54 protein-coding genes and 1 tRNA gene (2 of these 55 running past the window's edge) are annotated in these 56,115 nt (G+C 71.5%); 27 read left to right on the forward strand and 28 right to left on the reverse strand.

Annotated elements, in window-relative coordinates:
- The 5 genes from CP975_RS14465 to CP975_RS14485 form a co-directional block, all read left to right on the forward strand.
- Window positions 1–1,518, forward strand: partial view of a dolichyl-phosphate-mannose--protein mannosyltransferase gene (locus CP975_RS14465; protein ID WP_055526509.1) — the 3' portion only. It extends 222 nt beyond the left edge of the window; only the last 1,518 of its 1,740 coding nucleotides appear in the window; its start codon lies off the left edge, out of view; its stop codon occupies window positions 1,516–1,518.
- A 126-nt stretch (window positions 1,519–1,644) separates the two neighbouring features.
- A complete protein-coding gene (locus CP975_RS14470; protein WP_055526508.1) occupies window positions 1,645–3,291 on the forward strand; it encodes a penicillin-binding transpeptidase domain-containing protein in 1,647 nt (548 codons plus the stop codon).
- 144 nt (window positions 3,292–3,435) lie between these two features.
- Window positions 3,436–5,172, forward strand: coding sequence for a penicillin-binding transpeptidase domain-containing protein (locus CP975_RS14475; RefSeq protein WP_246201508.1), 1,737 nt, complete (start codon window positions 3,436–3,438; stop codon window positions 5,170–5,172).
- Window positions 5,173–5,259: 87 nt separating this feature from the next.
- Complete coding sequence (locus tag CP975_RS14480) at window positions 5,260–5,793, forward strand: YbaK/EbsC family protein (protein WP_150476955.1); 534 nt, start codon at window positions 5,260–5,262, stop codon at window positions 5,791–5,793.
- Window positions 5,790–6,641, forward strand: a complete 852-nt coding sequence (locus CP975_RS14485) for a DMT family transporter (RefSeq protein WP_150476956.1) — start codon at window positions 5,790–5,792, stop codon at window positions 6,639–6,641. Before CP975_RS14480 ends, CP975_RS14485 begins: the two co-directional genes overlap by 4 nt.
- A 13-nt stretch (window positions 6,642–6,654) precedes the next feature.
- On the opposite strand, the gene CP975_RS14490 is transcribed toward CP975_RS14485, so the two are convergent.
- Window positions 6,655–7,329 (reverse strand): permease prefix domain 1-containing protein, encoded by a 675-nt coding sequence (locus tag CP975_RS14490; RefSeq protein WP_055533928.1) that lies wholly within the window; start codon window positions 7,327–7,329, stop codon window positions 6,655–6,657.
- Window positions 7,326–7,667, reverse strand: coding sequence for a PadR family transcriptional regulator (locus tag CP975_RS14495; RefSeq protein ID WP_055533926.1), 342 nt, complete (start codon window positions 7,665–7,667; stop codon window positions 7,326–7,328). Before CP975_RS14495 ends, CP975_RS14490 begins: the two co-directional genes overlap by 4 nt.
- A gap of 78 nt (window positions 7,668–7,745) precedes the next feature.
- Here CP975_RS14495 and CP975_RS14500 point away from each other — a divergent pair, with 78 nt between their 5' ends.
- Together CP975_RS14500 and CP975_RS14505 are read left to right on the forward strand one after the other, a co-directional pair.
- Window positions 7,746–8,219 (forward strand): hypothetical protein, encoded by a 474-nt coding sequence (locus CP975_RS14500; protein ID WP_055533924.1) that lies wholly within the window; start codon window positions 7,746–7,748, stop codon window positions 8,217–8,219.
- Window positions 8,220–8,224: 5 nt separating this feature from the next.
- Window positions 8,225–8,494 (forward strand): hypothetical protein, encoded by a 270-nt coding sequence (locus CP975_RS14505; RefSeq protein ID WP_055533922.1) that lies wholly within the window; start codon window positions 8,225–8,227, stop codon window positions 8,492–8,494.
- A gap of 1 nt (window position 8,495) precedes the next feature.
- On the opposite strand, the gene CP975_RS14510 is transcribed toward CP975_RS14505, so the two are convergent.
- From CP975_RS14510 to CP975_RS14525, 4 genes are read right to left on the reverse strand one after another with little or no spacing between them, the layout of a single operon-like run.
- Window positions 8,496–9,668: a serine hydrolase domain-containing protein gene (locus tag CP975_RS14510; protein ID WP_150476957.1), complete on the reverse strand. Its 1,173-nt coding sequence runs from the start codon at window positions 9,666–9,668 to the stop codon at window positions 8,496–8,498.
- Window positions 9,669–9,700: 32 nt separating this feature from the next.
- Entirely contained in the window at window positions 9,701–10,480 is a 780-nt protein-coding gene (locus CP975_RS14515) for an energy-coupling factor ABC transporter ATP-binding protein (protein WP_150476958.1), read from the reverse strand.
- Complete coding sequence (gene cbiQ / locus CP975_RS14520; RefSeq protein ID WP_150476959.1) at window positions 10,468–11,229, reverse strand: cobalt ECF transporter T component CbiQ; 762 nt, start codon at window positions 11,227–11,229, stop codon at window positions 10,468–10,470. Before cbiQ ends, CP975_RS14515 begins: the two co-directional genes overlap by 13 nt.
- Window position 11,230: 1 nt before the next feature.
- On the reverse strand, window positions 11,231–12,340 hold the full coding sequence (locus tag CP975_RS14525) for an energy-coupling factor ABC transporter permease (protein ID WP_150476960.1): 1,110 nt from the start codon (window positions 12,338–12,340) through the stop codon (window positions 11,231–11,233).
- Window positions 12,341–12,546: 206 nt separating this feature from the next.
- On the opposite strand from CP975_RS14525, the gene CP975_RS14530 reads away from it, so the two are divergent.
- Entirely contained in the window at window positions 12,547–12,891 is a 345-nt protein-coding gene (locus CP975_RS14530; protein WP_055527907.1) for an SsgA family sporulation/cell division regulator, read from the forward strand.
- 45 nt (window positions 12,892–12,936) lie between these two features.
- Here CP975_RS14530 and CP975_RS14535 read toward each other — a convergent pair whose 3' ends face one another.
- Complete coding sequence (locus tag CP975_RS14535; RefSeq protein WP_055527909.1) at window positions 12,937–15,162, reverse strand: MMPL family transporter; 2,226 nt, start codon at window positions 15,160–15,162, stop codon at window positions 12,937–12,939.
- A 111-nt stretch (window positions 15,163–15,273) separates the two neighbouring features.
- Complete coding sequence (locus tag CP975_RS14540) at window positions 15,274–15,864, reverse strand: TetR/AcrR family transcriptional regulator (protein WP_055527968.1); 591 nt, start codon at window positions 15,862–15,864, stop codon at window positions 15,274–15,276.
- A 221-nt stretch (window positions 15,865–16,085) separates the two neighbouring features.
- On the opposite strand from CP975_RS14540, the gene CP975_RS14545 reads away from it, so the two are divergent.
- Complete coding sequence (locus CP975_RS14545; protein ID WP_055527910.1) at window positions 16,086–19,463, forward strand: S41 family peptidase; 3,378 nt, start codon at window positions 16,086–16,088, stop codon at window positions 19,461–19,463.
- A gap of 106 nt (window positions 19,464–19,569) precedes the next feature.
- Complete coding sequence (locus tag CP975_RS35035) at window positions 19,570–19,743, forward strand: hypothetical protein (protein WP_167532696.1); 174 nt, start codon at window positions 19,570–19,572, stop codon at window positions 19,741–19,743.
- 151 nt (window positions 19,744–19,894) lie between these two features.
- Here CP975_RS35035 and CP975_RS14550 read toward each other — a convergent pair whose 3' ends face one another.
- From CP975_RS14550 to CP975_RS14560, 3 genes are read right to left on the reverse strand one after another with little or no spacing between them, the layout of a single operon-like run.
- Window positions 19,895–20,788: an SDR family oxidoreductase gene (locus CP975_RS14550; protein WP_055527911.1), complete on the reverse strand. Its 894-nt coding sequence runs from the start codon at window positions 20,786–20,788 to the stop codon at window positions 19,895–19,897.
- On the reverse strand, window positions 20,785–21,711 hold the full coding sequence (locus tag CP975_RS14555) for an alpha/beta fold hydrolase (RefSeq protein WP_055527912.1): 927 nt from the start codon (window positions 21,709–21,711) through the stop codon (window positions 20,785–20,787). Before CP975_RS14555 ends, CP975_RS14550 begins: the two co-directional genes overlap by 4 nt.
- Complete coding sequence (locus CP975_RS14560; RefSeq protein WP_055527913.1) at window positions 21,708–23,285, reverse strand: flavin-containing monooxygenase; 1,578 nt, start codon at window positions 23,283–23,285, stop codon at window positions 21,708–21,710. Before CP975_RS14560 ends, CP975_RS14555 begins: the two co-directional genes overlap by 4 nt.
- 223 nt (window positions 23,286–23,508) lie before the next feature.
- Here CP975_RS14560 and CP975_RS14565 point away from each other — a divergent pair, with 223 nt between their 5' ends.
- Window positions 23,509–24,135 carry a MerR family transcriptional regulator gene (locus tag CP975_RS14565; protein ID WP_055527915.1) on the forward strand — a complete coding sequence of 209 codons (627 nt, stop codon included), beginning with the start codon at window positions 23,509–23,511 and terminating at the stop codon, window positions 24,133–24,135.
- A gap of 12 nt (window positions 24,136–24,147) precedes the next feature.
- Here the strand turns inward: CP975_RS14565 and CP975_RS14570 are convergent, their stop codons facing one another.
- The 3 genes from CP975_RS14570 to CP975_RS35040 all read right to left on the reverse strand — a co-directional run bounded on the left by CP975_RS14570 (window position 24,148) and on the right by CP975_RS35040 (window position 26,422).
- Complete coding sequence (locus CP975_RS14570) at window positions 24,148–25,164, reverse strand: DUF6528 family protein (protein ID WP_246201510.1); 1,017 nt, start codon at window positions 25,162–25,164, stop codon at window positions 24,148–24,150.
- A 170-nt stretch (window positions 25,165–25,334) separates the two neighbouring features.
- Window positions 25,335–26,126 carry an exodeoxyribonuclease III gene (locus CP975_RS14575; RefSeq protein ID WP_055527916.1) on the reverse strand — a complete coding sequence of 264 codons (792 nt, stop codon included), beginning with the start codon at window positions 26,124–26,126 and terminating at the stop codon, window positions 25,335–25,337.
- Window positions 26,127–26,269: 143 nt separating this feature from the next.
- On the reverse strand, window positions 26,270–26,422 hold the full coding sequence (locus CP975_RS35040) for a hypothetical protein (protein ID WP_167532633.1): 153 nt from the start codon (window positions 26,420–26,422) through the stop codon (window positions 26,270–26,272).
- A gap of 157 nt (window positions 26,423–26,579) precedes the next feature.
- Here CP975_RS35040 and CP975_RS14580 point away from each other — a divergent pair, with 157 nt between their 5' ends.
- Entirely contained in the window at window positions 26,580–27,080 is a 501-nt protein-coding gene (locus tag CP975_RS14580) for a GNAT family N-acetyltransferase (protein ID WP_055527917.1), read from the forward strand.
- 118 nt (window positions 27,081–27,198) lie between these two features.
- On the opposite strand, the gene CP975_RS14585 is transcribed toward CP975_RS14580, so the two are convergent.
- The 7 genes from CP975_RS14585 to galU all read right to left on the reverse strand — a co-directional run bounded on the left by CP975_RS14585 (window position 27,199) and on the right by galU (window position 32,774).
- Window positions 27,199–27,272 (reverse strand) — tRNA-Ala (locus tag CP975_RS14585).
- Window positions 27,273–27,359: 87 nt separating this feature from the next.
- Entirely contained in the window at window positions 27,360–28,556 is a 1,197-nt protein-coding gene (gene sepX, locus CP975_RS14590) for a divisome protein SepX/GlpR (protein ID WP_055527973.1), read from the reverse strand.
- Window positions 28,557–28,752: 196 nt separating this feature from the next.
- Window positions 28,753–29,376, reverse strand: a complete 624-nt coding sequence (locus tag CP975_RS14595; protein ID WP_055527918.1) for a GNAT family N-acetyltransferase — start codon at window positions 29,374–29,376, stop codon at window positions 28,753–28,755.
- A complete protein-coding gene (locus tag CP975_RS14600) occupies window positions 29,373–29,903 on the reverse strand; it encodes a MogA/MoaB family molybdenum cofactor biosynthesis protein (protein ID WP_055527919.1) in 531 nt (176 codons plus the stop codon). The genes CP975_RS14595 and CP975_RS14600 overlap by 4 nt, the downstream gene beginning before the upstream one ends.
- Entirely contained in the window at window positions 29,900–30,424 is a 525-nt protein-coding gene (moaC, locus tag CP975_RS14605; RefSeq protein WP_055527921.1) for a cyclic pyranopterin monophosphate synthase MoaC, read from the reverse strand. The genes CP975_RS14600 and moaC overlap by 4 nt, the downstream gene beginning before the upstream one ends.
- Before the next feature lie 87 nt (window positions 30,425–30,511).
- Window positions 30,512–31,858, reverse strand: coding sequence for a molybdotransferase-like divisome protein Glp (glp, locus tag CP975_RS14610; protein ID WP_055527922.1), 1,347 nt, complete (start codon window positions 31,856–31,858; stop codon window positions 30,512–30,514).
- Window positions 31,859–31,862: 4 nt separating this feature from the next.
- On the reverse strand, window positions 31,863–32,774 hold the full coding sequence (gene galU / locus CP975_RS14615) for a UTP--glucose-1-phosphate uridylyltransferase GalU (protein ID WP_055527923.1): 912 nt from the start codon (window positions 32,772–32,774) through the stop codon (window positions 31,863–31,865).
- A gap of 93 nt (window positions 32,775–32,867) precedes the next feature.
- Here galU and CP975_RS14620 point away from each other — a divergent pair, with 93 nt between their 5' ends.
- Window positions 32,868–33,482, forward strand: coding sequence for a 5-formyltetrahydrofolate cyclo-ligase (locus CP975_RS14620; RefSeq protein ID WP_055527924.1), 615 nt, complete (start codon window positions 32,868–32,870; stop codon window positions 33,480–33,482).
- A 65-nt stretch (window positions 33,483–33,547) separates the two neighbouring features.
- Here CP975_RS14620 and CP975_RS14625 read toward each other — a convergent pair whose 3' ends face one another.
- The gene (locus CP975_RS14625) at window positions 33,548–36,346 is read right to left on the reverse strand and encodes a penicillin acylase family protein (protein WP_055527925.1); all 2,799 of its coding nucleotides are present in this window, start codon (window positions 36,344–36,346) and stop codon (window positions 33,548–33,550) included.
- A gap of 243 nt (window positions 36,347–36,589) precedes the next feature.
- On the opposite strand from CP975_RS14625, the gene CP975_RS14630 reads away from it, so the two are divergent.
- The 6 genes from CP975_RS14630 to mscL all read left to right on the forward strand — a co-directional run bounded on the left by CP975_RS14630 (window position 36,590) and on the right by mscL (window position 42,351).
- Window positions 36,590–38,089 (forward strand): potassium/proton antiporter, encoded by a 1,500-nt coding sequence (locus tag CP975_RS14630; protein ID WP_055527926.1) that lies wholly within the window; start codon window positions 36,590–36,592, stop codon window positions 38,087–38,089.
- Between the two features lie 241 nt (window positions 38,090–38,330).
- Window positions 38,331–39,602 carry an MFS transporter gene (locus CP975_RS14640; protein ID WP_055527928.1) on the forward strand — a complete coding sequence of 424 codons (1,272 nt, stop codon included), beginning with the start codon at window positions 38,331–38,333 and terminating at the stop codon, window positions 39,600–39,602.
- Between the two features lie 67 nt (window positions 39,603–39,669).
- Window positions 39,670–40,011 (forward strand): FmdB family zinc ribbon protein, encoded by a 342-nt coding sequence (locus tag CP975_RS14645; protein ID WP_030786365.1) that lies wholly within the window; start codon window positions 39,670–39,672, stop codon window positions 40,009–40,011.
- 84 nt (window positions 40,012–40,095) lie between these two features.
- A complete protein-coding gene (locus CP975_RS14650; protein WP_030786362.1) occupies window positions 40,096–40,953 on the forward strand; it encodes an S-methyl-5'-thioadenosine phosphorylase in 858 nt (285 codons plus the stop codon).
- Window positions 40,954–41,151: 198 nt separating this feature from the next.
- A complete protein-coding gene (locus CP975_RS14655; RefSeq protein ID WP_150476963.1) occupies window positions 41,152–41,664 on the forward strand; it encodes a hypothetical protein in 513 nt (170 codons plus the stop codon).
- 138 nt (window positions 41,665–41,802) lie between these two features.
- On the forward strand, window positions 41,803–42,351 hold the full coding sequence (gene mscL, locus CP975_RS14660; protein WP_150476964.1) for a large conductance mechanosensitive channel protein MscL: 549 nt from the start codon (window positions 41,803–41,805) through the stop codon (window positions 42,349–42,351).
- Between the two features lie 7 nt (window positions 42,352–42,358).
- On the opposite strand, the gene CP975_RS14665 is transcribed toward mscL, so the two are convergent.
- Entirely contained in the window at window positions 42,359–42,559 is a 201-nt protein-coding gene (locus tag CP975_RS14665; RefSeq protein ID WP_030786355.1) for a hypothetical protein, read from the reverse strand.
- A gap of 268 nt (window positions 42,560–42,827) precedes the next feature.
- The gene (locus CP975_RS14670) at window positions 42,828–44,261 is read right to left on the reverse strand and encodes an MFS transporter (protein ID WP_150476965.1); all 1,434 of its coding nucleotides are present in this window, start codon (window positions 44,259–44,261) and stop codon (window positions 42,828–42,830) included.
- Window positions 44,262–44,484: 223 nt separating this feature from the next.
- Between CP975_RS14670 and CP975_RS14675 the strand changes: the two genes are divergently transcribed.
- From CP975_RS14675 to CP975_RS14690, 4 genes are all read left to right on the forward strand, one after another.
- Window positions 44,485–45,690, forward strand: coding sequence for a low temperature requirement protein A (locus tag CP975_RS14675; RefSeq protein WP_055527930.1), 1,206 nt, complete (start codon window positions 44,485–44,487; stop codon window positions 45,688–45,690).
- A gap of 74 nt (window positions 45,691–45,764) precedes the next feature.
- The gene (locus CP975_RS14680; RefSeq protein WP_055527935.1) at window positions 45,765–46,829 is read left to right on the forward strand and encodes a P1 family peptidase; all 1,065 of its coding nucleotides are present in this window, start codon (window positions 45,765–45,767) and stop codon (window positions 46,827–46,829) included.
- Between the two features lie 94 nt (window positions 46,830–46,923).
- The gene (locus tag CP975_RS14685) at window positions 46,924–48,141 is read left to right on the forward strand and encodes a L,D-transpeptidase (RefSeq protein WP_246201511.1); all 1,218 of its coding nucleotides are present in this window, start codon (window positions 46,924–46,926) and stop codon (window positions 48,139–48,141) included.
- Window positions 48,142–48,325: 184 nt separating this feature from the next.
- Window positions 48,326–49,087 (forward strand): DUF6227 family protein, encoded by a 762-nt coding sequence (locus CP975_RS14690; RefSeq protein ID WP_055527937.1) that lies wholly within the window; start codon window positions 48,326–48,328, stop codon window positions 49,085–49,087.
- A gap of 11 nt (window positions 49,088–49,098) precedes the next feature.
- Here CP975_RS14690 and CP975_RS14695 read toward each other — a convergent pair whose 3' ends face one another.
- Together CP975_RS14695 and CP975_RS14700 are read right to left on the reverse strand one after the other, a co-directional pair.
- Window positions 49,099–49,353, reverse strand: coding sequence for a hypothetical protein (locus CP975_RS14695; RefSeq protein WP_055527939.1), 255 nt, complete (start codon window positions 49,351–49,353; stop codon window positions 49,099–49,101).
- A gap of 209 nt (window positions 49,354–49,562) precedes the next feature.
- Entirely contained in the window at window positions 49,563–51,086 is a 1,524-nt protein-coding gene (locus CP975_RS14700) for an MFS transporter (RefSeq protein WP_055527940.1), read from the reverse strand.
- Window positions 51,087–51,242: 156 nt separating this feature from the next.
- Here CP975_RS14700 and CP975_RS14705 point away from each other — a divergent pair, with 156 nt between their 5' ends.
- A complete protein-coding gene (locus CP975_RS14705; RefSeq protein WP_055527941.1) occupies window positions 51,243–52,235 on the forward strand; it encodes a helix-turn-helix transcriptional regulator in 993 nt (330 codons plus the stop codon).
- Between the two features lie 55 nt (window positions 52,236–52,290).
- Here the strand turns inward: CP975_RS14705 and CP975_RS14710 are convergent, their stop codons facing one another.
- Entirely contained in the window at window positions 52,291–53,292 is a 1,002-nt protein-coding gene (locus CP975_RS14710) for a sigma-70 family RNA polymerase sigma factor (protein ID WP_030786332.1), read from the reverse strand.
- A gap of 201 nt (window positions 53,293–53,493) precedes the next feature.
- On the opposite strand from CP975_RS14710, the gene CP975_RS14715 reads away from it, so the two are divergent.
- From CP975_RS14715 to CP975_RS14725, 3 genes are all read left to right on the forward strand, one after another.
- A complete protein-coding gene (locus CP975_RS14715; RefSeq protein ID WP_055527942.1) occupies window positions 53,494–54,036 on the forward strand; it encodes a GNAT family N-acetyltransferase in 543 nt (180 codons plus the stop codon).
- A gap of 48 nt (window positions 54,037–54,084) precedes the next feature.
- Entirely contained in the window at window positions 54,085–55,101 is a 1,017-nt protein-coding gene (locus CP975_RS14720; protein ID WP_055527944.1) for a questin oxidase family protein, read from the forward strand.
- Window positions 55,102–55,181: 80 nt separating this feature from the next.
- Window positions 55,182–55,697, forward strand: a complete 516-nt coding sequence (locus tag CP975_RS14725) for a MarR family winged helix-turn-helix transcriptional regulator (protein WP_055527946.1) — start codon at window positions 55,182–55,184, stop codon at window positions 55,695–55,697.
- A gap of 22 nt (window positions 55,698–55,719) precedes the next feature.
- Here the strand turns inward: CP975_RS14725 and CP975_RS14730 are convergent, their stop codons facing one another.
- A protein-coding gene (locus CP975_RS14730; protein ID WP_055527947.1) for an MFS transporter crosses the window boundary here: on the reverse strand, window positions 55,720–56,115 show its end. 1,098 nt of this gene lie beyond the right edge of the window; 396 of the gene's 1,494 nt are visible here — the last part of the coding sequence; its start codon lies off the right edge, out of view; it ends in the stop codon at window positions 55,720–55,722.

Genomic DNA, 56,115 nt, shown 5'->3' on the forward strand with positions numbered 1-56,115 from the left:
TGGGCCGGACCGCTGCTGATCACACTGGTCGCCGGGGTGATGCGGTTCTGGAACCTCGGCAGTCCGAGGGACGTGATATTCGACGAGACGTACTACGCGAAGGACGCCTGGGGGCTCATCCACCGCGGCTACGAGGTCAACTGGCCGGACAAGATCAACGACGACGTGCTGCGGCAGGGCAGCGACATCGCGCTCCCGCACGACGCGGCGTACGTGGTGCACCCCCCGGTCGGCAAGTACGTGATCGGCCTCGGCGAGTGGCTGTTCGGCTTCAATCCGTTCGGCTGGCGGTTCATGACGGCGGTGCTCGGCACGCTGTCGGTCCTGATGCTGTGCCGGATCGGGCGGCGGCTGTTCCGCTCCACGTTCCTCGGCTGTCTGGCGGGCGCGCTGCTCGCCATGGACGGCCTGCACTTCGTGATGAGCCGCACGGCGCTGCTCGACCAGGTCCTGATGTTCTTCGTGCTCGCGGCCTTCGGCTGCTTCCTCATCGACCGGGACAGGGCGAGGGAGAGACTCGCGGCCGCCCTCCCGGCCGACGAGGACGGTCTCGTACGCCCCGACCCGTACATCGCCGAGACGGTCCGCCTGGGGTGGCGGCCCTGGCGCTGGGCGGCCGGTCTCTGCCTGGGGCTCGCCTTCGGCACCAAGTGGAACGGCCTGTACGTCATGGTCTTCCTCTGTCTGATGACCGTGTTCTGGGACGTCGGCGCGCGCCGCGTCGCCGGGGCGGTGCGGCCCTACCGCGCGGTCCTGCGGCGGGACGTGCTCCCGGCGTTCGTGTCCACGGTCCCGGTGGCCCTCGCCACGTACGTCGTCTCGTGGCTCGGCTGGATCCTCTCCCCGGCGGACGGCTCCGGCGGCTACTACCGCGACTGGGCTGCGACGCAGGGCCGGGGCGGCAGCTGGACGTGGCTGCCGGACTGGGTGCGCAGCCTGTGGCACTACGAACACGCGGTCTACGAGTTCCACGTGGGCCTCTCCTCGCCGCACACCTACCAGTCCAACCCCTGGAGCTGGATCGTCGACGGCCGCCCCGTCTCGTACTTCTACGAGTCGCCGCGGCCCGGCAAGCACGGCTGCCCCGCCGACACCACCGAGAAGTGCGCCCGCGAGGTCCTCGCGCTCGGCACCCCGCTGCTGTGGTGGGTCGGCGCGTGCGCGCTGCTGTACATCCTGTGGCGGTGGGGGCTGCGGCGCGACTGGCGGGCGGGCGCGATCCTGTGCGGGGTGCTCGCGGGCTATCTGCCCTGGTTCTTCTACCAGGAGCGGACGATCTTCTACTTCTACGCGGTCGTCTTCGTGCCGTTCCTGTGTCTCGCGGTGGCGATGCTGATCGGCGCGATCCTGGGGCCGCCGGGATCCGGCGAGCGGCGCCGGGTGGCGGGTGCCGCGGCGTCGGGAGTCGTCGTTCTGCTCATCTTCTGGAATTTCATCTACTTCTGGCCGATCTACACCGGCACCGCGATCCCGATCGATTCCTGGCGATCCCGAATGTGGCTGGATACGTGGGTGTAATGGGCCGCGTATCGGACACCTTCGGATAACGGCCGTCCCGGATTTCCCTTCCCCCCCATAAGGTGCCGGACGGACAGCCTTTCCGGACATCTCCTTCGGACAGGCTCCTGGGGAGGGGAGCGCATCGTGCGCAGGGGAGTAAAGGCCGCTCTGGTCGGCGGGGTCTTCACCGCCATGGTGGGGGGCGCCGGTTTTGGCGCGTACACCTTGGTGAACGGCGTGAACGGCGTGAGCGGGGGCGGCGGTTCGTCCGGGGCGGATCCGGCCGCCGTGAAGACGGGGCCGCCCAGCGGTGACGAGGTCCGCGAGACGGCGCGGAAGTTCCTCGCGGCGTGGGCCGAGGGCGACGCCGGGCAGGCGGCCGCGTACACGAACGACGCCACGACGGCCTCGTCCGCCCTGACCGGCTACCGGAAGGACGCGCACCTGACGAAGGTGAAGCTCACCCCGCGGCGGGCGTCCGGCACGCGCGTGCCGTTCGACGTGTCGGCCACGGTGTCGTACAAGGGCAGGAGCAAGCCCTTCGCGTACGACTCCGCACTCACCGTCGTCCGGGGCCGGACCACCGGCCGCCCGCTCGTCGACTGGTCGTCGGCCGTCCTGCACCCCTCGCTGGAGAAGGGCGACACCCTGGTGACGGGCGAGGCCGCTGCGCCGCCCATCCGGGCGGTAGACCGCGCGGGCGTCGTCCTGCGCGAGAAGGAGTACCCCTCGCTCGGCCCGGTCCTCGGCCAGCTGCGGAAGAAGTACGGGCGAAGCGCGGGCGGCAGGGCGGGCGTGGAGCTGTACGTCAGGCACGCCGACGAGGAGGCGGGGACACACGCGCTGCTCACCCTCGCCAAGGGCAGGCCGGGCAAGCTGCGTACGACACTCAGCGCGGCCGTGCAGAAGGCGGCCGAGCGGGCGGTCCTGCGGTACGACGACTCCTCGGTGGTGGCGGTGAAGCCGAGCACCGGCGAGGTGCTCGCGGTCGCCAACAACCGCACGGACTCCTGGAACGCGGCGTTCCTCGGCAAGGTGGCGCCCGGCTCGACGATGAAGATCGTCACGGCGGCGATGCTCATCGACAAGGGGGTCACCAAGGCGGGCGGGGCCGCGCCCTGCCCGGCCACCGCGACCTGGCAGAGCCAGACCTTCCACAACCTGAAGGGCATGGCGCCGAACGAGTCGGCGACGTTCTCGGAGAGCTTCGCGCGCTCCTGCAACACCGCGTTCGTGAAGCTCGTCGACGAGGAAGGCCTCACGGACGCCTCCCTCACCGAGGAGGCGCGAAACGGCTTCGGCCTCGGCCGTAACGACTGGAAGGTCGGCATCCCCTCCTTCGACGGCTCCGTCCCCGCCTCCGCGGGCCCCGACCGCGCGGCCAACGCCATCGGCCAGGGCCAGGTCCAGATGAGCCCGCTGAACATGGCGTCGGTCACCGCGACCGCGATGACCGGCACCTTCCGGCAGCCGGTGATCGTGCCGAGGTCGCTCGACGACCGTGAACTGGCCACCGCCCGCGGCCTGCCCGCCGCCACCGTCACGCAGCTGCGCCGGATGATGCGCCGCACGGCGGTCAGCGGCACCGGGGCGCGGACCATGGCGAGCCTGACCGGGGACATCGGCGCGAAGACCGGCTCGGCGGAGGTGGACGGCCAAAAGACGTCCGACAGTTGGTTCACCGGCTACCGGGGCGATGTGGCGGCCGCCGCGATGACGCAGCGGGGCGGGCACGGCGGAGACGCGGCGGGGCCGATCGTCGCGGACGTCCTGCGGGCGGACACCCCCTAGCGGGGCCGCAGGGTAGGGGGTCCGCCTGACGGGCGTCCGGCCGGGCGGCAAAGTGGTCGAGGGCTTCTTCGTACGCCTCTAAGGTGGCCTTCCGGTGAGGAACCGGTGAGGAGCATGGGGGCTCCGGGGAACTGCGGAGGGTTTGTGGGCAAGCGAAGGCGCGCCGCCGAGCGCAAGGGCGTCGGATTCAGGAACACCCGGGTGCACCCGGGTGTGCTCGGCGGGGCGGCGGTCGTCGTCGTGTGCGGGGTCGGGGCCACCGCGTTCGCGCTCTCCGGCGGCTCGGGGCCCGGCGGGTCCGGCGGCGACGCGAAGCCGGTGCCCTCGGGGCCGCCGACGTCCGCCGAAGTGCGCCACACCGCGCGGGCGTTCCTCGCGGCGTGGGCCGAGGGCGACGCGGCCCGGGCCGCCGCGCTGACGGACGACCGTACGGCGGCAAAGAAGGCGCTGACGTCCTACCGCGAGGAGGGCCACCTCACGAAGGTCCGGCTGACCCCCGGTAAACCGGCCGGGCGGGCGGGCGCCGAGGTGCCGTTCAAGGCGGCCGCCACGGTGTCGTACAAGAAGCAGAACAAGCCCTTCGCCTACGAGTCCGAGCTGACGGTGGTGCGCAGGAAGAGCGACGGCAGGACGCTGGTCGGCTGGCGCCCCTCGGTCCTGCATCCGGAGCTGAGGGCCGGCGACCGCCTGGTCACCGGCGAGGCGGGCGACCCGCCGATCAAGGCGGTGGACCGCGACGGAGGGGAGCTGACGGCGGCCAAGTACCCGTCGCTGGGCACGGTCCTCGACGGGTTGCGCGAGAAGTTCGGCAAGAAGGCCGGCGGCAGGGCGGGCGTGGAGCTGCGGGTGGTCCGGGCGGACGGCGGGGACGCCGCGAAGTCCGCGCGGGATGGCGCCGATTCGGCGAAGAGGGCCGACGCGAAGGCGAGGCCCGACAAGACGCTGCTGGCCCTCTCGCCCGGTACCCCGGGGACGCTCAAGACCACGTTCAGCGGTTCGTTGCAGTCGGCGGCGGAACGGGAGACGGCGAAGCGGAAGCTCGCGTCCGTGGTCGTCGTCAAGCCGAGCACCGGCGAGATCCTGGCCGCCGCCAACTCCAACCCGACCGGCTTCAACACGGCCTTCCAGGGTTCCCTCGCGCCCGGCTCCACGATGAAGGTCGTCAGTGCGTCGATGCTGCTGGAGAAGAAGCTCGCCGGGGTGGACAAGAAGCACCCGTGCCCGAAGTACGAGACGTACGGCGGCTGGAAGTTCCAGAACGACGACAAGTTCCAGATCAAGAACGGCACGTTCCGGGCGAGCTTCGCGCGCTCCTGCAACACGGCCTTCATCAGCCAGGCCAAGAAGCTGGAGAACGACTCGCTGACCAGGCAGGCGCAGGACGTCTTCGGGCTCGGCCGCGACAACTGGTCGATCGGTGTGCCGACCTTCGACGGCGCGGTCCCCGTGCAGAGCCACGCCCAGATGGCGGCCTCGCTGATCGGGCAGGGCGGGGTGCGGATGAATCCGCTGAACATGGCGTCGGTGGCGGCGACGGTGAAGTCGGGCACGTTCAAGCAGCCGTACCTGGTCTCGCCCGATGTCGACGACCGCGAGCTGGCGACGGCGCCGCGCAGGATGTCGGGCGCGACGGCGTCGGCGCTGCGGGACCTCATGCACTACACGGCGGTGGCCGGCACCGCCGTGAAGCCGATGCGGGGCCTCGGCTCCGACACGGGCGCGAAGACGGGCTCGGCGGAGGTCGACGGCCAGAAGAAGCCGAACGGCTGGTTCACCGCGTACCGGGGCGACCTGGCGTCGGCGGCGGTCGTGCAGCAGGGCGGCCACGGCGGGGATTCGGCGGGGCCGCTGGTGCGGGCGATGCTGCTGGCCGGGGACTGAGCGCAGGGCCGGCGTGGGGCGGGCCCCGTGTCCGCCATGCGGATACGCGGTCGCATGTCCTGTACACGGACCGCTAGCGTGCCGGGCATGAGCGCCACAGAACCCGCCGAGCCGACCGAATCCGCCGCCCCCACCGAGCCCGCGGCCCACCCCCGTTTCGCCGCCGCCCTGCGCGAGTTGGGCCTGGCCGAGGTGATCGGCCGGGCCCGCCGCTTCCCGGAGCAGACGCGGACCGCGCAGGAGGCGGCGGCCGCGATCGGCTGCGAGCTGAGCCAGATCTGCAAGTCCCTGATCTTCGCGGCGGACGGTGTGCCGGTCCTGGTCCTGATGGACGGCGCGTCGCGGGTCGACGTCGACCTCGTACGCCGGGAGTTGGGCGCGGAGAAGGTCACCCGCGCCAAGGCGGACGTCGTCCGGGAGACCACCGGTTTCGCGATCGGCGGCGTGCCGCCCTTCGGGCACGCCACCAGGACCCGGGTCCTCGCCGACCGCTCGCTCCTCGGCCACGACGTGGTGTGGGCGGCGGCGGGCACCCCCTACGCCGTCTTCCCGATGGCCCCGAAGGCGCTGATCGCCCACGCGGGCGCCGCTCTGGTGGACGTGCGCGAGACCGCGAAGTGACTCCGCTGGTCGCGGCGGCGGTGCTGCTCGCCGCCGTCACGCACGCCAGCTGGAACGCGATCGCCCACCACATCACCGACAAGCTGGTCGGCTTCACGCTGATATCCGGCGGCGGCACGCTGATCGGCCTGCTCCTGGCCCCCTTCGCCGCGGTCCCGGCGGCGGGGGCCTGGCCGTATCTGATCGTCTCCGCGCTCATCCACGTCGGCTACTACGCCCTGCTGATGCGGTCGTTCAGGCTCGGCGACTTCGGCCAGGCCTACCCGATCGCGCGCGGCACGGCCCCGCTGGTGGTCACCGTGCTCGCGGCGCTCTTCGCGGGCGAGGTCCCGGACGCCTGGCAGGCGGCGGGCATCGCGGTGTCCTGCGCGGGTCTGACGGGCCTCGCCCTGTGGGGCATACGGGGCTCGGGGCGCCGCCCGGACTGGCCGGCGATCGGCGCGGCTCTGGCGACGGGCGTCTCCATCGCGGCGTACACGGTGGTGGACGGCCTGGGCGTACGCGCCGCCGGTTCCTCCCTGGGCTACACCGCGTGGCTGATGGTCCTGGAGGGCGTCGCGGTCCCGCTCTACGCGGCGTACCGCTGGCGCGGCGAACTTCCCTCGAAACTCCGCCCGTTCGCGGCGGTGGGCCTGCTGGGAGCGGCCTTGTCGGTCGCGGCGTACGGCCTGGTCCTGTGGGCCCAGACGCGGGCGCACCTGGCCCCGATCTCCGCGCTCCGGGAGTCCTCGATCATCGTCGGCGCGGCGATCGGCGCGCTCTTCTTCAAGGAACGGTTCGGCGCACCGAGGCTGGTGGCGGCGGGGCTGATGGTGGTGGGGATCGGGTTGATGCTGCACGCGGGGTAGGCGCCCGCGGCCCTCACTCCGGTACGCGTGCGACGGGCAGCCGGGCGCACCGGCGGCAGGCTCGGGCCGAGGTGGCGACTGTCGCGTGGGCGGCTGCCGCGAGGGCGCCGGCGAAGGCGAGCAGGGGCCAGTCGGCGGCCAGGGCCGCCGCCAGGGCGAGCGCCAGGGTCGCGGCCGCCATGGAACCGCTCGCCGTGGTGCCGGCCCAGGCGACCACGAGCGGGAGCCGGCGTGGCGTGGGCAGGCGGCGGGCGAGGCTGCCGGTGGCGGCCAGGGTCGCCGCGGCCAGCAGCGCGGCGCCGGTCGCGACGGACGCCAGGTGGACGGCGAGCAGTTGGGCCGTGCGGGGCAGGTACGCGGTCAGGTCGTGGCCCGCGGTCCTCGCCAGGTACCAGCAGCCGATCAGGAACGGGGCGGTGAGCGTCACCGCCCGCGCGGTGTGCCGGGCCTGGGCGACGGTCAGCTCCCGCTGGCAGCTGGGGGCGAGTTCGCCGACGGACCCGAACTCCCGCACCGCCTGCCGGGCCGCCTCCTCCTCGGGAAGACCCCCCTCGGCATGCGCCGCGGCCGTGTCGACAAGTCCGTCGCGTATCTCGTCGACCAGCCGGGCCTTGGCCTTGGCGGGGCCGTGCAGAGCGGCGGACAGGTCGGCCGCGTACTCCTCGACGAGGCGTCCTGTGGCGTTCACGTGGCGAGCCCGGGCCGCGTGCCGGGGTTCAGGACCGAGCCGATCGCCGCGGTGAACTCGCTCCACGCCGCCCGCTCCCCGGCCAGCGTCGCCCGGCCCGCGTCCGTCAACTCGTAACACCTGCGCCGCCTTTCGCCCTCCGACTGCCAGCTGCTGCTCAGCAGGCCGAGCCGCTCCAGGCGGTTCAGCGCGGGGTAGATCGTGCCCGTACGCAGTTCCAGTACGCCGCCGCTGCGGCGCTGCACCGCGGCGATGATCGCGTAACCGTGCAGCGGGCCCTGTTCCAGCACGGCCAGCAGCAGTCCGTCGAGGTGCCCTCGCACCGCATCCACCTTCATGAGTAGGCAGCCTACACAAGAGAGGCGTAGGCAGTGTATGTATTGGCAGGCAATATATTCCGCGCCCTGGAGGAACCCGTGACCAAGCTGCTGTTGTCCGTGCACGTCCTCGTGGCGATCCTCGCCGTCGGGTCGATCACCGTGGCCGCCTCGATGTTCCCCCGCCAGGCGCTGCGGGCCATCGGCGGCGCACAGGCGTCGGTCGCCGCGCTGCTGCACCGGGTCTGCCGCGGTTACGCGGTCGCGGGGATCGCCGTACCGGTGTTCGGGATCGCCACCGGGGCCCAGCTCGGCGTCCTCGGCGACGCGTGGCTGATCGCCTCGCTCGCCCTGACGGCTGCCGCGGCGGCCCTGCTGGGACTGGCCATCCTGCCCGGGCAGCGGAGTCTGCTCGCGCTGGCGCAGGGCGGGGGCGCGCAGCCCGAGGGCGCCGAGGTGGCGGCGCGGCCCGCCGCCGCCCGGCTGACGATGCTCACCGGGATCTTCAACCTGCTCTGGGCGGTCGTCGTCGTCCTGATGATCGTCCGCCCCGGCTCCACCACGGGAGCGTGAACCCCATGCGCGCCCTGCGCCTCGCGGCCACCGCCGAAGCCCTCTCGCTCGCCCTCCTGCTGGGCAACCTCCTCACCGTCCACGCGCCAGCGCTCTCCGCACTGCTCGGCCCACTGCACGGCACGGCGTATCTCGTCGTCATCGCGGCCACATGGACGGTCCCGTCGGCCGGGGCGCCGGGTGCCCGGTGGCGTGCGCTGGTCCCGGGCGCCGGGGGCCTGCTGGCCCTGCGGCGGATCGAGGCCCGCGCCCCCGCGGGCCACTCCGCGCCCTGACCTACGCCTCCCGCAGCGCCCGCACCAGCGCCTGTGCGCGCGGGTCCGCCGTGACGCCCTTGTTCATTCCGTTGGTCACGTATCCGAAGGCGGTCCCCGACTCCGGGTCGGCGAAGCCGAGCGCGCCACCCCGGCCGGGGTGGCCGAAGGAGCCGGGGGCGAGGAGCGGGGACGCGCCGCCGTGCAGCATGTAGCCGAGGCCGAAGCGGGTGGGCACGACCAGGACGCGGTCGGGTCCCGCGGACGCCTCCGCCCGGGCCGCCTCCACCGTCTCCGGAGTGAACAGCCGCTCCCTGCCGTCCACTTCGCCGATCAGCGCGGCGTAGAAGCGGGCCAGGCCGTCGGCCGTGGCGACGCCGTTGGAGGCGGGCAGGGCCGCCGCCCGGTACGCCGGGTCGTTCTCGTCCGGCAGGGGATCGATCGCCCCGAAGGCGCGGCTGGTCAGCGAGGCCGGGTCCGCGTAGGCCTCGGCGACGTTCCGCTTGGGCCGTACGCGCAGGCCGCCCGGCCCGGCCGGCGCTTCGATACGGCCCATCCGGCCGACTCGCGCCGCCTCCGCTTCCGGCAGCCCCACCCACAGTCCGAGGCCGAGCGGCCGGGCGATCTCGGTGTCGATCCACTCCCCGACGGCCTTGCCCGTCACGCGCCGCACCAGCTCGCCGGTGAGCCAGCTGTAGGTCTGCGCGTGGTAGCCGTGGTCGGCGCCCGGCTCCCAGAACGGGGCCTGCGCCGCGACCACCGCCGCCGCGAGGTCGGGGTCGAGCGCCTCGGCGGGCGTCAGCGGGCGGTCCAGGGCGGGGACGCCCGCGCGGTGGGCGAGGACGTGCCGCACCAGGACGCCGTCCTTGCCACGCGCCTTGAACTCCGGCCAGTAGGCGCCGACCGGCGCGTCCAGGTCCAGCTCGCCGCGCTGATGGAGCAGGAGCAGGGCGGCGGCGGCCACGCCCTTGGTCGCCGAGCGGACGACCTGCGCGGTGCCGGGCCCCCACGGGGCGTCGCCGGCCGCGAGGTCCCCGTCGACGTCCTTCGTGCCGCCCCACAGGTCCACGACCTTGCGCCCGTGCCGGTAGGCCGTGACGGCGGCCCCGCGCTCCCCGCGCTCGTCGAAGTTGCGTACGAAGGCCTCGCGCACCGCCTCGAACCCGTCGGCGACCGTGCCCTGTACCCCACCCATGAAGTCGTCCATGCCAAGACCAACAGCCGCCATCAGCCGCTGATTCCCCGACTTCTCGCCTCCGCCGCCTTCGGATCGAAGCCGAAGGGCAGTTCCAGGCGGTGCTCGCTCATCAGCTCCTCGTCGCCGAGGAGTTCGCCCGTCGGGCCGTCCGCCACGATCGTCCCGCTGCTGAGGATCAGGGCGCGGGGGCACAGCTCCATGGCGTACGGCAGGTCGTGCGTGACCATCAGGACGGTGACGTCCAACGACCGCAGGATGTCGGCGAGTTCGCGGCGCGAGGCCGGGTCGAGATTGGAGGAGGGCTCGTCGAGGACGAGGATCTCCGGCTCCATGGCGAGGACCGTGGCGACCGCGACCCGGCGGCGCTGCCCGAAGGAGAGGTGGTGCGGCGGGCGGTCGGCGAACTCCGCCATGCCGACCTGGGAGAGGGCCTTCAGCACACGGGCCTCCAGCTCCGGGCCCCGCACCCCCGAGGCCGCGGGCCCGAACGCCACGTCCTCGCGGACCGTCGGCATGAACAGCTGGTCGTCGGGGTCCTGGAAGACGATGCCGACCCTGCGCCTGATCTCGGCCATGTGCTTCCTGCCCACGGGCAGCCCGGCGACCGTCACCGTGCCCGCGCCGGCGGTCAGGATGCCGTTCAGATGCAGGACGAGGGTCGTCTTGCCCGCGCCGTTCGGCCCGAGCAGCGCGACGCGCTCGCCGCGGCCGACGCGGAAGTCCACGCCGAAGAGGGCCTGGTGCCCGTCGGGATAGGCGAAGGCCAGTCCGGCCACGTCCAGCGAGGGTGTCGCGGTCACAGGGTCCATCCCAACAGGCAGACGACGAGGGCGGCGGACGGGAGGGCCAGCGCGTACGTCCACTGCGCGCGCGAGGCGGTCACCTCGTCGATGACCGGCATCGAACCGGCGTACCCCCGACTGACCATCGCGAGGTGCACCCGCTCGCCCCTCTCGTACGAGCGGATGAAGAGGGCGCCCGCGGACTTGGCGAGGACGCCCCACTGCCGTACGCCCCGCGCCTCGAAGCCGCGGGACTCCCGGGCGATCTTCATGCGGCGCATCTCGTCCGTGATGACGTCGCCGTACCGGATCATGAAGGAGGCGATCTGGACGAGCAGCGGGGGCAGCTTGAGGCGCTGGAGGCCGAGGAGCAGTTCGCGCAGCTCGGTCGTGGAGGCGAGCAGCACGGAGGCGGCGACGCCGAGCGTGCCCTTGGCCAGGACGTTCCAGGCACCCCAGAGGCCGTTGACGCTCAGGGACACACCGAGTACGTCGACGCGCTCGCCCTGCGCCACGAACGGCATCAGCACGGCGAAGGCGACGAACGGCACCTCGATCAGCAGCCGCTTGAGGAGAAACCCGGTGGGAACCCGGGCGGCACGGGCAACCGCCGCGAGCAGCACGGCGTACCCGCCGAAGGCCCACATCGCCTCCCGGGGCGTGGAGACGACGAGGACCACGAAGCAGAGGACGGCGACGAGTTTGGTGTGCGCGGGCAGAGCGTGCACCGGCGAATGCCCGTGCCGGTAGAGGCGGTGGGCGTGTCCTGCGCCCATGTCAGGCCTTCTCGGGCGCGGACGCCCTGGGGGCGTCGCCTGCCCCGGACGCCTCAGCCGCCCCGTCCACCCCTGTAGACGCAGGCCCCGCCTCCCCCGTACGACGCCTCCGCACCGCCCAGAACACCGCCGAACCGGCGACGACCGTCACGCCCACGCCGATCGCGCCCGCCAGGCCTCCCGAGACGCGGGTGTCGGTGATGTTCCTGACTCCGTAGTCCGCCAGCGGCGAGTCCTCCGTGGCGTGGTCCCTGGCCTCCTTGTCGATGCCCTTGTCCTGGGCGACCTTCTCCAGGCCGTCGGGGTTCGACGAGGCGTAGAAGCTGACGACGCCCGCGAGGACGAGGGAGGTGGCGAGGCCCGCCAGCCACACCTTCCGGTGGGAGCGGCGGGCCGGAGCGGTCGGGTCGGCGGCGGCCGGGGCGTCCACCAAATCCCCGCCGATCCGCAGCTTCAGCGGCCGCGTCAGCCCCCGGGCCCCGTGGACGAGGTCCGGCCGCACCGCGATGACCGCGCCCACGGTGAGCGCGGTGATCGCGGCCTCGCCGACGCCGATGAGGAGGTGGACGCCGACCATGGCGGTGGCGACCTTGTCGAGGGAGACGTCGGTCGTGCCGCCCACGGCGTAGAGGAAGGTGAAGGCGACCGCGGCGGCGGGCACGGACAGCAGCGCCGCCACGAAGGAGGCGACGGTGACCGTGCGGCGCCCGCGCGGCAGCACCTTCACCAGGCCGCGGAAGGACAGGCAGCCGACGACGGTGGTGACGACCGCCATGTCGAGGATGTTGACGCCGAGCGCGGTCAGCCCGCCGTCCGCGAAGAGGACGCCCTGCATGAGCAGGACGACAGAGACGCACAGGACCCCGGTGAAGGGGCCGACGAGTATCGCGGCGAGGGCCCCGCCGAGGAGATGCCCGCTCGTCCCGGCCGCGACGGGGAAGTTCAGCATTTGCACCGCAAATATGAAGGCGGCGACAAGACCGCCGAGCGGAGCCGTCCGTTCGTCCAGCTCACGCCGGGCGCCTCTGAGGCAGACCGCCACCGCGCCCGCGGCAAGGACCCCGGCCGCGGCGGACACGGGGGCATTGATGAATCCGTCGGGGACATGCATGGGCGCGCTCCTGGGCAGGGGCTCTAAGAGGGCAGACCGCTCGTGGACCGTTCAATGATCGGGCTTGTTGCGAACGGTTTGCAAGAGCACCGCGGTCCCGATACGGCTACGCCCGCTTGGTGGATCCCCCACCGCCACCTCGGGGCGAGTAGCCGGACATGTGGGACATTAGTGAGGAAGCGCCCGTACTGATGAGGAGTTCAGCGATGTCCGCAGTCGAGCAGTACGCACGCGCCCACCTCGTCACGGACTCCTCCGAGGGCCACCACGCCGTCCCCGTCGTCCTGCACTACGACGCGGAGGCCGACCCGCACACGGTGCGGATCGGCCTCCCCGGCCGCCGCGAATGGGGCTTCGGCCGCCAGCTGCTCGAACAGGGCCTGCGCGCCCCCGTCACCGCCGGTGACGTGCACATCTGGCCGTGCGGCCGGGTCCAGACGATCGTGGAGTTCCATACGCGGGACGGGGTGACGGTCGTCCAGTTCGACGCATCGGCGCTGATCCGCTTCCTGCGTCGTACGTACGCGGCCGCCACTCCCGTCTCCCGCTGAGACCCCGGCGGGGCCCGACCGGACCCGGCCGGTCCCGGCGCGAGGTCAGACGCGCGCCAACTCCCTGTCCCCGTCCGGGTCGGCGCCCCGGTCCGCGGCCGTGCGCAGCCCCTCACCCTCGACGTCGACGTCGGGCAGCGCGCGGTCCAGCCACTTGGGCAGCCACCACGCCTTGTCGCCGAGCAGCGCGAGGACCGCGGGCACCAGCGCCATGCGGACCACGAACGCGTCGAAGAAGACCGCGATCGCGAGGCCGAAGCCGATCATCTTGACCATCTGCTCGCTGGAGCCGATGAAGCCCGCGAACACCGCGATCATGATGACGGCCGCCGCCGAGACCACCCGCGCCCCGTGCCGGAAGCCGGTCACGATCGCCTGCCCCGGCCGCTCCCCATGGACGTACGCCTCCCGCATGCGCGTCACCAGGAAGACCTCGTAGTCCATCGCGAGGCCGAAGACCACACCCACCATGAAGATCGGCATCATGGACATGATCGGGCCGGTCTGCTCCACGCCGAGGAGCGAGCCGAGCCAGCCCCACTGGAAGACCGCGACGACCGCGCCGAGGGCCGCGAGGACCGAGAGCAGGAAGCCGAGGGCCGCCTTGAGCGGGACCAGGATCGAGCGGAAGACGACGATCAGCAGCAGGAAGGCGAGGCCGACGACCAGGGCCAGATAGGGCAGCAGGGCGTCGTTGAGCTTCTGCGAGACGTCGATGTTCATGGCCGTCGTGCCGGTGACCATGATCTCGGCGCCGGTGTCGTCGGTGATCCTCGCTCCGGTGTCGCGGATCGAGTGGACCAGGTCCTCGGTCTCGACGCCGCTGGGCTTGGAGGACGGCACGACGCTGATGATGGCGGTGTCGCCCGCCTTGTTGAGCACGGGCGGGGCGACGACCAGGACGTCGTCGAGCTTCGAGACCGTCTTGGCGATCCCGTCGGCCGCCGCCTTCGGGTCGTCGGCGCCCTTGAGGTCGCCGACGACCATCAGCGGGCCGTTGAAGCCGGGCCCGAATCCGTCGGACACCAGGTCGTACGCCTTGCGCTGGGTCGTGGACGTCGGCTGCGCGCCGTCGTCGGGCAGGCCCAGCTCCAGCTGCGAGACCGGGAGGGCGGCGGCGCCGAGCCCCACGATGCCGACGAGCAGCACCGCGATCGGGCGGCGCACGACGAAGCGGGCCCAGCGGGTGCCCATGTTCGGCTTCCCGTCCTGGTCGGCGGTCGCCTTCCTCCCGCCGCCGAACAGCCTGCTCTTCTCGCCCATGGGCATGACCCGCCTGCCCGCGTACCCGAGCAGCGCCGGGATGAGGGTCAGCGCGATGAGGACGGCGATGACGACCGTGCCGGCCGCGGCGAAGCCCATCTTGGTGAGCATCGGGATGTTGACCACGGCGAGGCCGACCAGCGCGATGACCACGGTGAGCCCGGCGAAGACGACCGCGGAGCCCGCCGTGCCGACGGCGCGCCCGGCCGCCTCCTCGCGGTCGCGGCCCTCGGCGAGTTCGCCGCGGTAGCGCGAGACGATGAAGAGGGCGTAGTCGATGCCGACCGCGAGGCCGATCATCATGGCGAGCGTCGAGGTGGTGGTGCCGAGGTCCAGGGCGTCGGCGAGCGCGGTGATGGACGAGACGCCGATGCCCACGCCGATCAGCGCGGTGAGCAGCGGAAGTCCGGCGGCGATCAGCGAGCCGAAGGTGATGACCAGGACGACCGCGGCGACGGCGATGCCGATGACCTCGCTGGAGCCGGTCTCGGGTACGGCCTGGAGCGCGTCGCCGCCGACCTCGACGGTGAGTCCGGACGCGCGGGCGTCGTCGGTGGTCCTCTCCAGCGCGTCCCGGTCCTCGTCGGCCAGCTCCATGGAGGTGACCTTGTACGAGACCGAGGCGTACGCCGTGGAGCCGTCCTTGCTGACGGTCTTGGCGCGGAACGGGTCGTCGGCGCGGGCGACTTGGTCCGAGCCGGACCTCAGGGCGTCGACGACCTTGAGGATCTCGGCCTTGTTGGCCGGGTCCGTCACCTTCTCGCCGTCGGGCGCCTTGAAGACGACACGGGCGCTCGCGCCGTCGGCGCTGGCCTCGGGGGCGCGCTTCTCCAGCAGGTCGAAGGCCTTCTGGGCCTCCGTGCCGGGTATGGAGAAGGAGCTGGAGGCGGCGGTGGGCGCCGACGCCGCGCCGACCCCGGCGAGGGTGAGGAGCGCCACCCAGATGAGGGCGACGAAGTGCCGCCGCCGGAAGGCGAGTTTGCCGAGTTTGTAAAGGAATGTGGCCACGGGGGCGTACTCCCGGTCAGGTCGTGGTGCAGAGGTGACTGCGGGCAGGGGGGTTCAGCCCGACGACGTGAGCGGTTCGCGTCAGGTACGGGGCAGGTGGGTCGGGGTGGGTCAGACGCCGAGCACGGGGAGGACCACGGCGTCGACGTACGAGGCGAGGAAGGCGCGGTCGACCGGGCGGTCCTCGATGAGGTCCCGGGCGACGAAAGCGCCGGTCATCATGTGGACGACGTACTCCAACGCCGGATTGTCCGCGGCGACCTCGCCGCGCTCCACCGCTCTGCGCAGCAGGTCGTTCAGGCCCGTCAGCTCCGGCTCGATGAGCAGGTTCCGCAGCGCCTGGCGGAGTTCGGGGTTGTCGTGGACGGCGTGGAAGAGGCCCCGCATCAGCGCGGCGTCCTTCTCCATCTGGCAGTCGTCCGAGCGGGCCACCATCTCGTTCAGGTCGCCGCGCAGCGAGCCGGTGTCGATGTCCGCGAGGGACACCGGCTTGTCGTGCCGCAGCGCCTTGGCGATCAGCTCCGGCTTGCTCCCCCACTGGCGGTAGAGGGTGGCCTTGCTGCAGCGGGTGCGAGCGGCCACGGCGTCCATGGTGAGGGCGTCGTAGCCGACGTCGCGGAGCAGGTCGAGCACGGCCTCGTACAGCTCGGCCTCGCGCTCGGGGGTGATCCTGCTGCGCCGCGTCGCCGCCGTGTCAGTCATGATCGCCGCCTCCTGTTCCGGTTGTTCCGGCCGCATCCTGTTTCCGGACACATCTCGTTCCGACCGCATTCGGACCATTCCGAACGAAACGGTTTCGTACACCGGGGAGCGTACCGCGAGCACCTATCGAAACGAAACGGTTTCGTACGCACTCCCGTGTGCGCTGCGTCACGCCATGCGTACGAGTTGCCGGGGCCCCCGGAGCGGAAAAGCATGGTGAGGTGACCGACGAGCGCGAGAACGCCCAGGCAGACCACGCCTACCTGCGATTTCCCCACCTCAGCGGCGACCGCCTCTGCTTCGCCGCCGAGGACGACCTCTGGGTGGCCCCCCTCACCCCCGAGGGCGTCCCGGCCGACCGGGCCTGGCGGCTCACCGTCGACCGCACCAAGGTGGGCCATCCCCGCTTCTCGCCCGACGGCCGCCACATCGCGTACACGACCTGGCGCAGCCTGGACCCGGAGATCCATCTGGCGCCCGTGGACGGCGGCCCCTCGCGCCGCCTCACCTACTGGGGCAGCACCGACACCCGGGTCTGCGGCTGGTCCCCCGACGGCGGCGTCCTCGCCGTCTCCTCGCACGGCCAGCCCTTCTCGCACTTCTGCTGGGCCTACAGCGTGCCCGTCGACGGCTCCCCCGGCGGCCAGCTGCCCTGGGGCCCGGTCGCCGACATCGCGATCACCGACACGCTCGCCGACGGCGACTGCGACCGCAAGACGCTGCTCCTGACGGGCAAGCCGCCCCACGAACCGGCCGCCTGGAAGCGGTACCGGGGCGGGGCGACGGGCCGCCTGTGGATGCACGGCGAGCAGATCCTCGGCCACCTCGACGGGCATCTCGACTCGCCCATGTTCGTGTCCGGGCGCATCGCCTTCCTCTCCGACCACGAAGGCGTCGGCAATCTGTACTCCTGTCTGCCGGACGGCTCCGACCTGCGGCGCCACACCGACCACGACGCCTTCTACGCCCGACACGCCGCCAGCGACGGCACGCGCGTGGTCTACCAGTGCGCGGGCGACATCTGGCTGGTGGACGGGCTGGACGCCGACTCGGTGCCGCGCCGGCTCGACGTGCGGCTCGGCGGTCCGCGCACGGGGCGGCGGGTCTACCAGGTGCCGGCCGCGCAGCACCTCGACGCGCTCTCCGTGGACCCGACCGGGCGGGCCAGCGCGGTCGTCGTACGCGGCAGCCTGTACTGGCTCACGCACCGGGACGGCCCGGCCCGCACCATCACCGACACCCCGGGCGTCCGGGTGCGTCTGCCCGAGATGCTCGGCACCGGCGGGCAGGTCGCGTACATCACCGACGCCGCCGGCGAGGACGCCGTGGAGATCGCCTATCTGCCGCGCGCCAGCGGCGACCGCCCGCCGCGCAGGCTGGCGAGCGGCGGCCTCGGCCGCGTCCAGGAAATGGTCTCCGACCCCGACGGCGACCGGCTCGCCATCGCCTCGAACGACGGCCGCCTGCTGCTGCTCACGGTGACCGACGAGGCGGGCGCCACGGAGCCGTCCCGTCGCCTCCACGAGGTCGGTGAGATCCGCGAGGCCGCCGAGGCCGCCGAGGACGGGGAGGCCGACGGGGGCGGCGAGGTCACCGAGCTGATCCGTTCCCTCAACGGGCCCGTCCGCGACCTGGCCTTCTCTCCCGACGGGGCCTGGCTGACCTGGTCGCATCCCGGCATCGGCCGCTCCCTGCGGCAGATCAAACTGGCCCGCATCTCCGGTCCTGGACCCCATACGGTCGTCGACGTCACCAACGGCCGCTTCGAGGACGAGAACCCCGTCTTCACCCGCGACGGCCGCTACCTCGCCTTCCTCTCCTGGCGCGGCTTCGACCCCGTCTACGACGTGCACACCGGCGATCTCTCCTTCCCCCTGGGTTGCCGCCCCTATCTCGTACCGCTCTCCTCGGCGACCCCGTCGCCCTTCGCGCTGCTGCCCGACGGGCGCCCGGCGGCGGGGGGCCTGGACCCGGCCGACAACAGCGGGGGCGACGGCACCACGACGGTCGAGACCGAGGGCCTGGAGGCGCGGGTGACGCCGTTCCCCGTCGCCGCCTCGAAGTACTCGGCCCTGCAACCCGTCAGCGGCGGCGGCCTGGTCTGGCTGCGCTGGCCGATCTCGGGCGCGCTCGGCGAGACCTTCGCCAACCCGGCCGACACCACGGGCCGCCCCACCCTGGAGCACTTCAACATCGCCAAGGCGAAGAAGTCCCAACTCGTGGAGCACCTCGACTGGTTCGCGCTCAGCGGCGACGGCTCGCGCCTCGTGGTCGTCGACGAGGGCGAGCTGAGCGCCGTACCCGCCACCGAGCAGGGCGACGGCGATACGACGGTCTGGATCGACCTGCGCCGCATCCTGCACGAGGCCGACCCGGCCGCCGAGTGGCGCCAGGCGTACGAGGAGGCCGGCCGCATCATCCGCGCCTACTTCTGGGACCCCGAGATGTGCGGCATCGACTGGGACGGCGTGCTCGCCCAGTACCGCCCGCTGGTCGAACGCGTCGCCTCCCCCGACGAGTTCGCGGACCTGCTGCGGGAGGTCCTCGGCGAACTGGGCACCTCCCACGCGTACGTCTCCCCGGCCCGCCGCAACGAGGGCCCGCCCCACTACCAGCGCGCGATGGGCCTGCTCGGCGCGAACCTCGTCCGCAGGGACGACGGCTGGACGGTCAAGCGGATCCTGCCCGGCGACTCCTCCGACTCCAAGGCGCGCTCCCCGCTGGCCGGCGCGGGCATCCGCGAGGGCGCGGTCCTCACCCACGTCGACGGCCGCCCGGTCGACCCGGTGACCGGGCCCTACCCGCTCCTCGCGGCGGCGGGCGGCACGACGGTCGAGCTGACGTTCCGCCCGGCGGAGGGCGAGGGCCGCGCGCGGCGGGTCGCGATCGTCCCCCTCGTCAACGAACGCCCGCTGCGCTACCAGGACTGGGTGGCCAAACGCCGCGAGGTCGTCAGGGAGTTGAGCGGCGGCAAGTGCGGCTACCTCCACATCCCCGACATGGGCGGCTCGGGCTGGGCGCAGTTCAACAGGGACCTGCGTCTCGAAGTGTCGCGGCCCGCCCTGATCGTGGACGTACGCGGCAACGCGGGCGGTCACATCAGCGAGCTGGTCGTGGAGAAGCTCACCCGCAAGATCCTCGGCTGGGACCTCACGCGCAACGCCCAGCCGGTGTCGTACGCCTCGAACGCGCCCCGGGGGCCCGTGGTGGCCCTCGCGGACGAGGCGACCTCCTCGGACGGCGACATGATCACGGCGGCGTTCAAGCTGCTCGGGCTCGGCCCGGTCGTCGGACAGCGCACCTGGGGCGGCGTGGTCGGCATGACCGGGCGGCACCGGCTCGGCGACGGGACGGTGATCACGGTGCCGATGAACGCGGGCTGGTTCGACGAGTACGGCTGGTCCGTGGAGAACCACGGCGTGCCCCCGGACCTGGAGGTCCTGCGGACGCCGCTGGACTGGGCGGAGGGACGGCACGCCCAACTCGACGACGCGGTACGGGTGGCGCTGGACCTCCTGGAGAAGAATCCGGCGGCGGACCCGCCGGGCTACTCGGACGTCCCGGACCGCCGCCGCCCGCCGCTGCCGCCGCGCTCCTGACCCTGGGCCGGTAACTCTGCGCGATTGATCGAAATGCGCGGAATGTCCGCCCATGCAAATCTGGTCGAGGCCCCATCCCCCCTCACCCACAACGGGAGTGAAACGCATGGGCATCAAGGACCAGTTCCAGGACAAGGCGCAGGAGCTCGCCGAGAAGGCCAAGGGCGCCGTGGGCGACCGGCAGGACGAGGCGAGCGACCGCGCCTCGCAGGACCCGGACGAGGCCCAGCGGGCGGCGCAGGAGCAGCGGGACAAGTTCGACCGGGACTACGACGCGTAACGCTGCGCTGTACTTGAACGGGAAGAGGCCCCCGGTATTCCGGGGGCCTCTTCGGCGTGCCGGGACGGGCACGGCTCGACGCGGGGTCACGGGTGGGTGAGTGGGAAACATCCGCCGCGGAGCGGTGGCACAGGGAAGACCCCGGGCACCGTCAGGAGCCGCCCGAGCCCGCGCCGCGCCACGATCGCTCGTCGGCGGAGCCCCCCGCCCCCACCAGCCCGGTGTGCACCGCGCCCAGCCTCGGCTCGAAGCGCCGCATCTCGCGCCGTCCGGCCGCGCCGATGAGGCCCGGCAGATAGCCCCGTACGCCCTGCATGCCCCGCAGCCACCACTGCGCGTACACATGGCTGGAGCGCCGCTCGATGCCGGCCACGAGGCGGTCCACCGCCGGGCCCAGCGGATACGTCTTGTTGGACGGCCACGGCAGCCGCTGCCGCAACTCCCGCATCACGTCGTCCTGGTCCGCGCCCCGCACCATGTCCGTGTCCGTCCAGGACAGATAGCCGACGCCGACCTTCACCCCCTTGTAGCCGACCTCGGCCCGCAGCGCGTGCGCGTACGCCTCCACGCCCGACTTCGACGCGCAGTACGCCGTCATCATCGGCGCGGGCGCGATCGCGGCGAACGAGGCGATCTGGAGCAGGTAGCCCCGGCTCTCCATGAGGACGGGAAGGAAGGCGCGGCCGGTCACCGCGCTGCCGATGAGGTTCACCTCGATGACGCGGCGCCACGCCTCGGGGTCGGACTCCACGAAGGGCCCGCCCCCGGCCACCCCCGCGTTCGCGACGACGACGTCGACCTTCCCGAAGCGCTCCTTGACCTCCTGCGCGACCTGAGCCATCGCCTCATGGTCGGTGACGTCCGCGTACCAGTGCCCGGACTCGGTGTGCAGCCGCTCCGAGACCCGCTTCAGCTCGTCCGGCTCCAGACCGACGAGCGCCACCCGGGCGCCCCGCGCCGACAGCTTGCGCGCGAGCAGCTCGCCGACTCCGCGCGCCGCACCCGTGACGACCGCGACCTGACCCTCCAGGCTGACCCTGCTCATGCGCCCTCCTTCACCTGTACGTACGTTCCGACGAGTTCCCTGATGCGCGCGGTGACGGCCTCGGGCGCCTCGATGGGCGTCATATGACCGACCCCGGCCAGCTCGGTGAGCCCCACGCACTCGGGCAGCGCGGCCGCGATCCGCCGCGCGTGCACGACGGGCGTGAGCCGGTCGACCAGGCCGACGAGGACGGCGGTGGGCACCCGCAACGCGCCCACTTCGACGTCCAGTTCGAGCGTGCCGAGCACCTGGGACCACCCGTGGCGCACGATCGTCGGACAGGCGTGCACGATCCGGGCGCACGCGTCGACCTTGTCCGGCGCCGCGCCGGGCGCCATGGTCCCGTACTTGAGGACGCGCCTGGTCAGTGCTGTCACCGGCCCGAGCGGCGCCCGCGCACCGAGCACCGACCGCGTGATCCGCGTCCGCACCCGCCCGGCCCGCAACGGCACGACCAGCGACTCGGCGACCAGACTCGAACTGCCCGTGCTGCACAGCAGTACGGCGGCCGCGTGCTCCCGCACCGCCTCGCGCCCGCCCGCCGCCATGATCGTCATGCCGCCCATGGAGTGCCCGACGAGCAGGGCCTTCTCGCCCGGCGCGAGCGTCGCCGCGAGGACCGCTTCGAGGTCGTCGGCGAGCGCCCGCGTGCTGTACCCGTCGGTGTCCGCGGGAGCGGCACTGCGCCCGTGGCCGCGCTGGTCGTACGCGATCACCCGGTGGTCGGCGCCGAGGGCTCGCAACTGTGCGGCCCAGAAGGCCGTCGAGCACGTCCACCCGTGCACGAGCACCACGGCGGGCGCTCCCTCCGACCCGTGTATCTCGACGTGGATGCGGGCCCCGTCGGCGGAGACGGCGGTCAGTCGGCGCGCGGCGGCGGGCGGCGCGTAGGGCCCGCTCAGGGCGTGGGTCGGCCGGCTCATGCCCCGGCCTCCACCTTCGCGCCGCCGGACTCCTTCTCCGTACGCGACACCGGCGTCGCCGCCTCCGACGGCCCCGGCGGGCGCAGCACCTCGTACTCGGAGAGGTCGACCCGCCGTGTCGCCGCCCTGAACTCGGTGGTCGTACCCGGCCAGACCGTGGTGTTGACGCCGTTCGCGTCGAGGTACCAGCTGGTGCAGCCGCCGGTGTTCCACACGGTGCGTTTCATCCGCTCCTGCACCCGGGTGTTCCAGGCGCTCACCGCGCTCTCGCGCGCGGCGAGCGCGACGCGGCCTCCGAGGACATCCAGCTGCCGCAGGTAGTCGGCCATGTAGTTCAGCTGGGACTCGATCATCAGGATCATGGAGGAGTTCCCGAGGCCGGTGTTCGGGCCGATGATCGTCATCCAGTTGGGGAAGCCGGCGGCGGTCGCGCCCCGCAGCGCGTTCATGCCGTCCTTCCAGCTCTCCATGAGGGTGTGTCCCCCGTCCCCGATGACACGCTCGGCGATCGGCATGTCCGTGACGTGGAACCCGGTGCCGAAGATGATCGCGTCGACCTCGGTCTCCGTACCGTCCGCGGCGACCACGGTGCCGCCCCGCACCTCGGCGAGGCCGCTCGCGACGACGTCGACGTTGGGCCGGGCGAGCGCCGGATAGTACGTGTTGGACAGCAGGATGCGCTTGCAGCCGATGCGGTACGTGGGTGTCAGCTTGGCCCGCAGCGCCGGGTCCTTGATGGCCCGGTACATGTTCCGCTTGGCGATCCGCTCGACCAGGCCGAGTTCGTTCGGCCGCTTGGTGAACGCCTGGACCTGCAACTCCCGGATCCCCCAGAGGATTCCGCGCCGGGCCTGCGTGGTGAACGGCAGCTGCCTGTGCAGCCAGCGCTCGGCGCCGCTGATGGCACGGTCGGCGCGCGGCATCACCCACGGGGGTGTGCGCTGGAACAGGGTGAGCCGGCCGACCCTCTTCTGGATCTCGGGCACGATCTGTATGGCGGAGGCGCCGGTGCCGATCATCGCGACGCGCTTGCCGCGCAGGTCGTAGTCGTGGTCCCAGCGGGCGGAGTGGAAGATCTTGCCCGGGAAGGTGTCGATGCCGGGGACGTCCGGGGTCTTGGGGTCGGAGAGCGGCCCGGTGGCCGAGACGACGACATCGGCGGTGAGGGTGCCCGTGCTGGTCTCTATCTCCCAGCGCAGCCGCTCGGCGTCCCACCGCATCAGCTTCACCTCGGTGTCGAGGCGGATGTGCGAGCGCAGCCGGAAGGTGTCGGCGATCCGCTCCAGGTACTCCTGGATGTGCTCCTGCCCCGAGAAGGTGCGCGGCCAGTCGGGGTTGGGCGCGAAGGAGAACGAGTACAGGTGCGAGGGCACGTCGCAGGCGCAGCCCGGATAGCTGTTGTCCCGCCAGGTGCCGCCCACCGCGGCCGCCCGCTCCAGGACGACGAAGTCGGTGATGCCCTCCCGGCGCAGCCGCACGGCCGCCCCGAGGCCACCGAACCCGGACCCGATCACCGCCACCCGTACGTGCTCGTGCTCGCGCCCCTGCTCAGGGCCACGCTCGCGCTCGGCCATGCCGCCGCCTCCCGAAGTCACGACTCTGCCAGTAACTACTGGCGCAATGGGGAGAGTAGAACACGTACGTACTCATGGGTAGGGGGTGGCCGGGGAAAGTTACCGACGGTACGACATGGGCCCGCGCCGGTACGGCCCAGGCTTCGCCGCTACGGCATAGGCTTCCGGCGTGGCAGACCGAGCAGACCGACCCCAAGGCGAAGGCGGCGTCCGCGAGTACCGCATGACGGAGCTGGCCGCGGCGGCCGGCATCACCGTGCGCACCGTGCGCTTCTACCGCGAGCGCGGACTGATCCCGCCGCCCCGCCGCGAGGGCCGCATCGCCTGGTACGACGACCACCACCTGGCGCGCCTGCGCACGATCGCCGCCCTCCTGGAGCGCGGCCACACCCTGAACGGCATCGCCGAGCTGGCCGACGCCTTCGAGAAGGGCCGCGACGTCGGCGAACTCCTCGGCCTCGGCGAGCCCACCGAGGAGCAGCCGGTCCGCCTCACCCCCGAGGAACTGGCCGACCACTTCGCGGGCGAGGTCACCCCGGAGAACCTCGCCGCCGCCCTGGACCTCGGCTATCTCGGCACCGACGGCGACGAGCTGGTCCACATCAGCCGACGCCTGCTCGACGCGTCATCTACCCTCGTACGCAAGGGAGTTCCGCTCGCCGCGGTCCTTGAGGCGGGTCAACTCGTACGCGAACACGCGGACGCGCTCGCGGAGTTGTTCATCACGGTCATGCGCACCCACACCCCCGACACGGCCGAGGTGGACATCGAACAGCTCCGCCCGGTGGCCAAGAGCGTGGTGGAGGCGGAACTGTCGATGGCCCTGGACCGCCGCCTCAACCAGTCCTGACAACGCGCCGCGTCAGCGCGGGAGCCACCAACGTGCCTTGTAGATACCGCCGTTGACGAGCTTGTAGCCACTCTCGGGCCGGTGGACGCTCACCGTCGTCGTCCACCACGTCTCCTCAAGGCCCTTCTCCGGCGCGGTGGTCACGACCTGCCCGGTACGCGGGTCGTCGCCGACGGCCTTCACGGACTTCCGGGAGATCGCCTCGGCCCCGGCGAAGTCCCGCACGAAGACCCCGCCACGCATCTCGTACTGGAAGACGGCCGCGTTCGTCGTCACCCACAACCGCCCCGGGCGCCCCGCCACGGGAAAGAGGTCGTGCCCGCCCGGCGTCCGGCCCGGCGTCCCCACCGGCAGTCCGACCGCGGACGTCCGCGTCAGCGTGGGCCGCGCGGCCGTGCCGCCCACCGCGTACGTCACCAGCTCGTCGTCGCCGATCGCCCACAGCACCCGGCGCACGCCGTCCCAGTGCAGCCCGTGCGCGCCCTTGAGCGTCGCCTCCGCGTACCGCGTGGCACGGGGGCCCTGCGACGCCGCGTACAGCCGCACGAGCGCGCCGGTGCTGCACGCGACGGCCACGTTGCCGTCGGGCAGGATCTCCGCGCTGTGCGGATTGAACAGATCGTCCCCGCCCCCGAGCGCCGCGCCCCAGTACCGCCTGCCCGTCGGATGCTCGACGACGGCCACGAACCCGAACGACGCCGTCGTCAGGACGTACGTGCGCTTCCGGTGCACCCGCACCTTCGCCTCGCACGGGTACACCCAGCTCCCGTCCGGACGCAGATCCTCGTAGCGGCGGTCGCCGAGCGGCGAGAACTGCCACCGCACCACCGACGGGTCGGCATCCGGGTCCCAGACGCGCCGCCGGGGGTCGAGGACGAGGATGCGCCTGCTCGCCTGCTCGGTCAGCAGGACGGGCGGCGTCCGGGCGGGCCGGCCGCCCCCGCTCGCCCCGTGCGCCGCCGGGGCGGGCAGTGCCGCCGAGATCCCGGCACCCGCGGCGCCCAGCACCACGGCACGTCTGGAAGGCATGGCCGACACGAAGTACCCCCCGGTCCACAGCAGTTGGTCACACACGCGACCGCATTGGTCATGTACGCGACCGCAATCTGCCATGCCCGGCGGGCCCGGGACAGCCCTCCGCCGGACTTTGTGGCCGTGTCCCTCCGACGACCACTCCCCTGGCGGATCCGGCGCGGGCCCTACAGGTCGTAGACCACCGTGACGGGAGCGTGGTCGCTCCACCGCTCGGCGTGGCTCGCGGCCCGCTCCACATACGCCTTGACCGCGCGCCCGGCGAGGCCCGGCGTCGCGACGTGGTAGTCGATGCGCCAGCCCGTGTCGTTGTCGAAGGCGCGCCCGCGGTAGGACCACCACGAGTACGGGCCCTCCACGCCCGGGTGCTGCGCCCGCACGACGTCCTCGTACTCCTCGAAGACCTCGCTCAGCCAGGCGCGCTCCTCCGGCAGGAAGCCGGAGTTCTTCTTGTTGCCCTTCCAGTTCTTGAGGTCGGCCTCCTGGTGGGCGATGTTCCAGTCGCCGCAGACGACGACATGCCGCCCCTCGGCGGCGGCCCGCTCCTTCAGCTCCTTCAAGTACGGGAGGAACTCCCCCATGAACCGCAGCTTCTCGTCCTGCCGCTCGGTGCCGACCTCCCCGGAGGGCAGATACAGGCTGGCGACGGTGACGCCCGGCAGATCGGCCTCCACATACCGCCCGCTGCCGTCGAACTCCGTCGACCCGAAGCCGACCCGCACCCGGTCCGGCTCGCGGCGCGTATAGAGGGAGACACCGGCGCGCCCCTTGGCCGCGGCGGGCGCGTGCACGACATGCCAGCCCTCGGGCCCGCGGACCTCGTCCGGCAGCTGCTGCGGCTCGGCGCGCACCTCCTGGAGGCACAGCACATCGGCCGTGGTCCCGCCGAGCCACTCCACGAAGCCCTTCTTGGCGGCGGCACGCAGCCCGTTCACATTCACAGAGGTCACTGTCAGCACAACACTCGCCTAACTCGTCCTTGGCCACTTCCACCTCGGGCCAGGGATCAGGCTCCCATACGACGGTGGCGCGGCCGGCGCCCGAGGGCGGGGGCCAGGAGCCGCCACCCTCGGAGCGCCGACGTCACCGCGTGGTGCCGGTCTTAGTCCATGACCAGGTCGCCGAAGGCGGTGATGGTGGTCTCCTCCACCTCGACCTCCTGCTCCCAGCCGTTGTTCGCGGACGCCGCGGTGGCTCCGGCCAGGGTGGCCGCGGCGGCCAGGGCGAGGGCGGCGAACACCGTACGAATGCGCATGGAACTCTCCTTCATGAGGTTTGTCCGACGCTCAGAAGGATCCTCCGGCACGCGCGCCGTCCCCGGCTCGGACACCCCTGATCAACCCGAACGCACGGCATCTTCGCCCGTACGGCCGGTCTCCGGTGCCACCAACGGACCCTGCACACTAGAACGCATGTTTCCCATAGCCACCTCTGTCCACCTGCGCACGGTCACGTTCGCGCACCCGCACGCGATCGAGCTGAACGACCGCGTCCAGCTCGAATACGCGGAGCGCTACGGCGACGAGGGCGACGTCACCTTCCTCGACCCGTCCATGTTCGAACCACCCCGGGGCCGCTACCTCATCGCGTACGACGGGAGCGGCACCCCGCTGGCCACCGGCGGCTGGCGCGCGATGGACGAGAACGACATGGGGTACGCCGACGGCGACGCCGAGCTGAAGCGGATGTACGTCACACCCCAGGCACGCGGCCTCGGCCTCGCCCGCCGCATCCTGGCGGCCCTGGAGGACGACGCGAAGGCGGCAGGCCGCGCCCGCATGGTCCTGGAGACGGGCACGAAGCAACCGGAGGCGATAGCGCTCTACACCTCCAGCGGCTACACCCTGGCCCCCGTGAAGTTCGGCCACTACCGCTTCGAGAACCTGAGCCGCTGCTACGTGAAGGCGCTCTAAGACTTACCGACACTTACCGGCACTTACCGACTCGGAAACGACGAGATCCCGCCCGATCAGATGATCGGACGGGATCTCGTGAACCACTCACGCTTTGACCCGTGAACGGTCTTGCAGGTGGACCTGTGGGGATTTGAACCCCAGACCCCCTCGATGCGAACGAGGTGCGCTACCGGACTGCGCCACAGGCCCTTGCAACGAGTGAAACTCTAGCACCCTCTACCGGGTGCTCGGAAATCCGCTCCCTGGCTGGTCAGCCCGGGCGGACCTCACGCCGCCTCACTCGTTGGCGGCACGGGGGCGGTCCCCGTCCTCGTACTGGTCGAAGAGCGGCGTACGACCGCGCTCGCGGGCCCGCCGCGCGGACGCGGCCCGGCGCTTGTCGCTGCGTCCGCCCGTGGCGTCCGCCCCCTCAACGGCGTCGATGTCCCCCGCACCCCCGGGGACCCGCCGCGGCTCTTCGGCGGTCGGCTCGGCGGTGCTGGAGCGCGCCGAACTCCACGCGTCGGGGGCGCCCAGGTCGACGCTGCCCGTGGCGCGCGGGGCGACCGGCGCGGTCACGTACGTCGGCAGGGGCACCGGGACCGGGTCCCAGCTGTCGCCGCGACCGGGACCGCGCTGCCGCTCGCGCTGCTGGTCGACCCACTCCGCGTGGTCGGTCTGCTCGACGAGGGCGCGACGGTCCGCGGCCAGCGCGGACAGGCCGGTCTCCGTCTCGGGCGCGGCGGCGTCCCGCGCTTCGCCGACGACGGGCTCGGCGCTCGTGGGCCCGCGGCGCGGCTGGCGCTCACGCAGTCGCTGTGCCGCGGCCTCGGCCCGCCGCCGGTCCATCGTGTACGTGAAGCGGCGCCGCTCCTGGCCGCGCAGATAGACGATGTACGCGCTCAGCAGCGCCGCGGGTCCCGCGGGCGCCCACAGGAACGCGAGGCCGCCCACGCCCGCGACGACCGCCCCGGCCGTGAAGGCGAGGAAGAGCAGCATCGTCGTACGACGGCGGCGCGCGAGGACCTTCGAGCGGCGGGCGCGCGCGGCGGCCTCGGCCGAGGCGGCGCGCTGCGCGGGCGATGCCTGGGCGCGCGGCGGCTGCTCACGTTCCGGTTCCGGTTCGGGCTCCGACTCCAGCTCGGGTTCCAGTTCCGGTTCGGGGCGCGCCTGCTGACGGGCCGGAGGCTCCGCCCGCGCCGCGGGCGGTAGCGCCGGGTCCGTCAAAGGCGCGACGAAGGCCCGGACGTCCACCGAGCCGGTGACGTCGTCCGGGTCGCCGCGCGTCTCGCCGTCCTCGGGCGAGCGGGCTTGCAGGTCCCTGGCGTATCGGCGCTCCATCGCCGCCCGTCCGGACAGCAGCCGGATGGCGGTGCTGAAGCGTTCCGTCGGACGGGCTTCGTTCAGCTCGTCCTGCCTACGGAGCCACATCGGCACCAAGTAGGCGGCCCAGGCCCCGACGATGACTGCGTAGATGAGGCCGCTGCTGCTCACGCTCACACGGTAGAGGGGTTTCGTTGAGGCCATCTGCCAATTGCGCCGGTGTGTCGCACGATCTGGCTGATATCTCGAACTTTTTTTGTGACTGATGCGATCAACAGGGGATCAACAGGCAGTCGCGGACGTGAAATTCCGATCGATTTCGAACACATATTTCATTTACGCGGGCCCGGCCGGGAACCGGAATCGGCTAGGCGGTGTTCCGAGGTCGCGCCCGGTGCCAGCGGCTCAACAACCCCTCCGGCACCTCTTCCGCGGTGAGCGCGAAGACGAGGTGATCGCGCCAGGCCCCGTCGATGTGGAGATAGCGTGGACGAAGCCCCTCCTCGCGGAATCCGAGTTTCTCAACGACCCGTCGGCTCGGCGTGTTCTCGGGGCGAATACAGACCTCGATACGGTGCAGCCCGACCGCGCGGAAGCAGTGGTCCACGGCGAGCGCCACGGCGGTCGGCATGACCCCCCGGCCCGCGACGGACTCGTCGACCCAGTAGCCGACGTGGGCCGAGCACATCGATCCCCAGGTGATGCCCGCTACCGTCAACTGCCCGACGAGGCGGCCCTGGTACTCGATGACGAACGGCAGCATCCGGCCCGCCCCCGCCTCGGCGCGCAGATGGCGGACCATCTGGCGGTAGGTGGGCCGGTGCACGATCGGGCCGCTGGCCGTGGGCGGCGGGATCGTGGCCTCCCAGGGGCGCAGCCAGTCGCGGTTGCGCCGGTTGACCTCACGCCAGGCACGCTGGTCGCGCAACTTTATCGGGCGGAGGGAGACATCGCCGTCCGTCAGCTCGACGGGCCAGGAAGGGCTGTTCAGCTCGTACCCCCCGATGGTCCGGACTGGCCGCCCGATCCGGGATGGTCGCCGCCGCGCAGCTGGTCGACGGCGTGCCGCAGCAGGGGCCCCAGGACGGCGAGACCGTCGCGTACGCCTCCTGTGGAGCCCGGCAGGTTCACGATGAGCGTGCGGCCCGCGACTCCGGCGAGGCCCCGGGAGAGCACCGCCGTGGGGACCTTGTCCCTGCCGTACGCACGGATCGCCTCCGCGATGCCGGGCACCTCGTGGTCGATGACGCGGCGGGTGGCCTCCGGGGTGCGGTCGGTGGGTGAGATGCCGGTGCCGCCGGTGGTGACGATCACGTCGTGGCCGGCCTCGGCCCCGGCGCGCAGGGCCCGCTCGACGGGGTCGCCGTCGGGGACGACCCGCGGCCCTTCGACGGCGAAGCCGAGCGCGGTCAGGCCCTCGGCGATCAGGGGGCCGCCCCGGTCGGCGTAGACGCCCGCTGCCGCGCGGTTCGAGGCCGTCACGACCAGCGCCGTGTACGGGGCTTCCGGGCCGCTCATGCGCCCGCTCCTTCGCGGCTCCAGTCCCCGGACTTGCCGCCCGTCTTCTCCTCGACGCGTACGTCCGTGATGACGGCGCCCTTGTCGACGGCCTTGACCATGTCGATCACCGTGAGGGCCGCGACGCTCACCGCGGTGAGGGCCTCCATCTCGACGCCCGTACGGTCCGTCGTCCTGACCGTGGCGAGGATCTCGACGGCGTCGTCCGTCACGGAGAGGTCGAGCTTCACTCCGGAGACGGCCAGCGGGTGGCAGAGCGGAATCAGGTCAGGGGTGCGCTTGGCACCCATGATCCCGGCGATCCGGGCGGTGGCCAGGGCGTCGCCCTTGGGGACGCCTTCGCCCCGCAGGAGTTCGATCACGCGCGGCGAGACCAGGACGCGGCCGCTGGCGTGGGCGGTGCGCGCGGTGACGTCCTTCGCGGAGACGTCGACCATGCGGGCCGCGCCCGCCTCGTCGATGTGCGTCAGTCGCTGCTGCTCAGGGGATCCGGGGGTGTCCCCCCGGGAAATCGCGGTCATGTGCTGTGGCGCTCCCGGTCCGGGCCCCGCGCGGTGCGGCGCGCACGGGCCTGTTGTGCGCGACACGGTACCGCGCGGGCGGCGTTCTCAGCCGAGCAGGACCACCTCGACGTCCGTGCCGGGCTCCACCGATGTGGTGCCCTCCGGGACGACGATCAGTGCGTTGGCCTGCGCGAGCGCGGCGATCAGATGGGAACCGGAGCCGCCGACGGGCGTCACGCTGCCCGCCTCGGCGTCGTACTTCCCCCGGAGGAACTGGCGGCGCCCCGCGGGCGAGCGCAGCGCCTCGTCCGCGGCCAGCTCCACGCGCGTGGTGGACCGGTGGACCTCGGGGAGGCCCATCAGGGTGCGGATCGCGGGACGGACGAAGAGTTCGAACGAGACGTACGACGAGACGGGGTTGCCCGGCAGCGCGAGCAGGGGGGTGTGGTCGGGGCCGATGGAGCCGAAGCCCTGCGGCTTGCCCGGCTGCATGGCCAGCTTGCGGAACTCCACGCCGCTGCCCGCCCCGATGCCGGTCTCCTCGTCCGGGTCGCCGATGGAGGTCAGGGCCTCCTTCACGACGTCGTACGCGCCCACGCTGACGCCTCCGGTGGTGACGATGAGGTCGGCGCGGATCAGCTGGTCCTCGATCGTGGAGCGCAGTGTCTCGGCGTCGTCGGCGACCGCGCCCACGCGGTAGGCGATGGCTCCGGCGTCGCGGGCCGCGGAGGTGAGGGCGAAGCTGTTGGAGTCGTAGATCTGACCGTCCGCCAACGTCTCGCCGGGCTGGATCAGTTCGCTGCCGGTGGACATGACGACCACGCGCGGGCGGGGGCGCACCTTCACCGTGCCGCGGCCGATCGCGGCGAGCAGGGCGATCTGCGGCGGGCCGAGGACGGTGCCCGCGGTCAGGGCGCGGTCGCCTGCCCGGACGTCGCTGCCCCGCGCGCGTACGTGCGCGCGTGCCTCGGCCGGGCGGTGCACGCGGACCTCTCCGGAGGCGCCCTCCGGGGCGGCGCTGTGGGCGCGCATCCCGGAGACGGGGCCCTCCCCGAGGCCCCCGTCGGTCCACTCCACGGGGACGACGGCCTCGGCCCCGGGCGGCAGCGGGGCGCCGGTCATGATGCGGGCGGCCTGGCCGGCGCCGACGGTGGGCTGCCGGCCCGCGCCCGCGGCCACGTCGCCGATGACGCGCAGGACGGCGGGGAACTCCTCGCTCGCGCCCGCGACATCGGCGACCCGCACCGCGTACCCGTCCATGGAGCTGTTGTCGAAGGGCGGCAGCGAGACGGGCACCGTGACGTCCTCGACGAGGACACAGCCCTGGGCGTCGAGGAGCTGGAGCTCGATGGGTTCGAGCGGGCGGACGGTCGTGAGGATGTCGTCCAGATGCTCTTCCACCGACCAGAGTGCGTCCTGGCCGGTGGTCGGTGTCGTCGTGCTGCTGCTCAAAGTGCTACATCTCCTCGGTGACGTAACGGCGGAGCCAGGCCTTGAAGTCAGGCCCCAGATCTTCACGTTCGCACGCGAGTCTGACAATGGCACGCAGGTAGTCGCCCCGGTCGCCGGTGTCATAGCGGCGGCCCTTGAAGACGACGCCGTGCACCGGGCCGCCCACCTTCTCGTCGGCGGCGAGCTGCTGGAGGGCGTCGGTGAGCTGGATCTCGCCGCCGCGGCCCGGCTCGGTCTTGCGCAGTACCCCGAAGATGTGGGGGTCAAGGACATAGCGGCCGATGATCGCGTAGTTGCTGGGGGCGTCGGCGGTGTCGGGCTTCTCGACCAGGTCGGTGACCTTGACGACGTCGCCGTCCTCGGTGGTCTCCACGGCGGCGCAGCCGTAGAGGTGGATCTGCTCCGGGGCCACCTCCATGAGGGCGATGACGCTGCCGCCGTGCCGCTCCTGGACCTCGACCATGCGGGCGAGGAGGGGGTCGCGCGGGTCGATGAGGTCGTCGCCGAGGAGGACGGCGAACGGCTCGTGGCCGACGTGCGGAGCGGCGCACAGGACGGCGTGACCGAGCCCCTTGGGGTCGCCCTGGCGGACGTAGTGCATCGTCGCGAGGTCGCTGGACTCCTGGACCTTGGCGAGCCGCGCCTCGTCGCCCTTCTTCAGGAGGGCCGACTCCAGTTCGTAGTTGCGGTCGAAGTGGTCCTCCAGCGGGCGCTTGTTGCGGCCCGTGATCATGAGGACATCGTCGAGACCCGCGGACGCGGCCTCCTCGACCACGTACTGGATCGCCGGCTTGTCGACGACCGGCAGCATCTCCTTGGGGGTCGCCTTGGTGGCAGGCAGGAAGCGGGTGCCAAGGCCTGCCGCCGGGATGACCGCCTTGGTGATCCGGGGGTGGGGGGGTTGAGACTCAGTCATGCGGCCACCATATCCGGTACGTATGTGCGGAATCTGTGGGTCCGGATAATTCCATGGCATATGCGCCGACCAGGAAGGAATTGTGACAACCCCATGAGCGGAACCGAGGCCGACGGCCAGCCAACCAAGCGCGTGTTGCGGCGAGACTTCCTCGCGGTGAGAAGCGGGTTGACTGGAGATGACGCACGGAAGGCGGCCGCGGTTCTCGCCGAGCACGCGCTGGAGCTGCCGGAGTTGGCGCAGGCGCGGACGGTCGCGGCCTACGTCTCCGTGGGGAGCGAGCCCGGCACGCGCGTACTGCTCGACGCCCTCCACGCGCGCGGGACGCGGGTCCTGCTGCCCGTACTGCTCCCGGACAACGACCTGGACTGGGCCGCCTATGAAGGCCAGGACTCCCTCGTGCGCGTGCGGCACCAGGGCAAGATCGAGCTACTGGAGCCCTCCGGAGCACGGCTCGGCCCTCACGCCGTCCTGGAGGCGGACGCCGTGCTGCTGCCCGGGCTCGCGGTGGACGAGCACGGGAACCGGCTCGGGCGCGGCGGCGGCTCGTACGACCGTGTCCTGGCCCGGCTGGAGCGCTCGGGCGCAGATCCCGCGCTCGTGGTCCTCCTGTACGACTCCGAAGTGGTCGCGCACCTCCCCGCGGAGGCGCACGACCACCCCGTGCACGCCGTGGTGACGCCGTCGGGGGCGCGCCGCTTCCGCTGACCCGCCCGGACGCACGAAAGGGCCCTCCACGCGCGCGTGGAGGGCCCTTTCGGGGTGTGCCGCGGTCAGGGGCGAAGGACGAGCTTGTCGCTCGTGCCCTTCTCGACCGCCTTGTCCTTGTAGGCCCACGGCAGGAGTTCGCCCTTGGCCCACTTCTCCGTCTGGTCGGTGTAGTGCGCGTTGTACGCGTGCCCCGAGGCGCCGGTGAGGTTGATCCACTTGGACTTGTCGAAGTCCTTCAGGTTCACCACCATGCGCATTGACGGCACCCAGACCACGCCGTAGCCGCCCGCCGCGTTCCAGCCGGTGGCGTTCACCGCGGCCTCACCGCCGCCGAGGTTCCAGGGCCCGCGGTTCAGCACGTACTGGACCCAGCCGGGGCCCTCGGTGCCGAGGGTCTGGTTCTTCAGCGTGAGGCGGTGCAGACGGCCCCAGCTCCAGGTGTCGACGTCCTTGCCGAGCTTGGCCGTCAGGTCCCAGCGCGCGTCCTCAAGGGCCCGCGCGAACAGCTGGTCGCGGTTCTTGGTCTCCTTGTCGGTGCGGGTCGCCGGCGCCTTCCACCAGTCATTGGTCTCGTCGTCGATGATCTTGCGGATCACCTCGTAGTACCGGTCGCCGCCGTCGGGCTGCGCCGAGTCCGCGTCGCGCTGACCGCACTCGCGCACCTTCTTGCCCTCGTCGGCGGGGCCGGTGTTGCCGGCGGGCTCGACGTTCAGGCACTGGCCCTTGACGCGCAGCTCCTTGGGCAGCTTGTTGCCGATGGCGAGCTTGAGGATGTTGCGCCAGACCGAGTTGAAGTACGCGGCGGCCGCCGAGTCGGCGTCCTGGGTGTAGTCCCAGCCCTCGAGGAGCTTCTGCGCCTCACGGACGTACTTGTCCTTGACGTCGATCTTCAGCAGCTTGGGCACCAGCAGCTTGGCGATCTCGCTGCTGTTGTCCATCTGCATGAGGCGCATGTCCTCGGTGGAGATCTTGCCGCCGTTCTGGGTCTTCGACCGGATGAGGTCGTCGATCCGCTGGCTGCGCGCGCCGTAGCCCCAGTCCGAGGTGAGCTTGTACGGGTACTTGGCCTTGTCGCTGTCGTCGATCACGGCCTGGTTGGCGGTGACGATGTAGCCGCGCTTGGGGTCGTACTCGTAGGGCAGCGCGTCCTGCGGGATGTAGCCCGTCCAGCGGTACTCCGGGTCCCAGCCGGGCGCCGGGAGCGAGCCGTCGCCCTTGCCGCGGACCGGGATCCTGCCGGGCGCCTGGTAGCCGATGTGGCCGTCGGTGTCGGCGTAGATGAGGTTCTGGGAAGGCACCTCGAACAGAGCGGCCGCCTTGCGGAACTCCTTGAAGTTCTCCGCCTTGTTCAGGTCGAAGACGGCGTCCATCGACTTGCCGGGGCTCAGCGCGGTCCAGCGCAGCGCCACTCCGTAGCCGTCGCCCCGGTCGGGGGCCGCGGTGTCCACGTGGGCCTTCTTGCCGACCTTGACCAGTTCGTCGTTGCGGTCGGAGATGAGCGGGCCGTTGTTGGTCTCACGGACCGTGATCTTCTTCGACTTGCCGCCCGCGACCTTGATGGTCTCCTCGCGCGAGGTGAAGGGCAGCACCTTGCCGTCGAACTGGTAGCCGTCCCCGGTGAACTTCTCCAGGTACAGGTCCGTGACGTCGGCGCCGAGGTTCGTCATGCCCCAGGCGATCTTCTGGTTGTGGCCGATGACCACGCCGGGCATGCCGGAGAAGGTGTAGCCCGAGACGTCGTACTGGCACTTGTCGGAGACCGACCGGCAGTGCAGGCCCATCTGGTACCAGACGGAGGGCAGCTGCGGCGCCAGGTGCGGGTCGTTCGCGAGCAGCGGCTTGCCGGTGATCGTGTGCTCGCCGGAGACGACCCAGGAGTTCGAGCCGATGCCGTTGCCGTTCGGGCCGAGGATCGCGGGGACCTCGTCCAGGACGTCGGAGACCCCCGAGAGCTGCGACTGGAGCCCGCTGGGCGCCTGGGCGCCGCCGGCGAGGCCGGAGCCCGCGGTGCCGCCCGTACCGCCGGTGCCGCCCGTGCTCGCTGTGCCGCCCGCTCCGGTCTGCGTGCCGGTGGCGGTGCCCTTGGCGTCGTACTCCTTGGTGACGCCGTCGTAGGCGCCCTCCCGTACGACGGGCTTGTTCCGCTTGTACGGGTACTCCGGGTACAGGTCCTTGATCTGCGACGGGCCGAGGCGGCTCGTCATCAAGGAGCGGTCGATCTCGTCCTCCATGTTGCCGCGCAGGTCCCAGGCCATCGCCTTGAGCCAGGCCACGGAGTCGACGGGAGTCCACTTCTGCGGCGCGTAGTCGTTGGTGAAGCCGAGCGCGGCGTACTCGACGGAGATGTCCTTGCCGTCCTTGCCGGCGAGGTAGGCGTTGACTCCCTTGGCGTACGCCTGGAGGTACTTCTTCGTCTCCGGGGAGAGCTTGGAGTCGTACTCCTTCTTCGCCACCCGGTGCCAGCCGAGCGTGCGCAGGAACTCATCGGTCTTGACCTGGCTCTTGCCGAACATCTCGGAGAGCCGCCCGGAGGTCATATGACGGCGTACGTCCATCTCCCAGAAGCGGTCCTGCGCCTGGACGTAGCCCTGCGCCATGAAGAGGTCGGCGTCGGACTCGGCGTAGATCTGCGGGATTCCGTTCCCGTCGCGCTTCACGTCGACGGGACCCGAGAGACCATCGAGCTTGATGGTTCCCTTGGTCTGCGGGAAGGAGGCGCGCACGGTGCTGATGCTCCAGTACGCGCCGAAGCCGATGCCTCCGACGATGGCCAGGACCAGGACGATCACGACGAGTCGGGCTCGGCGCCCCTTCTTCTTGCCGGACTTATGACCGGAAGAGGCGGTGGTGTTGGAGGGCATCGCTGTCCTTGCTGTCCTTACGCGAGCGGCAGGGCGGGCTGTGCTGTCGAGTGGGCGGCTCTGGGAGCGCTGGAGCAACCATAGGCGCAGGGCGCCGCGGCTCCGGACGCGGAGTCAGGAACCGGACCCCTGAAGATCGTATGCGCGTTCGAAGGCATCAAGAAGGCGTTAACAATTAGGTAAGGTAACGAAGTACTTGGCCCGCAAGAAGTACTTGCGTGCGCGCGGCGGAAGGAACGGCCCCTGACTGTCCACCACCTCAACCAGCTCCTGCTCGTCTGCTCGCTCGTTCTGCTCGTCGCGGTGGCGGCGGTCCGCATCTCGTCGCGCAGCGGGCTCCCCAGCCTGCTCCTGTACCTCGGCATCGGCGTCGTCATAGGGCAGGACGGCATCGGGGACGTCCACTTCGACAACGCCGAGCTGACCCAGGTCATCGGCTACGCCGCCCTGGTCGTGATCCTCGCCGAGGGCGGCCTCGGGACGAAGTGGAAAGAGATCAGGCCCGCCCTGCCGACGGCCGCCGTGCTGTCGACCGTGGGCGTCGCGGTGAGCGTCGGCGTCACGGCGGCGGCCGCGCACTACCTGGTGGGCCTGGACTGGCAGCCCGCGCTGATCATCGGCGCGGTGGTCTCCTCCACGGACGCGGCGGCGGTCTTCTCGGTGCTGCGGAAGGTGCCGCTCCCCTCGCGCATCACGGGCATCCTGGAAGCGGAGTCGGGGTTCAACGACGCCCCTGTGGTGATCCTCGTCGTGGCGTTCTCCACGGCGGGACCGGTGGACGACTGGTACGTACTGATCGGCAAGATCGCCCTGGAGCTGGTGATCGGCGCGGCGATCGGCATCGCGGTGGGCTGGATCGGCGCCTACAGCCTGCGGCACGTGGCCCTGCCCGCCTCCGGCCTCTACCCCATCGCCGTCATGGCGATCGCCGTCACCGCCTACGCGGCGGGCGCCATGGCGCACGGCAGCGGCTTCCTCGCCGTCTACCTCGCCTCGATGGTCCTCGGCAACGCCAGGCTGCCGCACTGGCCCGCCACCCGCGGCTTCGCCGAAGGGCTCGGCTGGCTCGCCCAGATCGGCATGTTCGTCCTGCTCGGGCTCCTGGTCACCCCGCACGACCTGCTCGACGACGCCTGGCCCGCACTCGTCATCGGACTCGTCCTGACGATGGTGGCGCGCCCCCTGGAGGTCGTCCTCAGCCTGCTGCCGTTCCGCATGCCCTGGCAGGAGAAGGTGCTGCTGTCCTGGGCCGGTCTGCGCGGCGCCGTGCCCATCATCCTGGCCACGATCCCGATGGTCAGCGGCGTCGAGGACAGCCAGCGGATCTTCAACATCGTCTTCGTGCTCGTGGTCGTCTACACCCTCATCCAGGGCCCCACGCTGCCCTGGCTGGCCAAGAAGCTGCGGATCGGGGGCTCCCCGGAGGCCGCCGACCTCGGCATCGAATCGGCGCCCCTGGAGCGGCTGCAAGGGCACCTGCTGTCGGTGGGCATCCCCAAGGGGTCGCGCATGCACGGCGTGGAGGTGGCCGAGCTGCGGCTGCCCGCCGGGTCGGCGGTCACGCTGATCGTGCGCGAGGGCGAATCGTTCGTGCCCCTGCCGACGACGGTGCTGAGGCGCGGCGACGAGCTGCTCGTGGTGGCGACCGACCCGGTGCGGGACGCCGCCGAGAGGCGGCTGCGCGCGGTCGGACACGGCGGAAAGCTCGCGAGTTGGCTGGGAACCGACGGAGAAAAACACTAATCGCAGGTGTCGGACGTCTCATCCGCTGCAATCACAGGGGCGGATGGGACCTGGGCCTGTACGATAAAGGGACCAGATCGAACCAACTCTGCCTGACGCAGAGCTGGCGCGACCGTATGGCGGCCGTGGCGCCCTCGCAGTGGGCCCCGGCATCTACCGCAGTTCCGCGCAAGAGGACAGCTCTCGGCGCCGTCGCCCTACAAGGGGGACCGCGCTACCAGGCGGCAGAAAGGCACGGGCCGTGGCATCCACGGTCACCGAATCCCGCCCGGGTTACGGACAGCTCCTGCGCACCCCTCGCGCCTGGACGTTCCTGCTCCCCGGCTTCGCGGCGCGACAGCCCTTCGCGATGCTGACCATCTCCATCGTCCTGCTGGTGCAGCACACCACCGGCTCGTACGGTGCCGCGGGCGCCGTATCGGCCGCCACCGGCGTCTCCATGGCGCTGTTCGCCCCCTTCAGCGGCAAGCTCGCCGACCGGTTCGGCCAGCGCGCCGTGCTGGTGCCCGGCGTGCTCGTCCACACCGCGTCCGTCGTCACCCTGACGGTGCTCGCGCTCTCCGACGCCCCCTTGTGGGCCCTTTTCGTGGCGGCCGTACCCGCGGGCGCGTCGACGCCGCAGATCGGCCCCATGGTGCGGGCCCGCTGGGGCGTCAAGCTCCAGGGCTCGCCGCTGGCCACCACCGCGGCCGCCTTCGAGTCCGTCACCGACGAGCTGACGTTCGTCCTCGGCCCGCTCATGGCGACCGCGCTGTGCACCGGTATCGACCCCTCCGCCGGTCTGCTCACGGAGGCCGGGCTCACCCTGATCGGCGGTCTGCTGTTCGCCGCGCAGAAGAGCACCCAGCCGAAGCCGTCCTCGCAGACCGAGGGCCACGCGCGCGTGGAGCACGTCTCGGCGCTGCGGGTCCCCGGAGTGCGCGTCCTGATCGTGACGTTCCTCGGGATCGGCGCCGTCTTCGGCGGCATGCAGGTCGCGCTGGCCGCCTTCACCGAGTCGATCGGCGAGCCTGGCCTGAACGGCGTCCTGTACGGCACGTTCGCCGCGGGCAACATGCTCTCCGGCCTGGCCTGCGGCGCCATCGCCTGGAAGATCTCCCCGCAGCGGCGCCTGCTCGTCGCGTACGCGGCGCTGACGCTGATGGCATCCGGCCTGTGGGCCGCTCACTCCGTGCTGCTGCTCGCCGGGATCGGCCTGCTCGTCGGCGTCTGCATCGCGCCCGCGCTGATCACCGGCTACACCCTGGTCGACAAGCTGGTCGCGCCGACCGGCCGCACCGAGGCGTTCACCTGGCTGACCGGCGCGGTCGCGCTCGGACAGGCGGCGGCCGTCACGGTCGCCGGACAGCTGGAGGACCGCCTCTGGGACGGTGCCGGGTTCCTGGTCCCGCTGGGCGGCACGGCACTGGCCCTCATGGTCCTCGTCACGCTGCGCTCGCGGCTCGTTCCCAAGGCCGCGGGCCGCACGGTGGCGCGTGGCGTCGGTCACCGCGTGCCGGTCACGGTGGACTGATCCCGCGGAATAGGTCACTATGGATCGTCGTTAGCACTCATCGAGTGAGAGTGCCAGGAGGAAGCAAGTGCCGACGTACCAGTACCAGTGCACCGAGTGCGGCGAGGGCCTCGAGGCGGTGCAGAAGTTCACGGACGACGCCCTGACCGTGTGCCCGAGCTGCGACGGACGCCTCAAGAAGGTGTTCTCGGCGGTCGGCATCGTCTTCAAGGGATCCGGCTTCTACCGCAACGACAGCCGCGGCTCGTCGTCGAGCAGCACGCCGTCGACCTCGACACCGTCGAAGTCCACGTCCGACGCGAAGTCCTCGTCGTCGACGGCCGCCTCTTCGGCTTCGTCGTCGTCCTCCTCGTCCTCGGGGTCGACGTCGTCCGGCTCGTCGACGGCGTCCTCCAGCTCGGCCGCGTAAGGCCTTCAGACCTTCCCTGCCGGACCTCGCCGTTCATCGACGGCGAGGTCCTCGGCGTATCCGGGGCCGGATACTGTGCGGCCCATGGTGAATACGGCGAACGCGATACGGGCCGAGATCGGTGTGATCGGCGGCTCCGGCCTCTACTCCTTCCTCGACCACGTGACCGAGATCCAGGTCGACACCCCCTACGGGGCTCCGAGCGACTCCCTCTTCCTCGGCGAGGTCGCCGGACGGCGGGTCGCCTTCCTGCCCCGGCACGGGCGCGGCCATCATCTGCCGCCCCATCGCATCAACTACCGCGCCAACCTCTGGGCGTTGCGCTCCGTCGGCGTACGGCAGGTGCTCGGCCCGTGCGCGGTCGGCGGGCTGCGGGCCGAGTACGGGCCAGGGACGCTGCTCGTGCCCGATCAGCTGGTGGACCGCACGAAGGCGCGTACGCAGACGTACTTCGACGGGCTCCCGCTGCCGGACGGCAGCGTCCCCAACGTCGTGCACGTGTCGCTCGCCGACCCGTACTGCCCGACCGGCCGGGCCGTCGCGCTGAAGGCCGCGCGCGGCCGTGACTGGGAGCCGGTGGACGGCGGAACGCTCGTCGTGGTCGAGGGGCCGCGCTTCTCGACCCGGGCCGAGTCGCTCTGGCACGCCGCTCAGGGCTGGTCGGTGGTGGGCATGACCGGGCACCCCGAAGCGGCGCTCGCACGGGAACTGGAGCTCTGCTACACGTCATTGACGCTGGTCACCGACCTGGACGCGGGTGCGGAGACCGGCGAGGGCGTCTCGCACGAGGAGGTGCTCCAGGTGTTCGCCGCGAATGTGGACCGGCTGCGGGGCGTGCTGTTCGACGCGATCGCCGGGCTGCCGGTGGCGGCGGACGGGGAGCGGGAGTGTCTGTGCGCCGGGGCGCTCGGCGGGATGGATCCGGGGATTCGGCTGCCGTGACGTTGTGAGGCCGAGGGGGCGTGGCTGAGGGGGGCCGAGGGATGCGGCATCGGTGGAGGCGGCATCGGTGGAACCTCCCCTTCGGGTGAGGGAGTTATCCACAACCGGTGGGTAGTCCACGGGCCTCAGCGGGAATCGGCGCGGGCCTGCATCGTGGGAGCGCAAGCCCAGCTCCTCGCACCGCAGGCGGTGGTTGTCGTGACCCAAGTCCCTTCCCAGGCCCGGCCGTCGGACGGCTGCCCGGTCCCTCACTTCCCGCCCGTGCGGGTGCGCGGCGGGCATCCGCGGCTGCGGCGGCTGCTGCGGCACCGCCGACGGGCCCTGGCCGTGGGACTCGCGATGACCGCCGCCGCCCTCGCGGCCACGGCCCCGGGGGACGCGGGCCGGCCGCGGGGGCCCGCCTCTGCCGGGTCCTCGCGGGAGCGTGAGCCCTTGGAGGCGGTGACCGCGCCGGTGCGGATCGCGGACGCGGCGGCCGTGAGGCTGTTGCGCCCCGGCGACCGGGTCGACGTGATCGCCGCCGAGGGGTCGCCCGGGGGCGGTGCGAAGCCGCGCGTGGTGGCCGCGGGCGCGCGGGTTTCCGAGGTGCCCGGGCCGCTGGAAGGGCCCGCCGAGAGCGGGGCGTTGGTGGTGCTTTCGGTGCCGCGGGACACGGCGGCGCGGCTCGCCGGGGCCGGGGCGAGTGCCCGGTTGGCGGTGACCCTGCGATGAGCGCGACTGTTCACGATCGCACTGGCACCCGGTCACGTCGCTCGTCCGTGAGAGCGAATTGGACAGGCCCGCCACGGTCTGACGTAGGTTGCGAAGCTGTCTGTTCCGCAACCCGCACATGCAACGAAAGGCCTCGTGGTGAGCGAGAAGAAGGAACCGGGCGTCTGGGAGGGCTTCAAGGCCTTCCTGATGCGCGGCAACGTGGTCGACCTGGCGGTCGCGGTGGTCATCGGCGCCGCGTTCACGAACATCGTGAACTCGGTCGTGAAGGGTGTCATCAACCCGCTGGTCGGTGCCTTCGGCACGAAGGATCTCGACCACTACCACTCGTGCCTGAAGTCCCCGTGCGAGATGAACGCCGCGGGCGAGGTCAGCAAGGGGATCCCGATCATGTGGGGTTCCGTGCTCAGCGCGGTCCTCAGCTTCGTGATCACGGCGGCCGTCGTGTACTTCCTGATGGTGCTGCCCATGGCCAAGTACCTCGCGAAGGTCGCTGCGAGGAGGGCCGCGAAGGAGGGCACGCAGGAGATCGTCGAACTCTCCGAGCTGGAGGTCCTCAAGGAGATCCGCGACGCCCTGCTGGCGCAGCGCGACGCCGGGCAGAGCGGCCCGGGGCAGGGGTCGGGGCAGGCGGGGCCTGGGCAGGACGGTCCGGAGCAGGGCGACCCCGGGCGCGGCGAGCGCTAGGGCGTGTTCAGAGGTGGTGGGGCGGCTTCTCGTCGAGGAAGCGTGCGAGGTCGGCGGCGCTGCCGCCGCCGGACTCGGCCCGCTCGCCCCACCCTCGGTCCGTATCGTCCGAAGACTGCTGCGACAGCGGATCGTCGAAGATCAGCACGTTCTTCGGCTTCTTCGGCTCCTCCGGATCGCGCGATTCGGGGGCGGGGGCGGTACTCATGCTTCCAGGGTACGTCGGCCGCGCCCGCCGACGACGGACAGACGGCTGCGAGGCCCTGACCCACGAAGATCTCCTTGGCGGCGGCGACCCGCGCCGGGCTCGGCGAGGGCGTGCCGCGCAGGGTGAAGCTCCTGGCGAGCGCGTCCCACAGTGGCCCCGCAATGGTCCTCAGTTCGGGGCCGAACGTCCTGACCTGGCAGAGAGCCGGGCCTGGTGGTCACCCACCCGGCCCGGCCCGACATCAGTGCTCGCGCTGCCGCCCGGGGCGTCAGCTCGGCGACTCGGCGCCCTTACGGGCGTAGAACCACCAGGCGACCGCGATACAGCTGGCGTAGAAGGCCACGAAGCCCCACATCGCACTGGTCACCGCGAAGTTGGCGAACATCGCCGGGATGAAGAAGAAGCCGTACGCCGCGACGGCGGAGGTGAAGCCGGTGACGGCGCCCGCCTCCATCTCGGCCTGCTTCAGCGCCTTGCCGTAGGCGGGTGTGCCCTCGGCGAGGCCCTTCACGTGCTGGTTGCGGAAGATCACCGGGATCTGGCGGAACGTCGAGCCGTTGCCGATGCCCGAGAAGAAGAACGCGCACAGGAAGCAGGCGAGGAAGCCCCAGAAGTCGCCGTGGTCGCCTCCGGAGGGCAGGAAGTTGATGACACCGATGATCGACAGCGCCATCCCGGCGAACGAGATGATGGTGACCCGCGCGCCGCCGATCTTGTCGGCGATCCAGCCACCGGCCCAGCGGGCGAGCGCACCGACGGCCGGACCCAGCCAGGCGTACGTGGCCGCGGAGTAGGCCGCGTCGATCGGCGTGAACGTCGTCTTGATGAGCATCGGCAGGGCCGCCGCGAAGCCGATGAAGGAGCCGAACGTACCGACGTAGAGCCAGGTCATCAGCCAGTTGTGCTTGCGCCTGAAGATGATCTTCTGCTGCTTGAAGGGGGTGGACGCGACCTTGAGGTCGTTCTGGCCGAACCACGCGACGGCGGCCAGGACCACCAGGACCGGCACCCACAGGAACGCGGCGTTCTGAAGCCAGACCGGCGTGCCGTCGGCCTTGTGCTGGGCGGAGCCGACCGCGATGACCGAGCTGGTGATGACGATCGGGGTGAGGAGCTGGACGACGGAGACGCCGAGGTTGCCGAGGCCGCCGTTGATGCCGGTCGCGTTGCCCTTGTCCCTCTTGGGGAAGAAGAAGCCGATGTTGGCCAGCGAGGAGGCGAAGTTGGCGCCGCCGACACCGCACAGGGCCGCGACGGCGATCATCACGCCGTACGGGGTGTCGGGGTTCTGTACCGCGATGCCGAGCCAGATCAGCGGGACGACCAGGACGACCGTGGAGAGCGCCGTGAAGCGGCGCTGGCCGATCAGCGGGCCGAGGAAGGTGTAGCAGATCCGGGCCGTGCCGCCGGTGAGGCCGGGGGCCGCCGTCAGCCAGAAGAGCTGGGAGGTCGAGAAGGCGAAGCCGACGTCGGCGAGGCTGGTCGCGGTGACCGACCACACCTGCCAGACCACGAAGGCGACCAGCAGGGCGGGGACGGCGATCCACAGGTTGCGGGCAGCGACCTTCTTGCCGGTGGACTTCCAGAAGAGTTCGTTCTCCGGTTCCCAGTCCCTGATGGTCCGGCCGGGGCGGTACTGCGCCGGGTCGTACGACGTGCCCGTGGGCGCGGGCCGTGTCTCTTGGGCGGCAGTCGATGTCATGTGGGTTCCCGGTTCGCTCAGGGTCCCGACCTTGTTACGGGGCCTGACTCCTCCAAGGTCGTCTTCCGCGACCGTCGGCGGCAGAGGCGTAGGGCATGCGGGGCCGAGCCCAAAGACATGCAGGTCAGCGGGACTTCGGACCACATGTGCCGTCCGGGTGGCCCTCCCGCGCCGCCGGGCGGCGCAGCCCGGTTCGGCGTACGCCTTCTGCTGTTGTGGGCACATGACGTCCACAACAGACACTCCCGGGTCTTCCGGCTCCTCCAAGCTCTTGCGGCCCCTTCTCCCCCGGGGGCGCGACGAGGAGCACCGGGTCGCGACACCTCTGGAGCTATTCTTCGACCTCTGTTTCGTCGTGGCGGTCGCCCAGGCCGGGGCCTCGCTCGTGCACACCGTCGCGGAGGAACATCCGGGCGACGGCGTCCTTCACTACGCGATGACCTTCTTCGGGTTGTACTGGGCCTGGGTCAACTTCTCCTGGTTCTCCTCGGCGTACGACAACGACGACGTGCTCTACCGCGTGGTCACCCTGGTCCAGATCGCCGGTGTGCTGGTCTTCGCCGCCGGGGTGTCGAGGGCCTTCGAGGAGAACGACTTCCTCCTGATCTGGCTCGGCTACCTGATCATGCGGCTCGCGCTCTCCTCCCAGTGGCTGCGGGTAGCCAAGGCGGCGCGGGGGGCCGAGCGGACCACCGCACTGCGGTACGCGTTCGGCGTGCTGCTCTGCCAGGTCGGCTGGTCGGGGCTGCTGTTCCTGCCCGAGGGCGGCCGGCCCTGGCTGTTCCTGGTGATGGCGATCGCCGAGATGGCCGTGCCGGCGTTCGCGGAGCGCGGGTACACCACGGCGTGGCACCCGCACCACATCTCCGAGCGGTACGGCCTGTTCACGATCATCGTGCTCGGCGAGACGATCGCGGCGGCGACCATCGCCGTGAAGTCGGGCATCGAGGAGAACGACGCGCTCGACGAACTCCTGCCGATCGCCGCCGGCGGCCTTCTCATCGTCTTCGCCGCGTGGTGGATCTACTTCGTCGTCCCCTTCCACGGCCGGCTGCGCGGCAACCGCCAGGCGTTCCTGTGGGGTTACGGCCAGTACGTGGTCCTCGGCTCGGCCGCGGCGATCGGCGCGGGGATCGAGGTGGCCGTCGAGCAAGCAGTGGGCGAGGCGCACATCTCGACCCTGGCCGCGTCGGCCGCGGTGACGGTCCCGACGACGCTGTACCTGATCACCGTGTGGGCGCTGCACTCCCGCTACTTCAAGGTGGGCCTCGCCCAGCAGCTGGTGCTGCCGGTCAGCGCGCTGGCGACGCTGGCGAGCACGTTCGCGGGGCGATGGGCGGTGCTGGTCGCGGGCCTGGTGGCGGCGGCGACGGTCGCGACGGGGGTGACGCTCACGGCTCGGACGAACCGCGCGGACCGGTCCGCGTGACCGACGCCGATAGGGCGCCGATAGGGGCGCCGCGGGGGTAGGGGTGAACCACCGCGCGTGGTACGCATCGTCGTATGAATACTGACTCCTTGACCGATGTGGCGGGCCTGCGGGTCGGGCACGCGACCCGCACCGGCGACGGACAACTGACCGGCACCACCGTGGTGTTGGCGCCAGAAGGGGGCGCAGTCGCGGCCGTCGACGTGCGCGGCGGCGGGCCCGGCACCCGCGAGACCGACGCCCTCGACCCGCGCAATCTCGTGCAGCGCGTCGAGGCCGTCGTCCTCACCGGCGGCAGCGCGTACGGGCTGGACTCCGCGTCCGGGGTGGTGGCGTGGCTGGAGGAGCGGGGCCGCGGGGTGCGGGTCGGGCCCGACCCCTCCCACGTCGTGCCCGTCGTCCCGGCCGCCTGCGTCTTCGACCTGGGGCGCGGCGGTGACTTCACGGCCCGTCCCGACGCGGCGACCGGTCGGGCCGCGGTGGAGGCGGCCGCCCGCACCGAGCCGTTCACCCCGGTGCAGGAGGGCAACGTCGGCGCGGGGGCCGGCGCGGTGGTCGGCAGGCTCAAGGGCGGTATCGGCAGCGCGAGCGTCCGGCTCGACTCGGGGATCACGGTCGCGGCGCTGGTCGTGGCGAACGCCTCGGGGTCGGGGTTCGACCCGGCGACGGGAGTGCTTTACGGGCGGTACTTCGCGGGGCAGCGGGTCGGCTACCCCGCGCCGGAGGTGCACGAGGAGGCCGAGCGCCGCCTCGCCGAGGCCGTCGCCGAGAACGGGCCGCCGCCCCTCAACACCACCCTCGCCGTCGTCGCCACCGACGCCGAACTGACCAAGGCGCAGGCGCAGAAGCTCGCCGGGACCTCGCACGACGGCATGGCGCGTGCCGTGCGGCCGGTCCACCTGCTCAACGACGGTGACACGGTCTTCGCCCTCGCCACGGGCGAGCGCCCCCTGGACGCCGCCGCCCCCCTCGCGCTCAACGAGATCCTCGCCGCGGGCGCGGACATGGTGACGGCCGCGATCGTGCGGGCGCTGCTGGCCGCGGAGTCCGTCCGGACGCCGGGCGGGACGTTCCCGGCATACCTCGACCTCTACGGAAAGGGCCACGAGTACGAGAGGGGCCGCGAGCGGCCTTCGTGAATGTGCCCGCGCTCACACCATGCGGAGGGAACTACTCCGCGTGTCGGGCCGCTCTTTAGTCGTACTGGATCAGAACACGTACTTGGAGCAGCTCGTGACAAGGTCAGTCATAGTCAACCCCCGGCGCCGTGCCCTGCTGGCAGCCACCGCGCTCGCTGCCGTGGGCGCGCTGACCCTCACAGCCTGCGGCGGAGACGCGGACGCCGACAACGACAAGAAGGGTGCGAGCGCCTCCGCCAAGGGCGCCGACATCACCATCTCCTCCAAGGACGGCGCCACCGACGCCTCGATCAACGCCACCGGCGTCAAGGTCAAGGGCGGCAAGCTGACCAGCGTGAAGATGACGTCCGTGACGTCCGGCGCCGCCGTCGAGGGCACCATCTCCGGTGACGGCACCACCTGGAAGCCCAAGGCCCAGCTGGAGCGCGGCACCAAGTACAAGGTGACCGCCAACGCCAAGGACCCCAAGGGCAACGCGGCGACGGAGAACGCGACGTTCACCACCGTCTCCTCGGCCAACAGCTTCATCGGCAGCTACACCCCCGACGGCGGCGCCAAGGTCGGCGTCGGCATGCCGGTCTCCTTCAACTTCGACAAGCCGATCACGGAGAAGAAGGACGTCCAGTCGCACATCACGGTGACGTCCACCAGCGGCCAGAAGGTCGTCGGCCACTGGTTCGGCAATCAGCGTCTGGACTTCCGTCCCGAGGAGTACTGGAAGGCCGGCTCCAAGGTCACCATGAAGATCAACCTGGACGGCGTGAAGGGCGGGAACGGCATCACCGGCGTGCAGCACAAGACGGTCACCTTCACCGTCGGCCGCGCGCAGGTCTCCACCGTCGACGTCAAGACCAAGAAGATGACGGTCGAGCGGGACGGCAAGGTCATCAAGACCGTCCCGATCTCCGCGGGCAGCCCGTCGAACCCGACGTACAACGGCAAGATGGTGATCTCCGAGAAGTTCACCCAGACCCGTATGAACGGAGACACGGTCGGCTTCGGCGGGGAGTACGACATCAAGGACGTGCCGCACGCCATGCGCCTGTCCACGTCGGGCACCTTCATCCACGGCAACTACTGGGGTTCGCCGTCCATCTTCGGCAGCGCCAACACCAGCCACGGCTGTGTGGGCCTCCAGGACGCGCGCGGCGCCGGCGACCCGAACACCATGGGCGCGTGGTTCTTCAACAACTCCCTGATCGGTGACGTCGTGAACGTCACGGGCTCCCCGGACAAGACGATCGCCCCGGACAACGGCCTCAATGGCTGGAACATGTCCTGGAGCGAGTGGACGGCGGGCAGCGCGAGCTGACGCACCCCTTTCGGGGGGCGCGTCTCCCGACGACCGGCGCGCGCCTCGCGCGCCCCTCAACTGAGCGAGCCACGTGGGAACTTCCCTCGTGGCTCGCGCGTTTTCCCGTTCCCGGACATGATGTCCGACCCAGGGGCTACGGTATGCACTCACCAGGTGACATGCAGCAACGCCGGGAGAAGCCTTGAGCGTTCCGTACGAAACGGCGTACGAGCCACCCGAGTCGCCCGAGCCACACTCTCCGGAGGAGCACCTCGAGCGACTCCTCGGCCGTGCCCTGAACTCCTTCGACCTGCCCGACGAGGTCATAGGCCGCCTCGAGTCGGCTCTCGCGCACGACAGTTCCCTGCACTCCGCGCACCACAGCGCGGGCCTGCACCGCGAGACGTACAGACACACCTGGCTGCTCGCCGACGCCTCCGTGCTCACGCTCTGGGAGCTGGTCCACAACACCACGCCGGGCAGCGCCCCGACGTATGAGGTCTACGCCGACGAGGAGGAGGCGGGCGTCGCCACCTCGCGGCTGCCACTGCCGCCCGACCCGCCGCCGTGCGGCCGGCCCGTCATGCTCCAGCTGCCCGCCGACTCCGGGCCCAGCCACGCGTACTCCCCCGACAACTCCGCGGACCACGCGCGCCGGCTGCTGCGTCGCGCGGAGAACGCCGAGGACCGGCCCGGGGAGGACATCGCGCGCCTGCTGCGCGCGGCGTTCGCGCACCAGATAACGCAGGCGTTCGGCCGTCCCGGCCTGAGCGGTGAGGCGCGCCTGAGCTTCTCGCTCTACGAGCACGCGTTCCTGCTCTTCGACGGCGGCGAGATCAGCCTGTGGGAGGTCGAGCACACGCTCACCCCCGACGGGCGCCACATGTGCGAGGTGTACGCCACCGAGGACGCGGCCCGCGCGGCGATGGAGCGCAGGGCGACGGGCGCGGCTCCGGGGCAGTAGGCCCGTGGGCCTTAAGGGCGGCCGTCGCCGTACTGCTGTACGAGACCGGCGAAGGCCGCCCGCTCGTCCGCGGTGAGTTCCACGGCCTCCGCGCGCGGCGGGCCCTGCTGACCCGGGAGCGCGCGGAGTGCCTGTGGCGCGCGCCACGCCTGCGCCTCGGGGCGCTCCCTGCGCATCACCCGCACCAGACCGACGGCCCAGACCGCGGTCGCCACGGCGAGCACGGCCAGGCCTATCTGCTGAACGATCGAGATATCCCGGAGCATGCGGCCCAGTAGACAACACGCCCCGAGGCTTCCGACAGGGGAGTTATGGGGCTTAGGTCCCGAAGTGACGCATGTCGCATCCCTCCCTCCCGTCCCGGATCAGGCGGCGGCCGAGGACGAGCAGGTCATGAACAGAGTCCTGATGCTCCATCAGCAGGCCTCCATACCAAGACTCGTACTACCCCGAAGGCCGTCGCCTGTGCCCAGCGTCAGGGAATCAACACGGGCTCCCGCTCGGGCAGTTCCTCCGCGGCCGCCGCCTCTTCGGCGCCATTCACCTGGTGCTTCGGCTTCGCCGGGAGCGCGAACATGACGAGGAAGATGACCGCGAGCACGCCCACCGCCCACCACAGCGCGTTCTGGAAGCCCGCCACGTACTCCGCGGGGAGCCGGCTCGGTGCGACCCCCTCGTCGATCACGCCGTAGAAGACCACCGACACCAGGCCGAGGCCGAGCGCCGTGCCCATCTGCTGCACGGTGTTGATGAGTCCGGAGGCCGAGCCCGCGTGTTCCCGCGGCACGCCCGAGAGGACCGCGTCCGTCAGCGGCGCCACGATCAGGCCCATGCCCACGCCCATCACGGTCAGCGGAAGCGCCATCTGCCAGGACGTGAGGCCCGCGCCGTACCGGCCCGCCTCCCAGATGTAGAGGAGCAGGCCCGCAGCCATGGCCAGGGCGCCCGCCTGGAGCACCTTGCGGCCGAAGCGCGGCACCAGCTTCTGCACGGACGTGGCGGCCGCCACCGAGACGGCGACCGAGAACGGCACCCCGGTCAGGCCCGCGTGCAGCGGGGTCCAGCCGAGGCCGTACTGCATGTACAGGGTCCAGACGAGGAAGAAGATGCCCATCGTGACGCCGAACACGGTCTGCACGGCGATGCCCGCGGCGAAGCTCTTCACCTTGAACAGGGACAGCTCCACGAGCGGCGAACCGTCCTTCGCCGTCTTCCACTTCTCGTACCCGACGAGGGCGCCGAAGACGACGAGGGAGCCGGCCATCATCAGGTGGCCCCAGACGGGCCAGCCCAGCTCACGGCCGCGCGTGAGGGGGTAGATCAGCATCAGCAGGCCGAGCGTGACCAGGACGACGCCGACGAGGTCGAGCTTGAGGGCCCTCGGGGCCTTGGACTCGGTGATGAACTTGCGGCCCAGGATGATTCCGGCGACGCCGACCGGCAGATTGATGAGGAAGATCGGCCTCCACTCCAGGCCGAGGATGTTCCACTCGGTGAGCAGCGCGCCCAGCAGCGGCCCGGAGACCGCGCCGAGACCGACGACCATGCCGAAGAGCCCGAAGACCTTGCCGCGCTCGTGGGCGGGGAAGGTCGCGTGCACGATCGACAGCACCTGCGGGACCATCAGCGCGGCCATGCCGCCTTGCAGGATGCGCGAGGCGACCAGCATCTCCGGGTTGACCGCGAAGCCGCAGAGCGCGGAGGCGACGGTGAAGCCGGTGATGCCTATCAGGAACAGCCGCTTGCGTCCGTGGATGTCACCGAGCCGTCCGCCCGTGATGAGTCCGGCGGCGAAGGCGAGGGTGTAACCCGCGGTGATCCACTGGATCTGGCTGAAGGTGGCGCCCGCGTCCCGCTGGATGGACGGGATCGCGATGTTGACGATCGTGACGTCGACCAGGTCCATGAAGGCGGCGGTCATCACGATGGCCAGGGCGAACCAACGTCGCCGGTCCGACCGGGGCCCGGCGTCGGGGAGGGTGCTGGTGGGAGAACTCATGCCGGAAGGCTAGGAGCCATATAGGTCATAAGAGGTCCTACATCACCGGCATCCTGATCCCATGAGGACGAGAACAGGAATGGGAACGAGGGCGAGAACGACGACGAGGATGAAGAGGATGAAGAGCGTGAAGGCAATGACGCCTCGGGCGTACGCGTGACAGGGGCGACGGGCGCGCAGACTCCCATCCGGCTGCTGCAACTGCTCTCCCTCCTCCAGACCCCCCGCGAGTGGCCCGGCAGCGAACTCTCCGAGCGGCTCGGGGTGAGTCGGCGGACGGTGCGGCGCGACGTGGAACGGCTGCGGGAGCTGGGCTATCCGGTGCAGGCCGCGCAGGGCTCCCTCGGCGGCTACCGCCTGGTCGCGGGCAAGGCCATGCCGCCGCTGGTCCTCGACGACGAGGAGGCCGTGGCGATCGCGGTCGGGCTGCGGGTCGGGGCGGGGCACGCGGTGGAGGGCGTGGAGGAGGCGTCGGTACGGGCGCTCGCCAAGCTGGAGCAGGTCCTGCCGGCGCGGCTGCGCCACCGGGTCTCCGCGCTCCAGACCGCGACGATGCCGCTGACCAGCGGGGACGGTGCGAGCATCGCGCCGGAGACGCTGACGGTGATGGCGTCGGCCGCGGCGGGCCACGAACGCCTGCGGTTCTCCTACCGGGCGGGGGACGGCACGGAGACCCGCCGCCTGACCGAGCCGTACCGCCTGGTCTCGACGGGGCGGCGGTGGTACCTCGTGGCGTACGACATCGACCGCGAGGACTGGCGGACCTTCCGCGTCGACCGGGTGACCGAGCCGTTCGCCACAGGGGCGCGGTTCGCACCGCGGGAGCTGCCGCAGGGGGACGCCGCGGAGTTCATCCGGCAGTCGGTCCGGCGCGGGCAGCAGTCGGCGTACGAGATCGACGTGACGTTCGCCGCGTCGGCGGAGTTCGTCAGGGCGCGGCTGCGGTCGTCGCTCGGCACGGTCGAGCCGCTGGGCACCGGCCGCTGCCGCCTGCGCGGCACGGCGACGGACTCCGTCGAATGGCTGGCGGTCCGCCTGGCCGTAATGAACTGCGACTTCACGGCCCACGGTCCGCCGGAACTGGTGAGGTGCCTCAGCGAACTGGGCCACCGCCTGACCCGGGCAGCGGAATCCCGGCCCGAGGAGTGAGGCGCGGGGCAGCCAACTCCCCAGCCGGGGCAAGGCAGCCGAGGGCCGGCCGCCCCTAGGCCACCGCGTCGAACCCCGTGTCCCGCGCCAGCTTCTTCAGCTCCAGAAGCGCGTGCTTCTCGATCTGCCGGATCCGCTCGCGGGTGAGGCCGTGCTCCTTGCCGACCTCCGTCAGCGTCCGCTCGCGGCCGTCGACGATGCCGTACCGCATCTTGATGATGGACGCGGTGCGCTGGTCGAGGCGGCCTATCAGGTCGTCCAGCTCCTCGCTGCGCAGCAGGGAGAGGACGGACTGCTCGGGCGAGACGGCCGAGGTGTCCTCCAGGAGGTCACCGAACTGGGTGTCGCCCTGGTCGTCCACGCCCATGTTCAGCGAGACGGGGTCGCGGGCCCAGTCCAGGACGTCGATGACGCGCTCGGGCGTCGAGGACAGCTCCGCGGCGATCTCCGCGGGCTCCGGCTCCCGGCCGTGCTCGCGGTTGAACTCGCGCTGGACGCGGCGGATCCGGCCCAGCTCCTCCACCAGGTGGACGGGGAGGCGGATGGTGCGGGACTGGTCGGCTATCGAGCGCGTGATGGCCTGGCGGATCCACCACGTGGCGTACGTGGAGAACTTGAAGCCCTTGGCGTAGTCGAACTTCTCGACGGCGCGCACCAAGCCCGCGTTCCCCTCCTGGATCAGGTCGAGGAGGGGCAGGCCGCTGCGTGGATAGCGGCGGGCGACCGCGACCACCAGCCGGAGGTTCGAGCGGATGAAGACGTCCTTGGCCCGCTCACCGTCGGCGACGAGGGCTTCGAGCTCCTCGCGGTCCGCGGTGACCTTGCTGTCCTCGACCTCGCCGTCCAGGATCTTGCGGGCGTACACACCCGCCTCGATGATCTGGGACAGCTCCACTTCCTTGGCGGCGTCGAGCAGTGGCGTACGGGCGATCTCGTCGAGGTACATGCCGACCAGGTCGCGGTCGGCGATCTCCCCGCCTACGGCGCGAACACTGCGTGCCGCATCGGTCTCGCCGGAGGCGGCGGACTTACGACGGGCGACGGCACGGGTTGCCATGCGTGCTCCCTTGCGTGTGGTTGTCCTGGTCGGCCCTGGGGCCTCTGTGTCGGCCCTTACTGGGGCCTCTGTGGCGGATGGCACACCTTCGAGTGCCCTGCATCCGATGGAAACAACGACTGGAATCCGGACAGAATTCCCAAGCCGCGCATCTTTTTTCCCGGCGGTGCAGTACCCTGTGGCGCCACGCGGGGAGGCCGGATGATTTCGGAACGTACAGAGGTGCAGGTCAGGCCGGGGGTCGAGACGGATCTCGAAGCCCTCACAGACCTCTACAACCACTACGTACGTGAGACGGCCGTCACCTTCGACACCGTCACCTTCCTGCCGGAGGAGCGCCGCACCTGGCTGCTCTCCCACCCTGAAGACGGCCCTCACCGCCTCTTGGTTGCTCAGGAGCGGCAGACCGGCGCCCGCCCGGGCCGGCTGCTCGGGTACGCCACCAGTAGCCCTTTCCGCCCCAGGCCCGCTTACTCCACTTCCGTGGAAGTCAGCGTGTACTGCGCGCCGGACGCCGCCGGGCGCGGCATCGGCACGCTGCTCTACAAGACGCTCATCGAAGCCCTGGAGGGCGAGGACCTGCACCGCGCCTACGCCGGGATCGCCCAGCCGAACGCGGCCTCGGTCCGCCTCCACGAGCGCTTCGGGTTCCGGCACGTGGGGACGTACGAGGAAGTGGGCAGGAAGTTCGGGCGGTACTGGGACGTCGCCTGGTACGAGCGCCCCCTCGGCCCGCGGACCTAGGCCGCGAGGCCGATCCGGACGAGTGGATCAGCGGCCTACCGTCCCCGCATGACCGACACCACCGGCATTCTCGACGAGGCCCTGACACGACTGCACGGCTTCGGCCCCGAACGGGAGGGGCGGCTCACCAATCACGCGCCCATGGCCGTCGAGGCGCTCGCCGCGCACGGACAGTCGAGAGCGGTCCATCAATGGCTTGATCTTTACGCCCGGAAGTTGGAGGACCTTCCCGCGCCCTTCGCCCCGATCACCGACGCCGACCGCGAGACCGCGCTCGGCGACCCGCGCCGGGCCGCGGACTGGATCGCCTACTTCCGCCGGGAGATCGAGGAACGCCCCTGGCGCGAGGTGCTCGCCGAGTGGTGGCCGCGGCTGCTCCCCGGTATGTACGGAGGTTCGACGCATCCGGTGATCCGGGTGGGCCACGCCGTGCGCGCCCTGGAGCAGGGCGAGGCCACCACGCCCCGCCTCGCCGAACTCGCGCACGGCCTCGGCTACTGGGCCGCCCGGCACCACCCGGTCACCGGCCTGGTCGAGCTGCCGGGCGCCGCGACCGCGGCCGACGCCCTGGACGCGGTGGTGCCCATCGACGACCGGACGGAGGGCGGCTTCCCCGCACGGCTCGGCCGCGTACGGGCGCTGCCGGTGGGGGCCGGCTGCGTGAGGAGTCCCGACGACGCGCGGCGCATGCTGACCGAGCTGGTGGAGGCGGCCACACATCGGTACGCCACGCACGGCCACGGCGACGAGATCATGCTCGTGCACGCGGCGACGGCGCCGAACGCCGTGCTGCGGGCGCTGCCCGCGCTGCCGCGGGAGCTGTGGGCGCCGAGCCTGCGAGCCGCCTGGACGGCGTCCGCGGCGGTCACGGCGATGTACGCGCCGGACGCGGCGGTCGCGTACGAGCCGCGTGGCACGTTCGCCGCGGAGGAGGTCGTCGAGCTGGCGCTCGCGCACGGGGACGAGCACGTCATCAAGCTGACGGACACGGCTCTGGACGTGGGCGGCGAGCGGGCCCTGGCCGCGGCCCTGCGGGCCGTCGAACTGAACGAGCCGCTCAGGTGACCTGAACGGGCCGCTCACACAGGCGAGCACCCCGCGCGGTTCGTTCAAAGTTCAAGAACAGGCCTCGTACAGTGGAGTACATGGATATGGCACCCACTCCTCCCCCGGACGGCGAGCCCCGCTGGCTGAACGGCGACGAGCAGCGCGTCTGGCGGGCCTACCTCCAGGCGACCACGCTCCTCGACGACTTCCTCGACCGTCAGCTCCAGCGCGACGCGGGCATGCCGCACGTGTACTACGGACTGCTGGTCCAGTTGTCCGACGCCCCCCGGCGGCGGCTGCGGATGACCGAGCTGGCCAAGATCATGAAGATCACCCGCTCTCGGCTCTCGCACGCCGTCGCGCGCCTGGAGAAGAGCGGCTGGGTGCGCCGCGAGGACTGCCCCTCCGACAAGCGCGGCCAGCTCGCGATCCTCACCGACGAGGGGTTCGAGGTACTCGCCAGGACCGCCCCGGGCCATGTCACCGCCGTACGCCAGTCGCTCTTCGACCGGCTCACCCCGGAACAGCAGAAGTCCCTCGGCGAGATCATGACGATCGTCGCCGAGGGACTTCAGCCGAAGGAGGCCGGGGCCGACCTCCCGTGGCTTCGCTAGGTGCTCCGCCGAGGGGGACCGGTCAGTGCACGAGCACCGGGACCTTCAGCTCGTCCTCCGCGCCGTCCTGCGCGGACGCCTCGGGGCCGCCCTGGTGGCCGGTGTTGATGAACGTCGCCGCGATCACCGCGGAGACCACCAGGATGCCGACCGCCCACCAGATGGCGCTGGTGTAGCCCTCGACCATGGCCTGGGCCTGGACGAGCTTCGGGTTGGCGGCGCCGGCCGCGTGGTCGGCGAGGTACGCGGACGTGGCGGAGGCGGCGATGGTGTTCAGCAGGGCCGTACCGATGGCGCCGCCGACCTGCTGCGAGGTGTTGACCATCGCGGAGGCGACACCGGCGTCACGGGGCTCGACCCCGTGCGTGGAGAGCGACATGGCGGGCATGAACGCCGTACCCATGCCGAGGCCGAGCAT

The organism is Streptomyces alboniger (assembly GCF_008704395.1).
GTDB classification, from domain to species: Bacteria; Actinomycetota; Actinomycetes; order Streptomycetales; family Streptomycetaceae; genus Streptomyces; species Streptomyces alboniger.

Bases quoted from the DNA above. Each gene is read 5' to 3' on its own strand.
- CP975_RS14480 (WP_150476955.1), top strand. From the start codon at position 5,260: ATGAGCGCCACAGAACCCGCCGAGCCGACCGAATCCGCCGCCCCCACC.
- CP975_RS14495 (WP_055533926.1), bottom strand. From the start codon at position 7,667: ATGAAGGTGGATGCGGTGCGAGGGCACCTCGACGGACTGCTGCTGGCC.
- CP975_RS14505 (WP_055533922.1), top strand. From the start codon at position 8,225: ATGCGCGCCCTGCGCCTCGCGGCCACCGCCGAAGCCCTCTCGCTCGCC.
- CP975_RS14510 (WP_150476957.1), bottom strand. From the start codon at position 9,668: ATGGGTGGGGTACAGGGCACGGTCGCCGACGGGTTCGAGGCGGTGCGC.
- CP975_RS14515 (WP_150476958.1), bottom strand. From the start codon at position 10,480: ATGGACCCTGTGACCGCGACACCCTCGCTGGACGTGGCCGGACTGGCC.
- cbiQ (WP_150476959.1), bottom strand. From the start codon at position 11,229: ATGGGCGCAGGACACGCCCACCGCCTCTACCGGCACGGGCATTCGCCG.
- CP975_RS14525 (WP_150476960.1), bottom strand. From the start codon at position 12,340: ATGCATGTCCCCGACGGATTCATCAATGCCCCCGTGTCCGCCGCGGCC.
- CP975_RS14530 (WP_055527907.1), top strand. From the start codon at position 12,547: ATGTCCGCAGTCGAGCAGTACGCACGCGCCCACCTCGTCACGGACTCC.
- CP975_RS14540 (WP_055527968.1), bottom strand. From the start codon at position 15,864: ATGACTGACACGGCGGCGACGCGGCGCAGCAGGATCACCCCCGAGCGC.
- CP975_RS35035 (WP_167532696.1), top strand. From the start codon at position 19,570: ATGGGCATCAAGGACCAGTTCCAGGACAAGGCGCAGGAGCTCGCCGAG.
- CP975_RS14550 (WP_055527911.1), bottom strand. From the start codon at position 20,788: ATGAGCAGGGTCAGCCTGGAGGGTCAGGTCGCGGTCGTCACGGGTGCG.
- CP975_RS14555 (WP_055527912.1), bottom strand. From the start codon at position 21,711: ATGAGCCGGCCGACCCACGCCCTGAGCGGGCCCTACGCGCCGCCCGCC.
- CP975_RS14560 (WP_055527913.1), bottom strand. From the start codon at position 23,285: ATGGCCGAGCGCGAGCGTGGCCCTGAGCAGGGGCGCGAGCACGAGCAC.
- CP975_RS14565 (WP_055527915.1), top strand. From the start codon at position 23,509: ATGACGGAGCTGGCCGCGGCGGCCGGCATCACCGTGCGCACCGTGCGC.
- CP975_RS14570 (WP_246201510.1), bottom strand. From the start codon at position 25,164: ATGCCTTCCAGACGTGCCGTGGTGCTGGGCGCCGCGGGTGCCGGGATC.
- CP975_RS35040 (WP_167532633.1), bottom strand. From the start codon at position 26,422: ATGCGCATTCGTACGGTGTTCGCCGCCCTCGCCCTGGCCGCCGCGGCC.
- CP975_RS14580 (WP_055527917.1), top strand. From the start codon at position 26,580: ATGTTTCCCATAGCCACCTCTGTCCACCTGCGCACGGTCACGTTCGCG.
- CP975_RS14600 (WP_055527919.1), bottom strand. From the start codon at position 29,903: ATGAGCGGCCCGGAAGCCCCGTACACGGCGCTGGTCGTGACGGCCTCG.
- moaC (WP_055527921.1), bottom strand. From the start codon at position 30,424: ATGACCGCGATTTCCCGGGGGGACACCCCCGGATCCCCTGAGCAGCAG.
- galU (WP_055527923.1), bottom strand. From the start codon at position 32,774: ATGACTGAGTCTCAACCCCCCCACCCCCGGATCACCAAGGCGGTCATC.
- CP975_RS14620 (WP_055527924.1), top strand. From the start codon at position 32,868: ATGAGCGGAACCGAGGCCGACGGCCAGCCAACCAAGCGCGTGTTGCGG.
- CP975_RS14625 (WP_055527925.1), bottom strand. From the start codon at position 36,346: ATGCCCTCCAACACCACCGCCTCTTCCGGTCATAAGTCCGGCAAGAAG.
- CP975_RS14650 (WP_030786362.1), top strand. From the start codon at position 40,096: ATGGTGAATACGGCGAACGCGATACGGGCCGAGATCGGTGTGATCGGC.
- CP975_RS14665 (WP_030786355.1), bottom strand. From the start codon at position 42,559: ATGAGTACCGCCCCCGCCCCCGAATCGCGCGATCCGGAGGAGCCGAAG.
- CP975_RS14670 (WP_150476965.1), bottom strand. From the start codon at position 44,261: ATGACATCGACTGCCGCCCAAGAGACACGGCCCGCGCCCACGGGCACG.
- CP975_RS14675 (WP_055527930.1), top strand. From the start codon at position 44,485: ATGACGTCCACAACAGACACTCCCGGGTCTTCCGGCTCCTCCAAGCTC.
- CP975_RS14680 (WP_055527935.1), top strand. From the start codon at position 45,765: ATGAATACTGACTCCTTGACCGATGTGGCGGGCCTGCGGGTCGGGCAC.
- CP975_RS14695 (WP_055527939.1), bottom strand. From the start codon at position 49,353: ATGCTCCGGGATATCTCGATCGTTCAGCAGATAGGCCTGGCCGTGCTC.
- CP975_RS14700 (WP_055527940.1), bottom strand. From the start codon at position 51,086: ATGAGTTCTCCCACCAGCACCCTCCCCGACGCCGGGCCCCGGTCGGAC.
- CP975_RS14710 (WP_030786332.1), bottom strand. From the start codon at position 53,292: ATGGCAACCCGTGCCGTCGCCCGTCGTAAGTCCGCCGCCTCCGGCGAG.
- CP975_RS14715 (WP_055527942.1), top strand. From the start codon at position 53,494: ATGATTTCGGAACGTACAGAGGTGCAGGTCAGGCCGGGGGTCGAGACG.
- CP975_RS14720 (WP_055527944.1), top strand. From the start codon at position 54,085: ATGACCGACACCACCGGCATTCTCGACGAGGCCCTGACACGACTGCAC.
- CP975_RS14725 (WP_055527946.1), top strand. From the start codon at position 55,182: ATGGATATGGCACCCACTCCTCCCCCGGACGGCGAGCCCCGCTGGCTG.